The sequence below is a fragment of the Mucilaginibacter sp. UR6-1 genome (assembly GCF_020880975.1).
In the GTDB taxonomy this organism is placed as follows: Bacteria; Bacteroidota; Bacteroidia; order Sphingobacteriales; family Sphingobacteriaceae; genus Mucilaginibacter.
In genome coordinates this window covers 171,576-228,773 of sequence record NZ_JAJIWP010000004.1, presented here as the reverse complement: position 1 = coordinate 228,773, position 57,198 = coordinate 171,576, and the positions used below count along the sequence as shown (strand labels likewise).

The window sequence follows — 57,198 nt, the reverse complement described above, 5'->3', positions numbered from 1 at the left end:
AGCATTTATACTTACGATAAAAAGGACAGGGTGAATGGCCGCATATATCGTAAAATGAATTACAGTCGTGTTAACGGCAAGCCTAATACCCAATACATCGCCAAAAGCGATAGCGGCAAGGTGTTTAAAAAAAATGGCCGGTATGAGCTGTACACGGTAGAGATGTTCGATTACCTTTTCGCCAACACTTACAACAAACCATTGGCCTCACCGTCAAATAATTCAAAAGGCGACGGAAGCAAGAACGCATCTTATAAGGATAAACTTAAAACGCTCATCTTTAGGCCGGGTACAAAAGTTAGCGGCATTCCGTTCATCAGCGGCAAAACAGAGATATTTTCGCCCGAGTTGAAGCAGTTTTATTATTACCAGTTCGCGCGGGGTACTTATCTGGATAGCATACCGGTGTACCGTTTCAAGGTGATCCGCAAGCCAAGCACCGCCCCCGGCGATGTAATGATCAATGAAATGACCACCATTTTTGATACCCGCACACTCCAGATAATGGGGCGTTATATTGACATGAGCTTTAGCAACATGTTTGTGAGCTTTAAAGTGCGGATGAATATCGAGATGAATAACTTTAACGGCGAGCTGCTGCCTGTAAAAGTAAGCTACCAGGGCAACTGGGATGTGCCCCTGCATAAGGAAGAGCGCGCCAGCGTTTTGATAACGCATACCGGTTACCGCCACAACGATTAAAGTGCTTAAACACAGCAGAACAACCCTTTTTTTGTGGAGAAAATAATAAATGTTGAAATTTTTAAAATCTGTTTTTAGATAACGAAAAAAATGCCTATACTTGCAATCCAATTTTTACGGGCTAAAAATTGGATTTAAAGGCTAAAAATCATGGATTTAGTAAAATTTGTAGAAGAGCAATCAGTAGTAAAAAAACAAGTTCCTGTATTTAAAGCAGGTGATACTGTTACTGTGCATTATAAAATAAGGGAAGGTAACAAAGAGCGTATTCAGCTTTACCAGGGTGTGGTTATTCAACGTAACAGTGTTGGTGTTTCTGAAACTTTTACTGTTCGTAAAGTATCAAACGGTATTGGTGTTGAGCGTATATTTCCTATCAACTCACCAAACATTGATAAAGTAGAAGTAAACAGCTACGGTAAAGTACGTCGTGCTAAGTTATTCTACCTGCGCGCGCTTACCGGTAAAGCAGCACGTATCAAATCAAAACGCGTTTAATTTTCGCCTTCGGGCAAAATCATATAAAGCCTTTCTGCATGTATAATTGCGGAAAGGTTTTTCTATTTTAGCGTTTTACCAACTCCAATGGCTAAAGTACCGCTAAAATATCTGAACCGTAAGGAAGAAATTTTCCAGAACTATTTACAGCAGATAGATAAGCATATTGAAGATGTGCTTGAAGGCCGTGTGGAGGAAATGTTTGAACTGCGCGATCTGGCCGCTTTGCTATTTATCCATCCTACTCACTTAAGTAATGTAATCAAGCAGCATACCGGCTTGCATCCATGTTATTTTTATGAGAAAAAGCTGATAGCCGTAGCTAAGAACCTGCTGGCCGATCCGGAACTATCTATAGCGGATGTGGCCCGTAAACTCACTTACGATCCCTCAAACTTTACCAAGTGGTTCAAATTTTTTGAACACATTACCCCATCGCAATACCGCAAGCAGTTGCAAGAGGCGTCGGCATTAACCGAAACGCAGGTATCAGTCGGTTAATACAATATTTACTTCTTTGCCAGATCTGCCGGGTTAACCTCGTGGCTCAATAGCTGCCCGAAAAGCTCCCAGCGTTTAGCCGGATTTTTTGCCGTGCCGCCATTGCGCTCTATGTGGCCCTTCACCAAATCTTGTCCGTAATTGTAGTTGATAACATAGCTGCGGTATTTTTTGATGAACTTAACAGATTTATTGGCCGTTTCATCATCCATCAGGCAATACTTGCGCAGCCATTGCTGGGCTTTGTTATCGCTCATTTCATCGCTTAAGATGCCACGTGCAGCCTCATTGCGGGCATAGTTCAGTTTGCCGCGAATACTAAGGGCTTTAAAATAAAGATCAACATCGGCGGTGTCTAACCCGGCAAGCGGAAGCAGTACATTGCGTGTAAAGTTTACCTTATCGTTACCCGGGAAAGCTACCTCGATGCCATAGTTAGCACTACCTTCGGCTATCAGCGATTGCGGGCTGAACAATGGATACAACGAAATTTCCACCCATTTTTTATCATTATACAGGTTTTTTTCGAGCAGCATGTTGTACACGTGGTGCCCGGGATAGCTTTCGTGGCTGCCTACGTCAATCGCGCGGTCTATGTAAATATCCAGATCGGTATTGATCTGTACGTCGCTGTGGTATTTGCCCTTATACCAGTTATAACCCGACCATGGTTTATCCTTCACGTATTCCAGCGTAAAGGCTTCGCCCGCGGGTAATTTATAATGCGCCATTGTACGCTTGCGGGCTTCGGCTATAGCGGCTTTCATCACGGCATCAACCTTATCCTTAGGGATGATGAATTTTTTAGCCAGGCGCTGAAAGCGGTTGCTTACGCTGCCGCTGCCGGGCAAAATACTATCAAGTTCATCCAGTTGCGTTTTAAAATAATCTTCCTCATAAGTAGGGGCTTTAACGCCAAACAATTGTTTTGATTCTTCATCAAACGGCAGATACTCGCCTGAGAATATACGGATGCGTTCGCCAAAAGCGATGAGCTGGTTATACATCCAATCGGCCCGCAGGCGGTTAGAGTCAACCACTGCCCCGCGTGATACATCTTTCAGATCATTCATCAAAACATTAACTGATGCCAGCAGGCTATCCTTCGGGAAGGTTTCGCCGGCTTCGGTTTTTGGTTTTAACGAATCCGGACCATAATAGGCATCTACAAAGTCCTCATCGTACTGGCCAATGGTTAGCCCCAGTTTTACATATTGTGCCGCAAGCTGGTTAAGCCTGGTGTTTTCCTGCTTTTCACCTTGTGAGCACGAGAGTATAAATAGTACGGGAATTACGATCAAAAACTTTTTCATAGATGTTGCAAATGCCAAATAAAGGGGCAAAGATGTTAAAAAACTGAAACAGTCACCATTTAAACTGAAACTATCACCATAATTAACAACACATAAACCCCCACTTTTGTATTAGTAATTAGTAAAAAAACTATCAACAATATGGAAAAGAGTAATAAAATTGCCCTTGTAACCGGCGGTAGCCGTGGTTTGGGCCGTAATACTGCGCTTAAACTGGCGCAGGATGGGCACAATGTAGTTCTTACTTATCACACCCGTAAGGAGGAGGCTGAACAGGTGGTGGCTGAAATTGAAGCATTAGGTGTTGGCGCGGTAACCCTGCAATTTGATGCCGGTAACAGCAAAACCTTTGATGGCTTTAAAGCCGAACTGGTTGAAAAGATCAAAGCTAAGTTTGGTGTGGAGCATATCAACTTTTTGATCAACAACGCTGGTATCGAATCATACGCTATGTTTCCGGATGCTACCGAAGAAGCTTTTGATAGCCTGATGAACGTACATTTTAAAGGCGTTTACTTCCTAACCCAAAAGCTGCTGCCTGTTTTGGCTGATGGTGGCCGTATAGTAAACTTTTCAACCGGCCTGGCAAGGTTTGTAACACCGGGCTATTCCGCTTATTCATCCATGAAAGCGGCTATCGATAACTTTACCCGCTACCTGGCTAAGGAACTTGGTGGCCGCGGCATCACTGCTAATACAGTAGCGCCGGGTCCTATTGAAACAGACTTTACCAAAAAAACCTTTGATCGCCCGGGCACTAAAGACTACTTACAATCACAAACCTCATTGGGCCGCATTGGCCAGCCGGATGATATTGGCAGTGTGGTTGCTTTTTTGTGCAGCGACGGAGCGGGTTGGGTAACAGCTCAGCGTATTGAAGCATCTGGCGGTTTGTTTATATAATATGGCTGACTCACCCCGACGTCGCTATCGCTTGTCGCCCCTCTCTACTTAATGTAGAGAGGGGGAAGCTCGAAAACTTAGCTTGAATTGTAAAAAAGCTCTCTTTGCGCTTGCGCAGAGAGGGCTGTCAAGCACAGCGATGACAGGGTGAGTCAAAAAAAAAGAGCGACAGGTTTCATCAACCTGTCGCTCTTTTGCGTTATATAATATTGTATTTATACTTCTTTAACCACAGTAGCCTTTACCGGCTCAACCACGGCAGGCAGCTCAGCCAATACAGTGCGGCCGCCTTTTACTACTTCACCAATGCTTACGTTGATCTTTGAGCCTAATGGAAGGAACAGATCAACCCTTGAGCCAAACTTGATAAAGCCGAACTGCTGGCCTTGCTCCACCTCGTCGCCTTGTTTTACATACCATACAATACGGCGGGCAAGCGCGCCGGCTATCTGGCGAAACAATACCGGCACACCGGCATGGTTTTCAATCACGATGGTGGTACGCTCATTCTCGGTTGATGATTTTGGGTGCCAGGCCACCAGGTATTTACCCGGATGATACTTAAAATATTTTACAACGCCCGCTATAGGGTTGCGGTTAACGTGTACGTTTATAGGCGACATGAATACTGATAACTGTATCCTCCTGTCCTTCAAAAATTCGGTTTCCTCGGTTTCTTCAATCACTACTACTTTACCATCTGCCGGGCAAAGCACCTGTGTTTCATCAGTAGCTATGCGTATACTCGGGCTGCGGAAAAATTGCAGGATGATAATAAACAGCAGGAACGACAAAATGTAGATCACCCATTTTAGTGCATCAGCATGCGGAAAATAAAATTGGATAACCGCGTTCAGTACAAATATGAACAGTATGCAAAGGGCGATGGAGGTGTAACCTTCTTTATGGATGGTCATGACGCTTTTTTATAAGTGTTATTAATGGCGCAAAGCTACGCATTTGTTATGAAGTACAGGTAAGCATAAACAATTGGCGCGGCTAACAATAGCCCGTCAAACCTATCCAACAGGCCGCCGTGGCCGGGCAGTATACCGCCGCTATCCTTTACATTGATGCTGCGCTTAAACATGGATTCTATCAGATCGCCCATGGTACCGAACGTGCTGATCAGTATACCTACCGATACCCACTGTTTCCAGCTATACTCGGCATAATAATGGCTTAAAATAACAGCTACCCCGGCAGTAATGATGATGCCGCCAATAAATCCCTCCCAGGTTTTTTTAGGCGAATGGCGCGGAAAGAGCTTTATTCGCCCAAACTGGCTGCCTACCAGGTAAGCACCGGTATCATTAGCCCAAAGCATCAGCAAAAAGCCTAAAGGTAAATGGAAGTTAAAGCTGCCGCCAATAAAAGCGATGGCATGAAAAAAGGTGAACGGCGTAATGGTGAACAGTAAACCCAAAAAGCAATAGGCTATGTTATTAAACGGCGTTTCAGATTTTTTGTACAATTCCTGTATGTAAACAGAGCCCAGTACAACCGGTAACAAAAATAATAAAATTTTTAACTGAAAATAGCTTTGGGCAGCGAATGCTAAAAAAACAAACATTCCGTTAAGCAGCCCGCTGTAGCGGTTTGGGTCTGCAGTGCCTTGTTTTACCAAGCCGTTAAACTCGTGCAGGCAAAATACACTTAATGCTAAATAAAACAGGGTGAAAACCACATTGCCAAGCAAAACGGAGCCCAGCATAACTATCACGAAAAAAAAGCCGGTAATGGCGCGTAATCTCATATATTAATTTGATTGAGGATCATGATCTCGATGGCATGACTAAAATCCTCCTGGTGTACATAAACCTCAATGTTGCCAAAAGCCCGGTGCGATGAGTCCTGCCGGTTAAGCAATACCGCATCTATCTGGTGCTCGGTTAGCACCTGTTTAATAATCTCCGACTGATAAAAGTTAAATGAAGTAAAAATTTTTACCCAGTTTTTTTCCATTAGTACTCGGGGATGGTCCTTTTGCCCGATGCAACGTTTTTAAAAATCCGGAACAAAAATAATATAATTATAAAGCTGATTATATAAGTGGAATAATTAAAAATGTGATCGCTGTTGGGGTCGATACTTGATTTTTTATTTTGGTAGAGATACGTAGCGATCACTGCCGCGCCATTGTTTAAAAAATGGGCCCATACACCCGGCCAAATACTGCCGCTGTAAGCCGCCATATAACCAAATAGCGCGCCGAGCATCAGGCGAGGTAAAAAACCGAAGAACTGCAGGTGCATGGCGCTGAAAATAAAAGCTGTTATCCAGATGGCGGCATGTTTGTTACCCGTCCACTGTCCGAATATGGTTTGCAGGCAGCCGCGAAACATAAATTCCTCGCCAATGGCAGGCAGTACGGCTACAATAAGCATCGATACAATGAGATGGGCAATGGTATCTGTTTGTAAAACGGCTTCAACCATGCGGCTGGTTTCATCTTCTGATTGCCGCATCCACCGCTCAACGCCTTTTAAAAATTCAGGTAGTACCAGCTTGGCGTTAATATTGATCAGCATCTCCATTACCGGTAACGAAGCTATCATTATAGCAAATACTAAAGGCAGCAGCAGGTTGCTGAATTTTGTTGTCGGCTTTATATAATCATCAACATTATAAACTATAAAGCGCGAAAAGTATAAGGCCGGCGCTAAAAACATACCAATAGTTGTACCCAATGCTAAAAAAAATTTTAATGCATTGATCACTTCCTGTGGCGAGCCTTTGCTTACCCCCTGCAGTTGGTCAGTAATATTTTTTCCGTATAAAATGGCTACCAAAGCCAGCCAAAGTAAATTTGCTAATAAAGTAAAAGCTAAAAATACCAGTATTAAGTATAATAGTTGCTTTATGGGTTTTATATGATAATCAGCGCTTTCCGTCATATTTATAAAAAATCGTATTTTTGCAGGGCTTAAAGATAAGGCATGTCTGTACGAATAGGAAATATTGATTTAGGGGAGTTCCCGCTGTTGCTGGCACCAATGGAAGATGTGAGCGATCCGCCGTTCCGTTATGTGTGTAAGCAAAACGGCGCGGATATGATGTACACGGAGTTCATTTCATCCGAAGGCTTGATACGCGATGCAGCAAAAAGCATCAAGAAGCTGGATATTTTTGAGTATGAGCGCCCGATAGGCATCCAGATTTTTGGTAGCGATATTGAGCATATGCGCGAAGCTACCGAGATTGCTACACAAGCAGGCCCTGACCTGATGGATATTAACTATGGCTGCCCGGTTAAGCAGGTTGCCTGCCGTGGTGCCGGTGCCAGTTTACTGCAGGATATTGATAAAATGGTAGCCATGACCAAGGCCGTTGTTGAAGCTACCCACCTGCCCGTAACGGTTAAAACCCGCCTGGGCTGGAACGATGATACCAAAAATGTTTACGAAGTTGCCGAGCGCTTGCAGGATGTAGGCATAAAGGCATTAACCATACACGGCCGTACCCGCGCGCAGATGTATAAAGGCGTTGCCGATTGGAGCTTGATACGTGATATTAAAAAGAATCCGCGTATACAAATCCCGATTTTTGGTAATGGCGATATCGATTCGCCGCAAAAGGCTGCCGACTGGCGTATGGAGTACGAAGTGGACGGTATGATGATTGGCCGGGCATCAATTGGTTACCCATGGATATTCAGGGAAGTAAAACATTTTTTTAAGACAGGCGAATTTTTGGATGGCCCTACCGTTGCCGAGCGTGTTGAGGTTTGCCGCACCCACCTTGAGAAATCAATAGAGTGGAAAGGCCTTAAAACAGGCATTTTTGAGATGCGCCGGCACTATTCAAACTATTTTAAGGGCATCAATCATTTTAAGGAGTACCGTATGCGCCTGGTTACAGCGGCTACTATTGATGAAGTGCAGGATATACTTTCGGAGGTTGAATTGAAATATTCGGCAGAAATGGTGTGATTTTTGTCTTAATATTTTAAATTTGATTAACACCAAGAATCTTTGATCATGGTTACCACAATAACTGACGGCGTTAGGGTTTCAGTTGAAACCATTTACCAACCGGAATATTCTAATCCGGCGAACGATCATTTTATGTTCGCTTATAAAATAAATATCGAAAACATGAGTGCTTATGCTGTGCAACTGATCAGCAGGCATTGGTTTATTTTTGACTCAAACGGCGTTAAGCGCGAAGTTGAGGGTGAAGGCGTTGTAGGCCAGCAGCCGGTAATTGAACCCGGCAACTCGCACGAGTATGTATCAGGCTGTAACCTTAAAACCGATATGGGCAGTATGAAAGGCGAATACCATATGGTGCGCCTGCTGGATAATGCCCTCTTTGATGTTGTTATCCCCGAGTTTCATTTGGTTGCGCCTTATAGAATGAATTAATGTTTTTGAGAATTGAGCGTTAAATAGACAAGAATTAAGAAAGTAGAAATTATAAACTCAATATAAAGAGAAGCCCGATTGAAATAATCAATCGGGCTTTTTATTGTTTTACCTCTTGCTTCTTAATTCCAGGACTTTAACAGAAATTAATCCCTTCTTCCAAAAAGAAACTGGGCATAGTACAGCAATGTTGCTAAAGCACTCAGCGCTGCTACAACATAGGTCATGGCGGCCCACCATAGCGCATCTTTAGCCTGCTTATGTTCTTCCTGTGTCTGCATAACGTTATAGTTGTTATTTAACCAGGCTAAGGCACGGTTACTGGCATCAAACTCAACAGGCAGCGTAATAAAGCTGAACGTGGTTACCAAAGCCAGGGCGGCAACACCAATAGCCAGTACCCAAGGGGTATGTGCAAAAAACAACAGCAATATACCTATGGTAAGCGTCCACTGGGTAAGTGTCGAGGCCACGTTGATCACCGGTACCATAGCCGAGCGGAATGTTAGCCAGCTATAAGCCTTAGCATGTTGTACGGCGTGTCCGCACTCGTGCGCGGCAACAGCGGCGGCAGCAACACTACGGCTGTGGTAAACATCGGGGCTAAGGTTAACCGTTTTGTCGGCCGGGTTATAGTGGTCGGTAAGCTGGCCTTCAACTGATATTACACGTACATCTGTAATACCATGGTCGCGCAGCATACGTTCGGCTATCTCCGCGCCTGAAAGGCCTGACAGCAAACCGATCTCGGAGTATTGCTTAAACTTGCTCTTGAATCGCCATTGAACAATAAAACTTACTACGGCAATGGCAAGCATCAAAAATATGGCGGAGTTATAGGTTATAAATCCGGTTATAAAAGTTAAACTTATCATTTTTCAAATCTTTATACATAAGAACATTCAAAAAGTATTCCGCAAAAAATCATTGCTATTTGTTATTACAATAACGTAGTTTTTTGTTGAATAGTGGTGGTGTAATGCCAATACTTCATGTGTTTAATGTCAAAATAGCATAGTTTATAATTAGTTTTTAATAAGTAAATTATAAAAAACAAAGGCCCTCAAATTTGAGGGCCTTTGTTTTTTATAAACTATTGATCCATTTTACCAGATCTTCCCGGCTTTTGCCAAGCTTTTGCTGCAGGCGGCCAAGTGTTTCATCGTCTTTACCTTCTTCGTGTTTCAGGTCGTCATCGGTAAGGTCGCCGTAGGCTTGTTTTATCTTGCCTTTTAACTCGTTCCAGCCACCTTTTATTTCTAACTTATCCATAATGTTTTTATTTAAGATGTACTGATTATAACAGATGGCTAATGGCATTTGTTTGCGGGGGGTAATTACAGGCAGTAATGCAAAAAACAAATCCCCCATGCCGCTAAGCATGGAGGATGATCTTGTATAAAGCAGAAAAATACCCCTATTTTTTATATGATATGAACCGGCATGCTGTTGCATATCATATCTCTGCTGTTACAAATATCAGCCTGACAGCATAAACGGCCAATACCCACTTCACGGTATTTTGAATGCTTATATACCTGTTTAAATACCGTTAAAAAACGGGGTGTTAAATGTTTTAAGCCTTTGTAGTTTTACACTTTCAACCCTAATTAATTTTATATATACTATGGACGAGAATTTTCAAAAACCTGACGTATCACGTGAGCAACTTGAAACTTTAATGAAAACATATCAGGAAACGGTAAAGCGCATACGCAAAGGCGATGATAGCGGCGTAGCAAGCGATTATGATCCTGATTTTGATTCAAAATCAATATGGTTTCCACGTAAAGCTGTTGAGGCGCTGTTTAATGATAATAATGCTGACGGATTGCGTATTTATTTCGGTGTGCATAACGCTGATGTGATGCCAACGCCGTATGATGACAGACTTACCGTTGTATTGGTAGCAACTAAGTATGAGGATGGAAGAAATGTAGATCAGTTAAAAAGTGATGGCGATGCTAAAGATGATGAAGAAGGCGGCCCAGGTTATGGTTTGAATCATGGCAAGGTTTGCCCGCCTTACTGCGATTAAAAGACAATGTTTGAATACTTATATCTTTTTTTTGAGTTGGTGGCATTAATAGTCGCTGCTTTTCAATACAAAAAAATGTCGCATACCCGGTATGCGGCATTTTTTCCGTATTTGCTTTTTATATGCCTGTATGAATTAGGCTCTCTAAAAAACCTTTTTCATATTCATCGCAACAACGCGTGGATAAGTAACTATACAATTTTGATTGAATTTATATTCTATAGTTTCTTTATTGCCAAGTTGCTGCCATCAACTTTAAAGCGCAAGGTTATAGTGGTTAACTTTGCGGTTATTGGCTTTACAATACTCGATATTGCTTTTATTCAAGGTTTTTGGAACCTGGCTACGGTGGGGATAATCATACAATACATTACATTAATAACCCTTGTGTGCATGTATTTTTATCATCTGATGCGGCAGCAAACCGACGAACACATATCCCTTATCAACATGCCCGATTTTTGGGTTAATACCGGTTTGTTGTTTTTTTGCCTGCTGGAGTTCTGCTTTTTCTGTGCTTTCTCTTACATGGTATCCCGAAGGAGTTATTATTACTTTGAATTATGGATGGTTATATCTAATATGGCCAATTTTATTTTGTATTCTTGCCTGGCAGTATCTTTCTTATGTTTCAGTCGCAAGAAAATCTCATACTCATCATAGTCGGCACCATCCTGCTTTTGCTGATGGGTATATTTATCGTCAGCTTTATGTTCTTTTACCAGCGTAAACATAATGCCTATGTTACCGAGCGCTCGCTGATGCGCCTGCAATTTAACCAGGAGATGTTAAAGGCACAGATAGAAGTGCAGGAACAAACCCTTGGCCACATCAGCCGCGAGATACATGACAATATTGGCCAGGTCCTCTCATTCGTTAAGTTATCCCTTTCATCGTTAAAAGTGCTTGATGAGCAGCAGCGGCATCAAAAAATAGATGATAACCGTGAACTGATTGCCCAGGCCATAAGCGATCTGCGTGATCTTTCTAAAAGTTTAAGTTTTGAACGCATCAAAAACATCGGTCTGCAAAGTTCAATTGAAGCCGAGATAGGCCGTATTAACAAAAGCGGTTTGATTAATACAAAGTTTAATGTTGAAGGCGAGCAATATAGTTTAGGTGCCGAGCGCGAACTGGTGCTGTTTCGTGTTTTACAGGAGGCGCTCAACAATGCCCTCAAATATTCCGGCGCGCAAAATTTGAATATTAGTTTGCATTATACTCCAAATCTGTTTATTTTGAGCATTGAAGATGATGGCGTGGGTTTTTCAGTAACCGATAAGTTAAATGAAGGTAGCGGTTCGGGGCTGAGAAACATGGAGAACAGGGCAGCTATTATTGGCGGTTCGGCTAAAATTGAGAGCCGGCCGGGTAATGGTTGCAGTATTAAAATTTCGCTTGACCCCTTAGCAGAACAAAAGTATGTTAACCGAACCCATCCAGATAGCACTGGTTGATGACCATAGGCTCTTCAGGAGCGGTATAGTTTCATTGATAACTAATTTAGGCGGCTTTAACATTTTGTTCGAGGCCGGTAACGGCGAGGAGCTTACCCGCAAAATATCGCCCAAAAATAAGCCCGACGTAATATTGCTCGATATTAACATGCCTGTTATGGATGGTATTGAAACCGCCAAATGGCTGCGCGTTCATTACCCGGAGGTGTGTATCATCGTCCTTTCAATGTTTGAGGATGCTGAAAAGGTGCTGGCCATGGTTAGGCTTGGCGTAAAAGGCTATTTACTAAAGGATGCCGAACCTGCCGAGTTTGAAACCGCCCTTAAACGTGTTGCTGAGGGCGAGGTTTATTATCCTGATTTTGTAACACGCCATCTGATCAACAGCTTTAATGAACAGGCTGCCGATGTAAAACTTAACGCCCGCGAGCTGGAGTTTTTACGCCTGGCAGGTACCGAACTCACTTATAAGGAAATTGCCGACCAGATGTGTGTTAGCGCCCGCACAGTTGATGGTTACCGCGACCAGCTTTTTGAAAAACTGCAGATAAAGAGCCGTGTAGGTTTGGTTTTGTATGCAATAAAAAATAAGATGATCGAGTTGTGATTTGCTAATATATTTAGCAAATTTGCACCATGGCACATGAGGATAATCCCGAATATTTTAGGGGCAGAGGGGCGCAGGTAAATACCCACAACAAGTTTCTGAAAAGCAAGTACGTACTGGAGCATATTGAAGGGATAGACGAGCCTTTGCTCGAAAATACGGCTACGCAATTATATGAGGAATCACCTAAAAAAATTGTAAGCGAATCAAACAGTCCTGACCTTAGCCACATGCACTCCATCAACCCTTACCAGGGATGTGAGCATGGCTGCATATATTGTTATGCCCGTAACAGCCATGAATATTATGGTTTTAGTGCCGGGCTTGATTTTGAGCGCAAGATCATAGTTAAGCGCAACGCGCCCGAACTGCTTGAACAGTATTTTAACAGGAAAAATTATGAGCCGGTTTGTATTGTGTTATCCGGTAATACCGATTGCTATCAGCCTATTGAACGCCGGCTGGGCATAACCCGCCGCCTGCTCGAGGTGTTTTTAAAATACCGTAACCCTGTGAGCTTTATCACTAAAAATAACCTGATACTGCGCGATATGGACATACTTGCCGAAATGGCAAAGCTTAACCTTGTGCATGTAAACGTATCCATTACCTCACTAAAGGAGGATTTGCGGCAAAAGCTGGAGCCCCGTACCGTTACCGCGACAGGCAGGCTGGCGGTTATTCAAAAACTATCGCAAATAAATGTGCCGGTAAGAGTAATGGCCGCGCCAATAATTCCGGGGTTAAACAGTAATGAAGTACCCAACATTATCAAGGCCGCCGCGGATAGGGGCGCGGTATCTGCCGGGTTTACTATTGTGCGGCTTAATGGCAGCATTGCCGAAATTTTTACCGACTGGATAGAGAAGGCCTTTCCTGACCGTGCCGATAAGGTACTCAACATGATACGAGCCTGCCATGACGGGCAACTGAACGACAGTAATTTTGGCCGCCGCATGAGCGGTGACGGTAAGATAGCCGAATCCATACACCAGATGTTCCGCATGGCCTGCAACCGCTTTATGGCCGGCCGCGAAATGCCGCCCTTTGATTATTCGCACTTTACCCCGAGAAATGGTAAGCAAACGAGTTTGTTTTAAGCAGCGCTTTAAGCCCTGCATACCATCTATAAATAAAAGTATAAATGTATATAATTAATTGCCTGCTACACTGTAATTGCTGCCGGATGTCAGGCTTTTAAATGTATATGGCTATTATTGATTTCCGCTACAGGCAGTAAAGGCAAAGTAAACCAAAAGGTGCTGCCTTTGCCTATTTTACTATCAACACCTATTTTACCTCCATGTCGTTCAACAATCTCTTTACAAATATATAAGCCTATCCCGAAGCCCGATATAAGGGTGGTTTGCGTATTATCAACCCTGTAAAAGCGTTTAAATATATTTGTTTGATCAATGTCATTTACTCCAATCCCGTGGTCAGTTACGGCTATAAAAGCATCGTTACCTTTGGTGCTGCATTTAATGTTTATTACAGTGCCCTGAGGCGAATATTTAACGGCGTTATTAATCAGGTTAACTAATATTTGCTCAACCTTATCCTGATCGGCCTGTATCTTTACACCTTCAAAAAAATTAAAGTTCAGTTTATGTGTATTATGGATAGCCAATAATTCATCCTGTACCGTTTTTATAATAACAGCTATATCAAAATCCGTTTTATTGAGCATTATTTTACCTTCGGTAATACGGGCTACATCTAAAAAGCCTGTTATAAGCGCCTGCATACGGTCAATCTGCCGTTTTGATTTAATAGCCAGTTCCTGCCCCTGCTTATCATCGTTTTTTGATGCGCGTACAAGTTGTAGTTGCGTGTAACCACTTATTGATGTAAGTGGTGTTTTAAGTTCATGGCTAACCATGCCAATAAAATCATTTTTTCGCTGTTCGTCTTCCTTGCGTTCAGTTATATCAGCTATAGTGCCCGAAAAATGAGCCGTTTCGTTATCATTGCCTGATTTATAAAGCCTGCCGGTAGCCCGCACCCAGCGTAGCTTTTTGTCACGGTAACCCACAATCGGGTATTCAATATCGTACGCTTCACCCTGTGTAATTGTAGCCTCTACTGCCGCGGCTACTTTTGCCCGGTAATCTTCCGTAATCTGCATTAACGCTGCTTCGTATGATAAGGCGTCATCATGCCGGTACCCAAAAAGCTCTTTTAGCTTGGATGATGGGATGAACTCACGTGTTTGCGCGTTAATATACCAGGTACCCAAATCAGCCGATTGTACGGCCAGCCGCAGTTGCTGTTCAGCGCTTTCGGCAGCCAGCCTGTTTCGCACCACATTAGTCATATCTATCGCAGTGTTTAATATACCCCAAACTTTTCCGTCCTCGTTTATTAAAGGGGTAAAAGCATAGTTATAATAAAACTGTTTAAGTATGCCAAAGTGGCTGTAAGTCATATGGGCTTCATTTTGCTCGTAACGTATCCCGGTGCGGTAAACGCGCCTCATAGTGCTCGGAAAATCAAGTGCGGCAAGCTCGGGCAGTGCTATATTAAATGGTAGTTGAAATACCTTTTCGTCCTTGCCCCAGGCGTTAAGCATCATATCATTTGCAAAAACGATCGTCATATCAATCCCGGTATGTAAAGCCATGGCCATGGGGGTGTTTTTGATGATCTGCATGGCCTCTTGTTGTTTGGTTATCAGTAATTTATTTAGCCTTAAATTACGATTTTGGGCTTCCTGCAGTTCAATTACCTTCCGGCGTAGGGTAAGCTTGTCAATAACCTGGTTGGCCAAAACTTTTAATGCCGAACGCTGCATGTTATTAAGTTTTTTCCTTTCCTGGTCAATAACGCAAAGCGAACCTAATGCGTAACCGTTTTCATCAACCAATGGTACGCCGGTATAAAATACCAGATTCAAATCGCCCGTAACCAAATCGTTATCAACAAAACGCGCATCTTCACGAGCATCCTCCACCTCTAAAATTTCATCGGGTTTATTGATAGCGTAAGCACAAAACGATAATGCCCTGTCGGTTTCTGAGTCAGTAATGCCTTTTCGGGCTTTAAACCATTGCCTGTTTTTATCTACCAAGCTAATAAGCGCTATCGGAGTATTGCATATAACAGAAGCCAGCTCGGCAAGTTCATCAAAATCCTTTTCAGTAGCTGTATCTAAAATATGATAAGATTTAAGAGCGGCAACACGCTCCTGATCATTATGCGGAATGGGGGCTGACGGCATTATTATCGAAAAATTTATTACATGGATATTAGCACAGGTATGACTTTGTTAATGCATTTTTTGCTCGAATTGTTTAACTAATATTGTCTGTGTTTTTAATTGTTAAAATAGCAGGTTTAACGGCAATAAAAAAGCGCCTCGGGGGCGCTTTTCATTTTTAATATCTAAACAGCAATTTATGCTTCCTCTGCTTCTAAAGCCATTTGCTCGTCAACCAAAATACGGCCGCAGTGTTCACAAACGATGATCTTTTTACGCTGACGGATGTCTGACTGGCGTTGAGGCGGGATCTGGTTAAAGCAACCTGAACATGAATCGCGCTGAATGGTTACTACTGCCAAACCGTTCTTAGCGTTTTTACGCAGGCGGGTATAGGCGGTAAGTAAACGCTCCTCAATATTGCCGGTAGCTTTTTCAGCCTGGGCAAGCAGTTCGTTCTCTTCTTTTTCAGTTTCGGCGGTAATAGTACCTAATTCTGATTTTTTAGCGTCAAGGTCAGCTTTACGTGCGTCAAGGTCAGCCTGTGCCTTTTCGTAAACCTGGGTTTTGTTGCTGATCTCAAAACCAAACTCACGTATTTTTTTCTCGCTTACCTGTATATCAAGCCCTTGTATCTCGATCTCTTTTGAGATAGCATCATACTCACGGTTGTTCTTAACATCGTTAAGCTGCGCTTCGTATTTTTTGATGTTTGCCTGTGCGTCCTTTATCAGGTTTTTGCGGTTAACAATCTCGTCCTCAATATCGTCAAGCTCATATTTAAGCTTTTGGATGCGGGTTTCAAGACCGGCAACATCATCCTCAAGGTCAGCCACCTCTACAGGTAGTTCACCGCGCACCTGGCGTATTCTATCAATCTTAGTATGTACTGTCTGAAGGTCGTATAAAGCTTTAAGCTTTTGTTCAACGGTTTGTTCCATTAAATAAAATATTTGACGGGGTTCGTATTTATCGTTGTTAAACGGACGGCAAAGGTAGCGAATTTTTTCTGAATAATTTCAAACAATAATTGCTGCGTAAATTGCTCACTTTCAAAATGTCCGATATCTGCTATCACTATTTTGCCGTCGGCATCAAAAAACTCGTGATATTTATAATCTGCGGTTACAAAAACATCGGCTCCGGCGGCTATGGCCTGCTTTAATAAAAAGCCTCCGGCGCCGCCGCAAACCGCTACTTTTTTAACGTCGCGGCCGCGCAGTTCGGTATGTTTAATCACACCGGTTTGCATGTTTTTTTTAAGTAAGTGTAAAAAGTCGTCCTCGCTTAAAGCCATGTCCACCTCGCCGATCATACCCGAGCCTGTTTGATTGTGCTGATTGGTTAGTGTATAAAGGTCATAGGCCACTTCCTCATACGGGTGTGCTAATACCAGGGCCATCAATATTTTGCTCTCAATATTAGCAGGATATACGGTTTCAATACGTAACTCAGGCTCATGGTGGCGTATGCAGGGTTCGCCAACATAAGGGTTGGTGCTGTCATTGCCTTTAAACGTACCGGTGCCCTCTGTGCCAAAGCTGCATTCGCTGTAGTTGCCAATATCACCCGCGCCTGCGGCAAACAGTGCATTTTTTACCTTCCCGGCATCGTTAACCGGCACGTAAGTCACCAGCTTTTTAAGCAGGCCGTTTTTGGGGGCGAGGATGCGTGTGTTTTTTAAACCGAGCATTTCGCATATTTTGGAGTTAACGCCGCCGGTAACATTATCCAAATTGGTATGTATGGCGTAAATAGCCAAATCGTGCTTAATGGCCTTTTCAACCACACGCTCTACATATGTGCGACCGTTAAACTTTTTTAGTCCTTTAAAAACGATGGGATGGTGCGATATAATTACCTGGCAGCCTGTGGCAATAGCCTCGTCAACCACGGCCTCGGTACAATCCAGCGATATCAGGGCCTGGTGTACTTCCTTATCGGACCTGCCCACAATCAGGCCTGCATTATCATAATCTTCCTGGTAGGCCAGTGGTGCCAGGCTTTCGAGATAATTAGTGAGTTCAGCTAATTTCATCCAACTAAATTACTATTAAAAGCTGTTGCCGTTGCCTGGTGGCATAATTTTTTATGTTTTGTTATGAGATGAGCATGACAGAGTAAAGTAAGATGATGTGTAATTTTGTAAGGTAAACTTACAAGTTAAGCTAACAATAAATGAGTAACAACACCAAGCAACTCGCATCGCAACTGCGTGAAACTACTACGCGGCTGATAAAAAAGCTGCGCAAAAAATCGTCAACAGGCGAAAAGCTTTCGCTCACTGAGCGTTCAACCATCGCGCTGCTTGACCAGCATCGGCAGTTGCTGCCCAGCGAGCTGGCCGCCATGGAAAAGATTACCACGCAATCCATGTCGCAGATATTGAACCACCTTTTTGAGCTGGGTTATATTAACCGCGAGCCATCACAAACGGATAAACGGAAGGTGATCATATCCCTGTCAGACCATGGGCGCGAGGTGCTGTACAGGGTACGTAACGAGCGTGACGAATGGCTGTACATTGCCATAAGCGACCTTTGCCCGCCCGAAGAGCAGGAGTTGCTTAACCGGGCTTTAGATACACTCAAAAAAATTATTGAACACGAGTAGATACAACAAATACGGAGGGACAGGAAGATAGATGAACATCAGTACATTCAATGCGTTTAAAAGCCGTAACTACAGGCTTTTCTTTTTCGGCCAATCATTTTCACTGATAGGTACATGGATGCAAAAAACAGCGGTAAGCTGGGTAATATACGCCTTAACACATTCAGAATTTATGCTGGGCGTAACCATGTTTGCCAGTCTGTTCCCCTCATTTGTGCTCTCATTTTTAGGTGGCGTTGCCGCTGATCGTTATGACCGCTACAAACTCCTCTTCTTCACCCAGATAGCCTCTATGGTGCAGGCCTTACTGCTTACCCTGCTGATTTACTTTAAGCAGTACGAGGTTTGGCAGATCATCTCATTAAGCGTGGTGCTGGGTATTATCAATGCCTTTGATGTACCTGCCCGGCAGTCGCTGGTGTATGAGATGATCGATAATAAAGAACACCTGCCCAATGCGCTCGCCCTAAATTCATCCATGGTGAATTTATCGCGGCTTATTGGTCCTGGTATTGCCGGTTTACTGATAGAAAAGTTGGGCGAGGATGTTTGTTTCGGGTTGAATACGCTTAGCTTTATCGCCGTAATTGGTTCCCTGCTGATGATGCGCCTGCCCAGGTATGTGCCCAAGCCGCATAATAAGGATGTGGTTGCCGATCTGAAAGAAGGGTTTACCTATATCAAAAACACACCATCCATAGGTTTTATATTGCTGATGCTTTGTTTGATGAGTGTGCTGGTGCTGCCCTTTAGTACCCTGATACCGGTTTACGCACGCGATATTTTTAAAGGTACGGCATCAACATTTGGCGTTATTGACAGTGTGATAGGGCTGGGCGCTTTTGCCGGGGCCATATTTTTAGCATCCCTTAAACCGGGCAGCAACCTTAAATTGATATTAGCTATAAACACAATTGTGTTGGGTGCGGGCCTTGCCCTGTTCTCGCACGAGGAGATTTATCCTATAGCCCTGGTGTTCGCCATGGTGAGCGGTTTCGGCATGATGTCGCAGGTTACCATCAGCAATACAGTGATACAAACCACGGTTAGTCCGGATATGCGGGGCCGCGTAATCAGCTTTTATGCTATGGTGCTGTTTGGTTTGCAGCCTATCGGCGGTTTGCTGATCGGTACGGTATCGCAATACATCAACGCGCAAAACACCCTGCTGGCCGAAGGTATTGCCGCCCTGCTGATAGGCGGCCTGCACCTGTACTTTTTACGTAAGGAAAAGCAAAAGAATAACATACAACAATTAGCGCCGCCGGTAAAATTACAGGAGGCGGTAAACACATAAACATACACTACCCCAATGATCACCGAAATTGATAAACACACAGCCCTGGTACTTATTGATCTGCAAAATGCTATTGTAAGGCTGCCCCTGCAGCACCCGGTTAATGAGGTTATAAAAAATGCCGCTACCTTGCTGCACGCCTTTCATAAAGCGGCACTGCCAGCGGTTATTGTAAACGTTAACCCATCCGGCAGGTGGACAAGCACCCGTAAGGATGCCAAACAAGCCACGGTTGTTTTTACTGACGAACAATTAGCCATAACCCCCGAGCTAAGTACACATGCTGATGATATATTTATTACCAAGCGCACCTGGAACGCGTTTTTTGAAACCGGCCTGCACGAGGCTTTGCAGCAGCGCAGCATTACCAATATTGTGCTGGCGGGCATAGCAACCAGTGTAGGTGTTGAGGGTACCGCCCGTGCCGCTGCCGAGCTGGGCTATAACGTAAGCTTTGCCAGCGATGCCATGGCGGATATGGTGCTTGAAGCGCATGAACGCAGCCTGCAATACCTCTTTCCGCGTATTGGCGAGGTGGGTACCGTGGCCGAAATTATTGAAAAGATACCCGGAGCGCTTAACTAAGCCAGCGCCACAGGCGCATGATGATATACAGCAGCAGGTTGATAATGATGAGCGTAGTTACCGGCAAGTAAAAGCGGAAGTTTTCGCGCTCTACCCTGATATCGCCGGGCAGGCGACCGAGCCAGTGCAGCCTGCCGTTAAAAAAATAAACAGCAAAGCCGGCAAGCATAATAAGCAGGCCGGCTATAATTAAATACTTACCAGTTTCGCTGTTGAGCGGCATGGCTGCAATTGATATTTATTGGTACATTTTAGCAATATGGAAACTCTCGTATGCCATTTGCTTATTGTACTCGTTGGCGAGATTTTTATAATTAACAAGGTCAACAATGGTGCCTATAAAGCACAACCCTGCGGTAAAAAAGTATAGCAGTCCCATCCCTATCTGGCCCAGCATAAAGCGGTGGATGCCCGCAAAGCCAACAAAACCCAAAAGGCTTACCAATAGTATATCCTGCGCGTTTTTACGTTTGGTTGAGTAAACGGCAAAAAAGCGGTTCTTCTGCTGGTCGCTAAGTTCGGCGGTGGCTTGTTGTAAAAATACAACCTCTTCGGGGGTAACGCCTGAGAATGCGTAATATGGATCGTTAGGAGCGTACATGGCTTTCAGTATTAAGTGATTTTGATTAATTTGTTGATATAAAGGTACGTTGCCACCTAAAATTAGCCAATGTAAAATAGGTTAACGGATTAAGGTAGTCGGTAAGTGTGGTTTTTTTGGCGGTGAAAGGAGGGGGAGTTAATTTAGAAATATAACCTGCTTGAATATCTATTATTAATAAAGTTGCTTTGTTTGTGGTTAGTTACCTTTAGTAGATTTTTATACCATTATGCTTAACATATTTTAAAGGTATTTTGGGGTTATTAATATCTTTGCCTCCATCTCGGTGCCATTTTTCTTCCCATCCGTCATAAAACGGTGCTAAATGTTCTGGAGTTAGTTTGTATACTTCAAGAAGCTCTATTCCATCATATATTGCGAATATCCAATCAACCTTTCTATATTTTGCAATAATTGTTGGATTCATGTGGTGATGTGTAGAAAAGCTTTTTGTTAGCTTGATATTGACAGATTTCAATTCATATTCATTGCCTTGGTGATCTTTAGCGTCATTCCCTTCACGGCCTGGAAGCATTTTTAATCCTGTAACAAGCAGCGTTTGCAATAATTTTCCTCCATTATCTTGAAATATATCGTTAATGCCATGCTTATCAGCCAGTAATTGATACTTTCTTATGTGTGGTAAAATCTTATTCATAGCTAATATCTCTTCATCTTGGCTGCTTTCATAGGTTTCAATCAGACTCGGATCCAACAAATCAAATAGAGTAACATCTAAAGCGATAGCTAAAGCAGTAACTTTCCGAATGGTAATACTGTATTTTCCATTTTCAATATATCCCAGATAGGTTCGGTCAATACCTGCCTTGATAGCCAACTCTTCTTGTGAAAGCCTCTGACGTTTTCTTAAGTAAGCTATATTTTGAGCAAGTATATTTATGTAGCTATTTAATTCATCCATGATACGAATATCATAGTTGAGGCTTCTTAATTCTGCCGTATATATTCGGAGTTTGTTTTTTATATCTTTGTTGAATGATTAGTTATACAACCAAATATGGTCAAGCGATTTTAAATGATTCATTAAACCAACTGGAGCATTTAGAAGATAACTCTATTAACTTAGTTATGACTAGTCCTCCCTTTGCGTTATTAAGGAAAAAAGAATATGGCAACAAAGATCAACATGAATACATTGAATGGCTTTCAGAGTTTGCCGCTTTAGTTCATAAAAAGCTTAAAGATGATGGAAGTTTCGTTTTAGATTTGGGAGGCGCTTACCAGCAAGGCTTACCTGTTCGTAGTTTATATAACTTCCGGATCCCCATACATTTTTGTGATAATTTAGGGTTTCATTTAGCAGAGGATTTTTATTGGTATAATCCCTCAAAGCTACCAAGCCCTATTGAGTGGGTTAACCGTCGCAAAATTCGCGCTAAAGATTCGGTTAATAACGTGTGGTGGTTTTCAAAAAAGCCTTTTCCAAAATCGAATATTTCTAACGTTTTAGTACCTTATAGTGAAAGTATGAAACGGCTGTTAAAAGATCCGGACAGTCATTATAAGCCTAAGTTGAGGCCTTCAGGGCATGATATTAGTAAATCTTTTTCATCAAATAATGGAGGGGCTATTCCCTCAAACTTATTACAAATTGCTAATGCCGAGTCAAATAGTCCATATCTTAATTTCTGCAAGAAGTTAAATGTTAAGAGCCATCCAGCCAGATTCCCTTTACAGCTACCGGAATTTTTCGTAAAAATGCTAACAGATGAGGGAGATTTAGTTGTTGACATTTTCAGTGGGTCTAATACTACGGGGCAGGTTTGTGAAAGGCTTAAACGTAATTGGATATCAATAGATAATGATATTAATTATATGGCTGCATCTATATTCAGATTTATTGAAAAAGGCACCGATTTAAAGCACGTTTTAAGAATATATCATGCTATTCTGAATAAAGAGTGTGTTGATATTGGCGAAGCATTGCAATATAATATTGTCTTTAGTGAAATAGTTATTCAAGAGGCAAGAAGATCACTGCAATATCTACAAGACAAAACTCATAACATTGAACTTTAATTCAATATAATTTAGCTAAGTATGTTTTGTTTAGCAGAGATTATAGTAATGAACATGGGTGTTTTATAAGCAGTAATGGAAATACTGCAATTGATATTTATGCTGTAAACTGTTCTATTTTAAAATTTCACCCAAATATATATGCACTCTTTTCGGGATGTAGCGTAGCTCGGTATAATTTTATTTCCACAAATAAATCACATAGTTGCAACTAACTTATAGTTAATATCGTAATAAAGGTTATTGAACCTAAATTAAATATTGCCTATGAGGTAAATTCGCATTCCTTGCTGCGCTTGGCAAAGTGCCGGCTGTAGTACACCTATTCCATTAGTACTTCATTAAATAACCAAACCAATTTTAATAACCTTTATCATGAAAAAGTTAAAAACCTTAGCTTTCTTAGCCACAATTGTATCTTCTTCTTTGTTTGTTGGTTGTACAAAAGATAAAACCAACGTTACACCGGCAGAGTCATCCTCTAAAAAAAGTACGCATTCATCAAGCATCGGCGACATTGTGGAAACCGACATTTCACTTGGTGATACCTGCTACTACTGGACCAAATCAGGAACCGTATCATCAGGCAGTTCAACAAATTCCACCCTGTACCGTTTGCCGGTTAGCTATTCGTTACCGTCAGGCAAAACACCTTTAGATGTTGTAGCCATTGCCATAGCCAGCACCAACTGGGTTTACTTCTGGTATTCAGACGGAACCATGTCTGTAGGGTACAGCAACAATGCAACGGCGCACATTGCACCAAAGCCTTATTTGTTACCAGCCGGCAAAACGCCTACTGATATTTTGGCCATCTCGATAGCCAAATCAAACAACCGCGTATACACCTGGTATAAGGATGGCACAGCCACGGTAGGTAATTCAACCGATTTAGGGGCTATCACATCACCTTACTCATTCAGTGTACCGGCGGGTAAAACCATTAATGATGTGGTTGGCATTGGCATTGCCGGTAGTAATGACCATACCTATATATGGTATAATGATGGTATTAACAAAACGGTATCTTCAGGCTATACCAACATCTTTGATGCTTATTTTAGCCCGGTACCTGCCACTTTTTAACTATTATACCTCTATTTAAAAAAAAATGGGTTGTTATTTAAATAGCAGCCCGTTTTTGTGTTAATGGCATTATTGCTTTATTTTAAAATTTCAACCCAACGTATATATTTGCACTCCCTTCGGGATGTAGCGTAGCCCGGTATCGCGCCAGCATGGGGTAATCGCTATCGCTCATAATAAAAGCCGTAAACGGCTTTTATTGCTGGAAATCCAGCTTCATTCTGAAGCGTTTTTTGTAATTGTGTACTACCGTGTGTACTACCGTCTGAGCTACAAATTTGTCCTATGGCAACTGTAGCAATTGTGCTAAACACTACTAAAAAATTATCAAAAGAAGAGTTTTCTATCGCTTTGCGTGTTACTCATAATCGGGTAAAGAAGTATTATTCAATTAACAGCCTTCTGACAGATCAATCCGTATCATATAGATGTAAGGGCATTGACTGGCGACCTGCAAATATTGAGGATAATGGACTAGGCAAATTCTTAAAATCTTTTCGAGGCTATAAGGACTGTAATGTTGTTCTCAAAGCAAAATTAGCCGATGCAAAGAAAATACTTCAACGTTACGACATAGAAAACCTTGCGTTTAGCTTTGATCAGTTCGAGGCTGATCTGAAGAGGAAGGAAAAACCCATAATTAAATCACTACAGAATTACTACGCAATACAAATCAAAATCCTCGATGAACAAGGTCGAGTTGGCCTTTCAGGCTTATATCGAGAGAATCAGAGGATTCTCACCAAATTCAAACCTAATGCATTGTTGTCTGATATTAATATACGCTTTCTAGAAAGCTTTGAGTACTGGATGCGTAACACTCGAGGCAACAAGGACACTACGATCAGTGTAAAGATGCGGAATCTGCAACGGGTGATTAACCAGGCTATAGAAGATAAGCTTTTAAAGCCAGAAGCATATCCATTCGGCGAGAAGAAGTATAGCATTAATAAACGTTTAGATTCCAAAACAAAGAAAATTGCTATTACGCTCGATAAAGTGGCTAAATTGAAATCTCTTACATTGGAAGAAGGCTCATGGCTACATTTAACGCAGCAGCTATTTATGTTTAGCTATTATAGCAGAGGAATGAACTTTGTAGATATGACATATCTTACTTGGAAGAACATCACCGATACCCATATCTACTATGTACGCAGAAAGACACGTGGACAGTTCGAGATACCAATCAATGAGTACAATGGTGCTATATTAAAATACTTCCAAGAAAACTACAATCTTAAAGGAGGATTTGTATTTCCAATACTTAACCCTGATATTCATATAACACTAAAGCAGCAATACACTCGTAAAAAGACAGCTTTAGATGCCGTTAATCACGCTTTAAAAAAGCTTGCGGAGATGATTGGTGAGCCTAATCTTAAATTAACGACGAATGTCGGGAGGCATACCTATGCAACAGGGTTAAAACGATCAGGAGCCAATACAAGCTACATTTCAGAAGCGTTAGGACATGCTACAGAAGAACAGACGCAAACTTATCTCGATAGCTTTGAAAAGGGTGCTATTGAGTCATGGGAAAATAGAATGTTCGGGATGTAAACTTCTTGGCTTTTAAAGTAGCAGCATATTATTGTCCTGCTACATCATATTATTAGTTTTGCGCTATGTCTGAGCAACATTATTACTCGATAGTACTACGGCTGCCTAAAGAATTTATGGTATGGGTTCACGACCATCCTACTGTGGCCTTATTTCAAGGCTCAAGTGCATTTGGCTGGGCTAATCATCCTGATATCATTCAACATAATTTTGGTGGAAAGTACGGTACCCAATTTACTACAACAGATGGTGTGAAAGTGTTCTTAACTAAATTTAGGGAGGTACTGCAACAATGGAATATACCTAATCAGCACCTTGACCCCTTACTTTATATATATTGTTTTGTAGCAGATGATGTTGAAAAGCAAAGTATAGCAAACAACAGATATAACGAACTATGTGAGTATGCGAAATACTTGAGTGACCTTTATGCTATTGGGATTGCACACATCAACAAAATGAGTAAAGATCAAAGCTATGCTTTGATCCATGACAAGAACTCAGATGAAGTGTTTTTTGCAAAAAAAGAACTGAGTGAAAAATATTCACTTGAAGAAATATTGGAATATTATCCTGATGAAAAACATGCAAACGATGTTATCAGATATATGGTAATCAAGTCGCATGGCCAAGAGCTTTATATACCACGGGATTTAGATTTTAATATCAATTCCCTAACTTCTTTTAAGAATTACCTTGGTGAATCTCTAATAGACACCAACATAAAAAAAGGCAAGAAAGTTGTAAATAGCCAGCCCCGTTATATCCTTCCAACACCACCACAGATTAAAAGACATCTTTTCGAGTCAACAATCAATTACATGCTAAATGAACATAAGCGTGATAATACAGACTTTTATAAAGCCTTTACTAACGAGAACTCCTTACTAAGCGATTTTAAGTCTTTTTATAACCGTAATCAAAGGCACATAATAAGTAATACACTAACACTTACCCAGATTGGTACTCTTGTCACTGCGTATTTGAACAATCACAAACTTATTAACAGCAAAAGACAGCAAGCCTACTTTCTGCATGAATACTTTGTACTATTAAAAGCTTTTGATATAAAAAACAAAGAGCTACCTAGTGATTACGAAGATTTAAAACACTTCTATATTTCCAATAAGATAACCCAGGAGTTCGTTCGTAATATGATGAAAGACGTTGGGGAAATTTAGTTTTTAGAGTAAACTCTACTATGTTGCATTTGTAAATAAAAATGAAATTAATCTATCTTATAAACAGTTGGTTAGACCGATTTTAGCTCATAGTTCGCTACTCGACACCTAAACAGATTCTGCTCCAAATTTCCCCTATTCTCCTTTGTACTGTCAGCAAACAAACTGACACGTAAAAATATGTTTAACACAAATAAAAACAAAGGAGAAGTACAAGGTACTGACTCTATTGTAACTGTAAAGAACTTCTTTGATGTTACTAATGTAAATCCAACTGATTTAATTAACTATTACGATCCGCTAAGCCCAAAACAAAAACAGAAGTTATCAGGCTTTTATAACCTGCTAAGAAATGGGTTTGGTATTAAAGGTGAGGTAGAAGCACGACTTGACAAAGACGACATCGCTTACGCTTGGATAGTTGTAGAACTTCCAAGAGGTGTCAAAGAGTACAAAATAATCTTACTATCAGATGCTATGCTTGATCTTTTCATCAACTATCAATTTGCTCACATAACAGTAAGATTTACGCTCGAAGCGCTTATCGCAGAAGCAAGAGAGCTTGAATCCAAATCGTCTTCTTCTAACTAACCCATCCATTCACTATTAGGGCGACAAATGTCGCCCTAATTCAAAGTTAAAAACCCAAAAATATCATGAATCAAGTAACAGTAAATATAACTGAAGGGCAATATCTTGCCCAAGTTGAACCTTTTAAATCATTAGGTTTACCCACAAATAGTATAATTCACAAAATAGTTACTGGCTGTGGTGCTACCAGTTTAGAAATAGAATATACTGATCGTAATAGCATCATCATCGTTCCTAACGTACCTGTGATTAAAGGTAAGGTTACGAAGCATAACAAGAAGTATGGTGCTGATAAGCAAATTTTAGGGATATACAGGGGTGTAACTGAAGATCATATTGAAAGCTACCTGGCTTCTAAAGCGATACACAAAAAAATCATTACTACTCCTGAAGGTTTTGTGAAGAAAATAATTCCTTATTTCGAGCATCAATTGGACGAGCTGTATAATAACTATTTCCTACTCTTTGATGAATGCGAACGTATCATCACAGATGTGAGCTATAGAGGCAATATAGCTGCGCCTATTCAATACTTCTTTAAGTTTAAAAACAAAGCTTTAGTATCGGCAACAACGCTTCCCTACTCTCATGAAGGATTCAAAGACTTTGATCATTATTTGATTGAACCGTCTTATGATTTCAGTAAAGACATTACGGTTATAGACACAAATAATGTCATGGAAACACTTCGTGTACATCTTAAGGGATATGAAAGTGAGCCGGTATTCATATTTGCTAACTCTACTGATCTGATATTTAACATCATGGATCAATTGGATATTAAAAGGGAAAGCAAAGTGTTTTGTGCTGATCAAAGCGTTGCCAAGCTTGCAACATTAAAGTTTCGTGCTGCAACGAGTGAGTTTGATAAGGACAGCCTGGCTAAATACAATTTTTTAACCAGTAGATACTTTTCAGCATTTGATATTGATTTAGAATATAAACCAAATGTGTTTATGGTGAGTGATGTTTATACCGCACAACACAGCATGATTGATCCGCAGACAGAGGCTATTCAAATCGCTGGCCGTTTCAGAAATGGTATAGCTGACCTTACCCATATCACTAATTTTAATCCTGATCTTGAATCAATGGCGAAAGAGGAATGTTTAAACTATCTTCAAGGATGCTTTGATACTTACGAGCATGTTATTGACCTATTTAGCAAAGCCAATCACAGAGGCAGCCGTGACACATTGAAGTTTTTTATTGAAAATTCTCCAATTGCATCCTTCTATACAGAAAATAAACTCAACGAGTTTATGGTTGACAACTTTATTCATGAGGAAAAGGTTAAAGGTTATTACCAAAATATAGATAATCTTAAAACATCTTATAGAGAACGCTTTCAGCATTTTAATCCATTGTTCATATCTGATGAGTACATTTTAGGCGATATCGACCGTGCTAAACTCAATAGTAAACAAACAGTTAAAGAGCGCAAATGGGAAGCAATCAGGTTGATTGACAGAATGACTAAAAAGCCAGGTGTCATGAAGATCATCAATCAAGCCTTATTCAATAACATTAAACAGTTGTATCCAAACTTGACCGAAGCATACTATCTTATCGGTCTAAAAGGCTTAGAAAAAACGAAGTTGAATGCCAACAGAGTACAAGCAGCTGTGCACCAAGCTAAAAAGCTTCGTGATTTAAAAATTATAGAACCGATGATTCACCAGCATTTTACTGAAAACACATTTGTGCTTAATTCAGACATTTTGAAGACTATTCAACAAGTATGTCTTGCTAAGGCTGTCGAAACCAAGGCCACCATATCATTGATCACAAACTTTTTTGATTGCAAGAAAACTACTGTTAATAAAGCTCATGGGTATCGACTTGGGAGCAATCGACTTGGGAGCAAACAAGTAATTAAAATTGATGATGACCTGTCTGAATAATCCCAATGATTTTCAAAATCTACTTTATAGAGGTTAACTAAAATTGGGATTTACTTAAATCAATCTATCAATCCCAAATTTTACTGAAATCAACTTTTTAGGGGTAGTAAAAATCTGTGATTACAACTCTCGGTACATTAGTATCGGGAGTTTTTATTTTTCAGTCTTTTGCTTGTAATGGTGTCTAACACATTTTCAACTAAAACATTAAAAGCGAAAAAGGCATAGTAAATTTTATAAAAATCGTGCTTTAAACACATATATCCATCGTTATTAAAAACACTCCCCTCCCCGCCATAACAAATTGAGATGCCAAGGATATTATAAGCGCTGCCCTGCATATATTGTATAGATATACTGTATGTTAAGCGCGCAAACAGCGCTTTGATAAAGCCACTCCCTTATTGTTGAAATAAAGCCAAAAAGTTTTCTGTGGATTGGCCTTACAGCTTCTCCCTCAAATCAATTTCAGTTCCTATAAATCCGATTTACCAATCACACTTAACCTGCGCTATTACTGCTGCCCAACTTCGTTGAGCAAGCCGCAGACCATCCCAGAAAACTTACCATTTGCAAACTAAAAATCCACAAAAATATGAAAGAGATCAAAGAAAAGGATCAGGAAATCCCTATTGCTAACCTTAAAGGCACAAAAAGATGGGTGCAGGCCAAACGCATAACAAATGGAGATAGCTTGTTAAAAATCCGCAATGAGCTTGTAGAGGATGGTTATATGCGCATCATTGAAAAGGTGAAATTGATGTACCAACAATTAGATCATAGCACCATTGTTTTTGAACGTGATTATCGCAGGGATAAGTCGCAAGGTTTATTTGGCATGCATACGTTCATCACTCCGCATTTTTATTTCAATCTGGAATGTAGGCTCACATTCGATTTTATTATCGAGTACGACTTTTATAACTGTCCATTTGAAGATGCTGTAAGCGAATTAATGCTTGGTTTTCCCTACAATAAAGCGGCTATCCATACGCCTCAAAAACCTAACTGCACAAAATTTCATGAACGGGTGCTTAATGTCCAGGACCCGATTTACCACATTGAAATCAAACCGCAAACTCTTTAACTTTTAAAAGATGAAAACACCACAGTTAACAGCTTACAATAAAGCTGTAAGGGATAGCTATGCCCTTATTTTGAAACAAGCCAGGCAAATGCTTGGCGCTATTGAACAGGAAGAATTACGATTTATATTAGAGCGTGAGGACAAGTCAGCCAAAATTGAAACCATTATTCATGAGCTGATAAACCCACTGCTCTACCTTCGTTTGGAACATCACTCTGATGACAACTACGCAATTCATTTTGGGTTTGAGCAGGTCAGTAATTCGGTAGAGCTTAGCAGTATTACAACTCAGTTCACCCGAATTCTTTATAAGCAAACAAGCAAGGACTTCACAACAGTTGATATTGAGGGTTGCGTAAGAACTGACTGGTTTATCAACTCACCAAGCGCAATGTACGAATACATTGAGGAACGGGGATTGAAGCATCATACTTTCAAACAACTGCCTTATAAGCCTAAAGCTGCTAAAAGAAAGTTGAAAGCTGTCGCTTAAACCTGATGTGCAATAACTAACTTTGTGATCAAACAAAGGAGGAAAACATCAATATTGCTATCATCTAATACATATAGTTTAATTAAGATATAAAGCGTTAAGCTTTGTTTGTTCAGTTTCAGGAAACCTAGGAAATTTCATATAACCGGAACAAGCGAGTTGGACGCCCACGCGAAAGCGTAGGGCGAAAACTTGTTTGTGGTTATAGGGCTCTCCTAGGTGCCTCTGAAGCTCAGACTAAGTCAAGTCCTGCGCTTTCGTGCATTATAACCTACCGAGTAAGGACTATCGGTGCCTTATTTAAATACACATTGAAAAATTTTTATTCAGTTCTACAACTTGAACCACCTTCAAACCCTAATGAAATAAGGAAAGCTTTTAAGTTCTTAGCTACTAAATATCATCCCGATAAACACAATAATGATTCTTTCTTCGCTGAAAAGTTTATTGAAATCAAGGAAGCTTACGATATACTAAATAACCCGACCAAAAAGGAAGAGTATGATAGACTACTGTATGAATTTCTAAACCCGGTGAAACAGGAAGAGCCTGCTAAGCAGCATAAATCCAAAGTAAAACCTCAAAATGAATATGATGGGGTAACGGAATATATCTACTGGGCGCAAGAATGGTTTAATAAAGGAAATTTGGAAAAGGCTTTAGAAGAAATAAGCAAAGCATTAAAGTTATGGCCTAATGATGGTTATTTATATCATATTCAAGGTGAAATCTATCGCGCCATAGCACAGCCACATACTGCATTAAAAAAATACAACAAGGCTATTGAGCTTGGTTACAAAGATTCAAAACATGAGATCGTTGCAATTGAAACGTTGAAGCAACAAAGCGTCGAACGTTATGAGTCTGTGTTATACAAGTGCTTTGGTATTCATGTCATAATCGCCCTAATTGTAACGCTTTCAGGCAATCCCGATGATCGAATTGGACTTTCAATTTCGCTTTGCATTTTTGGTTTAATTGCATTGATCATTATTACCAGGCGAAGCGTAGCAAAGTACAGCAAGGAAGCTACAGTGTTGCTTAACTCAGCAGTTTCAATAAACGTCCTCGTGACTGTGCTGATCTTATCCCTCATCGGACTGCCATTTATTCTACCAGCGATATTATGAAAAAGTTGGGCTTATTTATCCTGCTTGTGTGCCTGTCGGCATGCAAGCAGATACCTTTCATGGGTTCTCCATTGGTTGAATATGAAAAGGATAAAAATCTTCTTACGGTTCACAACTTCAAATGGAGTTATGGTACAATAGGAATTAATCAGTTCAGTGGCGATTTTGCAACACTTGATAAAGAGGTATTCGAAAAACTTAAAGGCAACTCCGGCTCATGCTTGGTACTGTTCAAGAATGTCGATAAAAACAAATATGGTGCAGATAGCATCAATGTTGATACAATGGGCTACATAAACATCAATGAACTCAACAAGTTTGAAAGTTGGGAGTATTGGCACAAAGCAGGTGGTATTAAAAAAATGATTTACGATAAGTACATCGCACGACAGGAAGATGGAAGCTTGCTTGATTCGACAAGAACAGATACTGTGCAAGTCAAAGATCCTGTGCAACCTGATACTGCTGCAGGTAATTATACGACAACAGAACCAACGAAATTTAGTTATACAGATCTGTACCCAAATTCAGACGATTATGACTCCATCATTCTTAATAATTTGGATTACGAATTTGATGGTTCAATTACTGAAGTAAAAGAATTTGATGAAGGCATCTTACTCATTATAAGCATAAAAAAGGGTGAGTTCGCTGGTAAGGATGCGCTTGTGATGTTCTATCCTGATAAGTCTTCCACTGAAGCTACTAATAGATTCTTGAATGTTGCCAAAGCGGGTAATACAATATCAGCCAAATGTGTTCAGGGCACTGAAAATACATTGAATTTAATATCTGCTCTGATCTATGATGATTAAACAGGTCTGCCTGAATACGCAGGCCTAAATTGAAGATGTTATTGGCACCAGTTGGAATCAAGGTCATACTTATAGATTAAAGGGCTGCAAAGCGGTGTGGGATGGGAAGGAGTTTATCTTGACACTTGAAGAATCTCTTAGGAGCACAGGTATTATAGGTTAGTAGAGTGTCATAAAGTAAGTCACCATAGGCAAGCTAACATAGTTAGCAAAATATTCACAATTTGTTGAAAAGTAGATGGTTGTCTGTGAAAATTTATTCCTATCTTAGATTCATTGCTACTGTTTATAGCAATGAATCGTGTGTAATTATTTAGAAAGGTATAATATGGGATCAGCAACAAAACGAAAACAAAATGACCAGCCGCTTATAAGAAGACCAATACATACTCGTATCGATCCAACTAAAGAAGGCAATGGAAACCCTTCAGTTGACATCGCAGACGTAGCCGCAAATATGTGTCCTTTTAAGTTTCAAGTAGAAGTCACAAGGTCTGGTATAATTATGAAGGGTGCGCGACTGGAATTGATTCCGGAAGGCGACCTGTATGCATACTATATATCTGGCCATAGAATAAGTGCCCTTAGTAAGAAAAGATCAGAAATGATTACTAACTGTCAAAGCATCGGTATTAGGTACAAAGGCGAAATTGTGGAAGAGAAGGAGAAAACTTATGCTCGATTTACAAGAGTTGCATAGCCAACCATCACTGTTCTCATACACTTGTGAAGTGTTTTCCGGAACATTCAGTCCCTATATAGATAGCAACGAGGCGTTCTTTGTTTCAAACACTTGTGTGAATGAGTTTAGAAGAAACATTATTACCTGCAAAGACAAGTATAGGCATGAATTTGTGGATGAAGTTGAAGGGCTTGCCTTAAATGTTAATCTACATACCCAATGTGACATCCTCCCATCCTACATACCCGTGTACAATAAGATGGCTTCTCAATTACCTAATCTTTCAGGCGAATTTCCGGTAATTGCGCTCACCTTAAAAGATATTTTGTCAAGTGCGGTAAGCCATAAGGCTGGTGGACTACAGGAGGATAAAAGCATAATATTCCGCAACTTATTGCTGAACTATTATTGCTTCCGAAATGCTAAAGTGCTTCTTTTCTCATCAGGTCCTGACACGCTTATTGAGTACCTTTGGCATCAAAGAGAGCTATGTACTCTTTATGAAAAAATCCGCAAAATGGACTTCTATGCAATGACGGGTTTTAATTTCTCATTGATAACAGGTGAATGTGCGTTTGCGCAATCACTGAACATCAAACGCAGCCTATATTCCTCTTATGAAATTGAACAAAGTGGTATATCTACCATTCCTCATGTCTATGCGTTAACAGACTATCAAATCCAACGTTGGCTGGATTGGTTTAAAAGCAATCCACATGTTAGTTACTTTACTATCAATTGCCAACTCCAAGCATCTAAAAAGGAGTTTCTTCAAGTGGTAAAAACCGTAACTAAGATACTTGAAACGGTTCCGCATACTCGTGTTATACTACAAGGGTTTTCCTTTACATATCTCTATTACTTCGGTGTCTATATAGATAGAGTACATGTTGCTGAAAGCTTGCCTGTAAAGAAAGCGCAGAGCTACCAGAGAATCTTTTTAAACCCAGACACCCATAAGATGGCTTTTAAATATGATAGAACGTTAACAGTTGCAGAACTAGTGACCACCAATATCCGTGAGCGATACCTATATTGGGAATACCTGAAAAATCGAATACTGCTGGATAGCTCGCTCATGAAAGGAGTAACAGCTTAAACCTAAGCCTTCACTTACCTTACCCGCTTTTGGTCTCTTAGACCAAAAAAGATAATGTTTACTTTAATTGTTATTACAAAATTGTTCGCCATTTTTAGGAAAGCACCAATGAGGAACATCTAAAGTAACAATGTCTTGCAACTCTACTTCTCCTTGACAAGTGATTAATTCAGGGTCGTACATTGCATCAATTTTCGCGTCCATAACATAGAAATCGCCAAAGATACTATCACATTTATAACAACCAAAAGAAGTATAAGTCAACTCTACAGTGTTACTATAGCGATCCTTTATTGATGCAAGGTTCAAACCCAAGTCGCTGTTTGCTTTCGCAAAGCTCTTAACCAAAGAAATGATTTCCGGCATATACACTACACTATCCGATCCCCAAAGACTTTCCTCTGGTTTAATTTTAGCGTTACAAGAAGAATAAAAGGGAGTTGCAACATAAAACAAATGATTAAGCTCTCCACACTTCCAACACGCCATCTCGTAAAATGCAACCTTTACTGATTGTACCATCTTGGTCTTTGCAACTGTGCGAAACTGTATATTGTCACATATAAGGTTTGCTAAGAATGTTGATAGATCGACTTTTTTACGTTCTCCAAGATTTACCATTAGAGGAGAACCATTGTTTTCTTCTACATAAAACAGTGGCAAATCTGGGCGTTCTTGATTGAGTTTAAAAACAGGTGTTTCAAAGAACCAGCACCCAAGAATACCATCATTATCATACTTAGTTTGTCTTTCAATGGTTTTTCTTAGGGTTTGAGGACTTAGTTGAATTTCAAATGCGATTGGCCTATCATTATTGCGTACAAAGACGTCAGCCCTCCAACCTTTCCCTCTATGCTCTTGCTTTACTTCAAATCCTAATTCTCGACAGGTAGATACAATTTGCATTTGGATTCTGTCATGCTTACTGATACTTTCCATTTACTCTAAGTTTATAATGCCTACTATGTTTGGTAAATATAAGCATCAATGTAATACTTGAGCCTGTGCTATATCAGTTAGAACCATTACTATGGCAATCCCACTTTTGTTGCTTACGAGGGTAATGCCATAGAATGGAACTTTAGGGTGGTTCAGGCGGACTATCGCAGGAAGATCGGTATTACTAACGCCTAAGCTTTTCAAACCCTGATGCCAGATGCTGTTACGTTTAAAGATTGCTACGCAAACGTTAAACTTCACTGCCCTAACGCTCATAAGCCATACACATTTTTATTTCTCTACCCTTACACTAATACCTACAGTGAAAAAAATGTGTCTTTAGCTTATAATGCCCAAACGCTTCTGCAATCTGTCACGAGGTTTGTTTTAAAGCAAAGTTGTTCTCCATGAAACTTTTCTCTGCCTCCAATAACATTCCGCTTCGCTGCATTACTATTGAAGTCAAGCAGTTTCCTTGTTTAGCTCGCCTGCTAGTCGGTCAACGCTTCACAATTGATCACAGCATTTGAGAGGCCAATCACACAACTCAATTTTCAAATGCAGCGCCAATTGATTCGTGAAGCATTCTGAGTGATCGTCTTGCGACTCCCTTCACTCAGACGTTGACCTCAACTTGCAGCGGCTTCGCTGAATTGTTTTTACTCAAGATATTATGTATTTTAGCTAAACTAAACTTTATCGTAATAAACCTAATAAAAGATGATTTCCTTGGCTTTTACCTTTTCAACAACTGGATTATACGTTTGCGCGTTACATGGAAACAAAGACAGCATTTCCATACTTTACAAAAATAAAATCGCATTACCTAAAGGATATACTGTCAATGAATTAACACAATGGTTCGAAACAGAACTTGATTTGTTGTTAAATAAAATCAACCCTGATTATGTTAATTATAGGCTCACTATAAACAATGTAACCAACGACTTTGTGAGTAAAGTTTACTATGGTCAAGGCATTCTTAATTTACTATGCTTTAAGAAAAGCATAGTAATTAATCATAAATCGCCTACAGCAATTGTAGCAAGTAGATTTGGACTGACCAAAGGCACAGATTTGCATGAATTTATAAGTGCCCTTTTAAGTAACCCCACTACACCTTGGGATTCAAAAATGCGTGATACTGCTTTAATGGCCTTAATCTCTTTTTATTAGAAGAATGAATATAGGGAAATTCTCTGTCTTAAGTCCTTTAGGGAATGGACAATTTGGTTATGTTTTTCATGTTCACGATTCTTTATTAGATGTTGAAAGGGCTATTAAGGTGATAATGATTGATACATCAAACTGCACAGCGCAGGAATTTGTTGATTTGTTTAACGAAGCAAAAATTTTAGAGAAGTGTAAACATCCGTATATAGTAGAGATCAAGGAAGTAGATGTTCATGAGTTCAATGGCAATTATTTACCATGTATTACTACTGAGTACCTTAAGAACGGCAGTGTTCAAGGATTAATAGAGCAAGGTTTCGTAACTGTTCAAAGATCATGTAAAATTATTACTGATGTTTTATATGGCTTAGAACATGCACATAGTCAAAACATTTATCATAGAGATATAAAGCCCGGCAACATATTACTCACTGACACAGGTCAAGCCAAACTTTCTGACTTTGGGCTTGCTTTCGGGTTAGTAGGACAAACCTTTGGATTCGCCGGTTATAATGCCCATTTGCCATTAGAAGTACTTAACAATTCAATTCAAGACGATCTAAGTGACATTTATTCAATAGGAGTTACATTTTATCGAATAATAAATAACATTAAACAACTCACTGCATCCTTTAAAAACGATGCTGAGTTTATAAAAGCTGTTTCAAAGGAAAAGTTTCCTGAAAGAATCTATTATTCTCATATTCCTGATTGTATAATCAAGATCATTAATAAGTCAATGAAAAGTGATAGGTCTAAGCGATATCAATCTTGTTTAGCTATGAGGCAATCGTTGCAAAAGATAAAATTTGCAATTGAATGGAGCCCTGTCCGAGATAACTATTGGGAAGGTAAATTCAAACACGATCAATACTCCGTAGAATTAGTTAGGACTAAAAGCAAATTTTCACTAATCTTTAAAAAGAATAATAGACAAGTTAAAGAGCACTGTTCATCAGGCATAACCGACTCAAGTAAAGCATTAAAATTACTACATGAAACGATTAGAAAAACCACAATTGTTTAACACTATCAAACAATGGAATTACCGTATGCACATGCGTACCATCGTGTAGTATTACTCATATTTAGAATCTATAATTAGAATTCAGAATGATTGTATGTTTACCTTAGTTATTGAATTATGAGCGCTTGGCTAAATAATGCAAAAAAGAATTTGCTTCCTCTCTCAAAAGAGCAAAACAACTTCAATGTAGCAGTGTTGGAATGGTCTTTCACAGGTGACAGTCTTGATTATAATAGTATAGATGGTACATGTGAACTTTGCGAAATGGAGGGGCTGCGATATCACTATAAAATTTCTAATTCCCTTCAGAATGAATTATGGGTAGGTAGTAAGTGTATTGCAAGATTTGATATCTCTGTAGTTGATGAGCAAGGCTTTGAAGTTGATAATTCTGAAAAGGAATTCTATTTAAAAAATAAGTTGAAAGAGCGGCATATTCATGATGTCCTATTAGCCTTAGAGGAGCACCGGTCTGACGAGAAAATAGGCAATCACAGAAAATTAGATTTAGATAAGTATTGCCTCACTCAATTCCAAAAATATAAAGTTAATGCTCGAGTGTTAAATTATTTTTTTATGCGCCTGGAGGAAGAAAGTATACATGTTAATAAACGCTTTTTTAGCTTTCAGATAAGATCAGATATAAACAAAAAACATCTTCTCAGCCTTAATCTCACGCAGTTTAAACGCATAAAGGGCGCATTAAATAAACGACAAATTGAATTTTATAAGAAAGAAAAGCAATTGTAATTTCTCTCCCCAAAGTTAACTGATCCATCCATCACACAGGTTACTTCGTTCAAGATAGTATCTCGTAATTGGGTATCCCCTTCAGGAGCCTCCCAATTACTCTATCTCCACCTTGCCTTTTAGTGCGTCTGTCCAGCAGTGAGTCTGCTTCGATAATTTACGGTATTCGTAGTTATTTGTACTTTTTTATAAAACCATCTATTCATAAAAAATGATTGGGAGATTAAATAGGTTTCCAAAACCGTGTTGACTTTAAGTAACTTTTAGTACATTTACATTATGAATTTTCCTGTTACAAAACATAAGATTTTAGTCGGAGCCGCGGATAAACAAATTGAAAGTATTAATGATCGTACTGTTAATTTAATAGTGACTTCGCCACCGTATCCTATGATTGAAATGTGGGACGAAATCATGGGTAAGCAAAATCAAGCAATAGTCAATGCACAAGCTGTTAGCAATGGCAGTTTAAGTTTTGAACTTATGCATCAGGAATTGGATAAGATTTGGACGCAACTTGAACGGGTTTTAGCTCCTGGTGGATTTGCTTGCATAAATATTGGTGATGCCACAAGAACTATAAACGAAAACTTCTCTTTGTATAATAATCATTCACGAATTGTATCTTCATTTATTAAACTTGGCTTTACCAATATGCCTAACATCATCTGGCGAAAGCAAACCAATGCCCCCAATAAATTTATGGGTTCAGGCATGCTCCCTGCAGGTGCTTATGTTACTTTAGAACATGAATGGATATTAATTTTCCGGAAAGGTGGTAAGCGGATATTTAAAACAGATGACGCAAAGGAAAAAAGAAGAGAAAGCGCTTTTTTCTGGGAAGAAAGAAATATTTGGTTTTCTGACCTTTGGGACTTAAAAGGTACTAAGCAAAAGATACAAAGTGCTGAATCAAGAAATAGAAGTGCTGCTTATCCTTTTGAATTGCCTTATCGATTAATTAATATGTATTCGGTTAAGGGTGATACCGTGTTAGATCCCTTTCTGGGAACAGGAACCACTACGTTGGCTGCAATCGCATCGGAAAGAAATAGTATAGGCGTGGAGATTGATTCGTCTTTTGTAAAGATCGTTGACGAAAATGTAAGTAATGCGGCTCCTGCGCAATTAAACAGGTATATACAAAACCGCATTGAACAGCACAAGGTTTTTTTATATAATCGCGGTAATGATGCTAAAAAGAATGAAATTAAGCACTTTAACCCTCACCTTAACTTACCAGTTATGACATCTCAGGAGACAGGCATAAAATTATCGTACCTGAGTAGTGTTGATAAACTCAAAGACGGAGGATTTGAGGCATGTTATACTGAAATAGCAAAAAGCGAACACTTTGCGCTTAAAAAACACAAGATTACAAATCAGGAACTTATAAATTTCTAACAATTTCCTGGTTGATGATGTTTCCACCACTACCAGCAATTATATCATAAACCGGCACTCCAAACTCCGCGCTATATTGTCGATTTTTCTGCTGATTTGCAAAGCGAGCTTTATTGATGTAAGGTGCGCTACGTGTATATGATTCCGGTTTGATTTGGAGACCGTAAACTAAGTTATTATCTTTAAATACTTCATAATCGACTGCATATTTATGATCAAATTCGCCGTCAACTTTCCTAAAGTCAGCTTGCGGTAACAGACGTTTTAATGTAGCAATGGTATTTATTTCTCGTACAATCACCCCGTTCCAAGTTTCACCAATCACGCGAAAGCGTACACTTTGGAAGCAATCTTCAGATGTTAAAGCGTAACCATTATTTTTTACAGCTTCATATAACAGCTCGCCTTTTTTACGTAACTGATTTTCCGTTCTTCCAAAGTGAAGATTTAAGTTTTTCAAATCCCAAGGTAACTGTTTTACCCTCAATTTATTTTTTAGGACTAATTGCTCATCATTAACTAACTTCTGCTGTTCATTACTCAAACGCTGAATTTGAGAGTTTCGCAGTTCTCCGCTTTTATAGTAAAATGATTCCCAATCTTGTTTAGTTGTAAATTCTTCGATCACAATTAGACTGGTTACATAACCGACAGACCAAGGGTCATTTAACATCAGATCATTCCACATTTGATTGGTTGATCTGAATTTATTTACGTCAATAGGCAATTTAAACTCATCCATTTCCGCCTTGATTATTTTCTTCGTTCCAAAGCTTTCTTAGCGCATCAGCTCTGCGTTCGAGAAAAGGTACTCTATTTAATAAATAACTGATTGCTTCTTCAAGCTTAACTTTCGAGTTTATGTAAAAGTATCCTTTACTACTGCTTCCTATTAAGCTATAATTAGCGTTAACTAATTCCCTAATTGTTTTTCTAATAGTTTCTTGAGTTCTGCCTGGATCAACCCGTTCAGTTAATTTCAAATAAATCTGATCGGCCGTTATGTCGTTAGGCGAAGCCTCTCGTATAATGGTGATAATTTCATCTTTTATTTCTTTTTTATTCATCTTTTAGGTTGGGTAAATCAAATTCTACAACGATCTCACTTTTTCTTTTATCATAGAAAATAATGGGTATGTCAATTACTTCATTTAATCCTAATTTGGCTTTATAAGTAACAGGCTTGATACTTACGGACAAATTACCAATAACACCATCAATGCCTTTGCTTTCTTCTTCAGGAGTAGCTAATCTATAATCTTTGTTATAGTTATTCGCTACAGCTTTTAAAATCGCCTGTTGAAATTTTAAGCCTGCAAATGTTTTTACGATCACAAGTTCTTCAATCCACTGCTTTACTATATCCCTGTCAATTTTTTGAATATTTTCCTGAAAAGCCTTAATCATTTCCCATACTTTATCAGAAGCATCATCTATAGCGGTAGGATAGCTTTCGAGATACCATCTTTCCCAGTCGGCGAGTGAACTCCCATCAAATTGTTGAATAAGGTCACTCATTTGTCCAACAACCTTTGGCCTCGTTCCCTGTGCATTTTGATTTGCCAAGTTCATAATCTGAGTGGCATATTTCAGATAGTCATATTTCTTGCCTGAAAGTAGCTCTTGTACTTGCGCATTAGGAATCTTTATCTTCATATTCCTTGAAATAATTCGCTTAAAGTGATTTTAAATGCCTGGGAAATTTTTTCTAAATTGACAATGGAGATATTTCGCTGACCGTTTTCAACACTCGCAATATAACTTCTATCTAAGTCTGCCGCATAAGACAAATCTTTCTGGGAAATGCCATTATTTTCACGTATTTCCTTAATTCTATTGCCAACCTTGGATCTGATTTCCATCTTGTAAAGATGATAGAATGTAGACTATACGCCAAAGACTATAAGTAACATTGACTAACGAAATTAAATTGCTATAAAGTAAATAAATTGAATATTTCTGAATTAAGAATTAAGAAGGAAGTGAAGTGTATAATTATTCAGCAAAGCTGCGCTCATAGCTGCTATAGCATACAAGAGCTTCCAGCATAAACCCACGCTACTCCGCACAAAGCACCATTTCTGGAACAAGTTTGTTCTTTGAAAATAGAATTTTCAACTCAATTGAAATCACAAAAATTACTTACCTCTATAAAGTAGATATTAGAAAAAATCATGATTATTAATTGGAATTAGTGAAGAATAATTATAGCCGCAAAGTTAGGGCTTATTCAGAACACAAGGCAAGGAACTACGACATAAACACAACCTCTCCACAGCCCTACATTTATTTCGTTCCTCCTTGCTTTTAGTTCTATTTAAAACCTGTAAGGGCTTTATAATTATTATTCACTTAAAACATTAAACGCTTATGAAAGTAGGAACTTTGAAATACTATCAAGATAGTTTAAAACAACATTTCGAAACTCAATACCAAAATTTATATTTGCACTTTAGCTGTGTACGACTTTGTGTACTACCAATCTCTATCAGCTAAATTAACTAAGTAATTAATCATTTCGATCACCAAGCTCTGATTGTATTATCTGACTGGTAGATAAACGATTACAAAGACAGTTTGAAGGTTTTTCCAATCTTCGGGATGTAGCGTAGCCCGGTATCGCGCCAGCATGGGGTGCTGGAGGTCGGAGGTTCGAATCCTCTCATCCCGACGCTTTGTGTAAAGCTACTTGCAGACAGCAAGTGGCTTTTTTTATGCGCGTAGGTGTTAAACTCTTTGTATTATTTCTTGTCAATGCTAAATAACACTCAACCTATGACCATAAAAAGACTCTTTCTATTGCTGTTGCTTTTTGTTAACGGACTGTGTACCGCTAATGCGCAAATCCGCACTATATCAACCAATGTAAACGTGTTTGGTGATACTATTACTACTTACAATGATGGGTCTTCAGTTAAAAAATCAACCAATATTTTTGGTGATAAGATTGTAACTGTAACCGAGAGTGATAACAGCGTAACTGAAATTAAAACAAACAGCTTTGGTAATACCACGAAAAAGACCACCACGCCTGATGGGCAATCAACCCAAGCCTATTCCTTATTAAAAGAAGTTAATGTGTTTGGAGATAAAACTACAAGATATACTGATGGAACATCAATCCAAACGTCAAAGGATATTTTTGATAATAAAATAATCACCGTTACCCAAAATGGTCAACCTGTAAAAACTATAAAAATTTCAACAGATACTTTTGGTAACGAAACAAAAACCGTTACCAAGGCAAACGAATAAACAGAGGTTACTCACAAATCCACTCACATTTTTGGCAATTAAAAATTAACAATAACCAAAAACGGCAATCGGTATCAGTCCGCAGGTCACTAACCACTCTTGTAATATTTTTATAGCGGTTGTGGCTTTTTTATTAATTTAACTGATATTTGAATATAGCCGCTATCTATTAGCGCTTTTAACCAATATTTAATCTATATACTTAGTCCTAATCTATGGAAAAATCTCGTCGTACCTTTATCAGGCAGGCATCAGTGGCCGGTGCCGGTATATTACTCAGCAACACGGCATGGTCTGCCAAAAGCTATAAACGTATTATTGGCGCTAATGATCGTGTTCGGGTTGGCGTAGTCGGCTTTGCCGACAGGCACCGAAGCTCGCATATCCCGGCTTTCATGAACCATTACAAGGAGCTTAACTTTGAGGTGGTTGCCGTGTCAGACATATGGAACAAGCGCCGTGATGAAGGTGCCGCCATCTGGAAGCAAAAAATGCAGAACGATGTAAAGGCTTACCGTAATAACGAGGAGATGTATAATGCCAAAGTGGTTGACGCGGTATTTATCAGCACGGCCGATTTTCAGCATGCCCGCCATACCATTGAAGCCGTAAAGGCCGGTTGCGATGCGTATGTTGAAAAACCCTTTGCCGAAACTATGGAGGATAACCGTGCCGCCCTTAAAGCCGTTAAGGAAAGTGGTAAGATAGTACAGATAGGATCGCAGCGCCGCAGCGGTACTAATTACCATGCAGCCAACGAGTTTATCCGCTCGGGTAAGTTTGGGCCGATTACGATGGTTGAACTTACCTGGAATGTGAACCAGCCCGGCCGCTGGCGCCGCCCGGAACTGTTAAGCCAGCTAAATGAAACTGATACCGATTGGAAGCGCTTTTTGATGAACAGGCCTTACGAGGCGTTCGATCCGCGTAAATACCTGGAATATCGCCTGTTCTGGCCATATTCATCAGGCCTGCCCGGGCAGTGGATGAGCCACCAGATTGATACCGTGCACTGGTTTACCGGCTTAAAGCATCCGCGCAGCGTGGTGGCTAACGGTGGTATTTACCAGTGGAAAGATGGCCGAAGCAATTGGGATACGCTGATGGCGGTGTTTGATTATGGCCCGCTGGATGATGCATCGAAAGGTTTCCAGGTAACCTTCGGCTCGCGAATGCACAATGGCGACGAAAATCCGGCCGAGATCTATTACTCTAACGGTGGCGAGCTTAACCTCATTACCAACAAAATATCGCCTAAAGGTGGCCTTACCGAAAAAATGGCCGCTGCCATGGGCATGAAAGCCAACTTGCTGCCCGATATGGATTTGAAAAGCAGCGAAAAGGTAGTTGCATCGGCCAATACGGGCGGCGACATATTGACCTCAAACCACATCCGTAACTGGATGGAGTGTGTGCGCAGCCGCAAGCAGCCAAATGCCCCGGTTGAGGCAGGTTACAGCCACTCCATAGCCAACATAATGACCACCGCTGCGGCACATACCGGCTCAAAAGCCACGTTTGATGAGGCTAAGCAGGAGGTGATGGCTAACGGCAAAGTATTTAAATCTTAACAAATACATCTTGACATCACGGAAAACTATGGGAGCGATCAAAACGGCAGCGCTAAGTATTGGCGCGGTGCTTTTTTCGGTAACGGTTATGGCGCAGAACCAGCAGGTAAGCGTTGTAAAAGCGGCAACCGGCAATAAGGTTGATATTAAAATTAACGGTAAGCCTTTTACCAGCTTTTTATATCCGGATACGCTGGAAAAACCGGTGCTTTACCCGTTACATACAGCCGATGGACTGGTGGTTACCCGTAGTTTTCCGCTAAGTAAGCGGGAAGGCGACCCGAATGATCATCCGCATCATGTTGGGCTATGGTTTAATTTTGAGAATTTGAACGGGCTCGATTTCTGGAACAACAGCTACGCTATACCTGCTTCGCGAAAAAATCAATACGGCTGGATACGTACCGATAAGATCATCAAAACCCAAAGCGGCAAAACAGGTGTACTGGTTTACCATGCCAACTGGACTAACCAGGCTAAAGAAGTAATTGCTGAAGAAACCACTACGTTTGAATTTAGCGGTATGGCCGATCAACGGGTGATAGACCGGATTACTACATTGACCGCTGTACAGGATGCCCGGTTCAAGGATGCCAAGGATGGTTTGCTTGCCCTGCGCGTTACCCATGAATTACAGATACCCACCACCGAAGACCAAAAATTTACCGACGATAAAGGAATTGAAACCGTTGTAAAAGGTGGCACTGATAAGCTACCTACCGGCAATTATTTAACCAGTGAAGGCAAAACCGGTGATGCGGCCTGGAGCACCCGCGCAGTGTGGTGCAAAATGTTCGGCAAGATCGGTGCCGACTCGGTAAGTGTAAGTATAATTGATCATCCTAAAAACATTAATTACCCAACCTTTTGGCATGCGCGTGGTTACGGTTTGTTCTCAGCCAACCCGCTTGGCGAAAAGGTGTTTACCAACGGCAAGTCAGAAAAGAACCTGACGCTTAAAAAAGGTGAATCGGTGACGTTTAAATACCGTGTTGTGATCAGCAATGGTAATAAAACATTAAGTCCGGCTCAGCTTAATACATTAGCGGCGGGTTTTGCAAAAAAGTAAGTTTTTATCATGATGATGAAAGGCGGTTACGCATTCATCACCCCAATGCGGCTGCCTTTCCAGTCAGGGAAAAGTATCCTATCATTTTTTAGCAGCAGATGCTTATCGGCTACTTCGCTGAATACGCTGCGGAAGTCGGTTGTAACGGCGAGGTCGCGGCCATCTTCCAGGTTCTCAACTGCGAGCGTATCTACTTTACCGTGTACCTTGCCGCCGGCAACATCGTTGCCTAAAATAAAGTTGCATGATGCACGGCCATGATCGGTGCCACCTGTGCCATTCTCGTGTACGGTGCGGCCAAACTCGGTCATGCTCATCACCAGCACATCGTCCTGCAAGGCGGCCAAATCATTCCAAAATGCCATAATACTTTCGCTCAGGTCGGTAACATTACGGGCAAAAATGCCGTTGGCTGTGCCTTGGTTAAAATGCGTGTCCCAACCATTTGATTCGGCAAAGGCTATTTCCAAGCCTACATTCATTTTTATTAGCTGCGCGATTTGTTTAAGCGAATTACCTAATGCTGAATTAGGATAAGCCACCCCATTGGCCGGTTTGTAATTGCGCACATCTGTTTTTTGAAGCATTTTCACCGCTTCAAAACTTTCGCGTCCGGTTTGTTGCAGCAAGCCCGATGCGGTTTGATCGTACAGATCCTCAAAACTTTTCGCAGCCAGGTTTGCTCCGGCGGGGTTGCCGCGCATCTGTATGGCAAAATCCTGTAGGCTACTGATGGCTAAGGCCGGATTATCCCCATAAAACGAGCGTGGCATGGCCGAAGTAAGGCTCACGGCGGTAAAAGGCGTAGCTGCATCATGCCCCAGCAAGCCCGCGGCACGGTTTAACCAGCCGCTTGATGTGCTTTTGCTGAACGGCGTGCCTGATTCCATATAATCCTGCGCGTCAAAATGCGAACGGGTGGTATTGGGCGAACCTATGCCATGTACTATGGCTAATTGCTTATCCAGAAAGGCACGTTCAAAACTCTTCATGGCCGGGTGCAGGCCAAAGTGGCCGTCAAGATCAATCAGCGAGCCGTTACCGACGCTTCGGGCTGCCGACATGAACAGGTTAGGTCTGGCCTTTTTCAGATACTCATCGGTAAACGGGGTAACAGCCATCAGCCCGTCCATCGCCCCGCGCTGAAAAATGCACACCAGCGTTTTCTTATTTTTATATAGTGGCGATTGCTTTTCACCGGCCGCCGCTTCGGCAATAAATGCCGGTATGCCGCCCATCAGGCCAACACCAAAAAGCGATAGTCCGCCTGCTTTTAAAAATCCTCTGCGTGTAAGCATTTTTATTCCTCCCAAAAATTATCGCCTTTGGTATTCCGGCGAACCTATAATTATACCTGCAACCTGTGCCAGCATGGCGCTGTTGCCATTGCCTGCCTGCATAGCCTCCCCGTTTTGTTTTTTAGTTTCACGGCGTATGGTGCTGTCGGCACCGGTAAGCGCGTCGGTTGCCTTAGGTGCTACTTTAGCAGAAGCGTTGTTTACTTTTTCAACAAGTTCGGGGTCGTTAAGTAATGGCGTGAGCCGTTTTATGGTTGCTGCCGGGTCGCGCCCGGGCAATATCAGCTTACAGTAAATAGCCAGCGCGGCTTTGGTGCTTTCGGGCTCGTGGTTGTTGTTCAACGCTTTAAGGTTTACCTTTACGCCGGGTATACGGCCTGATGTTAAAGCCAGCCCAAAATTCATACGGCTAAGCAGCGAACCGGTGTTAATCCAAAACTGCCCCTTATCAGGGAAGCCGGTTGGTGCCTGGTAATAGTATACCTTTTCGCCCATTTTATTTATCCAGTTATATAACTGGTACGGTTGGGTTATTGTGGCATCAAGCCCGCGCACAGCGCCTATGGCCAGTTCAAACGGCGACTTTGTTTTTTCGCGTACGGCATCCTTGTCCCAAAACTCACGTGAGTTAACCATGGTTATCAATACTTGTTTAATATCGCCATCGGTACTCAAAAAGGTTTTGGCCATTTTATCGATCAATGTTTGCGGCGGGGCATCGCTTACAAAACGTATGGCCAGCTTGCGCGAAATAAATTTTGCGGTTGACGGATGATGGGCCAGCATGTTAAGCAGTTCAACACCTTCCTGGTAGCCATTAGGTTTAAATTGCTTGCCTAACACTGTTTTTGTACCGCCATCATGCCGGTTGGCGGCAAATAAAAAATCGCCATCGTGTACGTAGCCGCGTTTTTGTAATTGTTCCGCACTTAAACCGGTAACGCCTTTTTTAGCCTGATCGGCATATTGCCCCAGGGGGTAGATCGTCCATCCGGTAAGTACACGTGCCGCTTCGGTAACATCGTGTTGTGTGTAACCGCCATCAACACCCAGCGTATGTAGTTCCATAACTTCGCGGGCATAGTTCTCGTTCAGGCCGCGGGTATTTTTCTTTTTTGGCGGAGCCATCATCATCGCAGTATCGCTGCTCATGCGCTTTGGGCGCTGGTTAGTCATGCCGCTTGCCTTTTCGCCCACACTGCTAAAATTATCGAGGTAATAAAGCATGGCCGGTGCTTTTGCGGTAGCTAATAAAAGGGTACTAAATTTGCCCAGCGCGTTCGGCCTTATCACATCACGCTCGTAAGCCGGTATAAATTGTGCGCAGTTGCCTTTGTTTATGGATACGTTAAAGTGGTTGAACCAAAACGAGGTCATTACCTCCTGTAACTGGTTGCTGCTGTAGGCGGCTCGCAATATCTTTTGATTGATAAACTCCCTGAAAAGCTCCCGTTCGGGCTTCAGGCCGTTCTTTTTCATATACTCGTCAATCGCTGCCTGGTATTTTTTGCGGTCCGTTTTTACGGAGTCCTTGTTAACGGCACCATCTTTAACAGCCATCCGTATCAACTGCCCGTTTTTTGGATATTGCTTAACTACCTCAGCATTGCTTAACTCCAGGGCATTGTAAGCTTTAAGCGTTTGGTTTAAAGAGTCATCAGGCAAGGAAGCGTTAAGTTGTGCGGTAAACCATTTTTCGAGGCCTTCGTTAGCCACCTCGTCAATCTGCCCGGGGGTAGCGCCATAACTAAACCTGCTTAATAAATGCGCGGCAGCCTGCTGTTTGCTGAGCCCGGCACTTGCAAACGGAAACTTGACGGTGTATGCATCCTTTGCAGCAAAAAAGGCCGTTAGCACCAGGATGCCTATTATAGGCAATATCCCGGCGGATACGTGCTTCATCAGTTTTTTCATAGGCTTTGATGATACATTAACGTTTATGACAGGCTGATTATCATAAGGTTTAATATAAATACTCAGATTTTGATAATTTGAAGTGCGTTTATTTAGATTATTTCTAAATAGATATTGACAGTCTGATGATATTTACTTTTCTTTGCGGCTGATTTAGACTCATTCCAAATAAAAATGAAAAAACTTTTTACCCTAATTACAATCTTACTTGCCTTTGCGCAGGCATTTGCCCAGCAGCAATTTGGCAGTGTGAGTGGTACGGTAACTACCCGCGATGGGAGTCCGGCAGTTTATGTGTCTGTTGGTGTTAAGGACCACAGCAACGGTAACATGACCAATGATAAAGGTCAGTTTCGTATTGGCCGTTTAAGGCCGGGTACTTATACCCTTGTGGTATCCGCCATCAATCTTGGTAAACAGGAAAAAGAAATTGTTATCAAGGCTGGTGAAAACAGCACCGAAAACTTTGTACTTGACATTAACAACGCACAGTTGCAGGAGGTAGAGATCAAAGAAAAAAACAATAAGATCAAGATCGATAATCCTTCGCAATCATTACGTTTAAATGAACCCGTACTTGAGGCTGCGCAAAACATCCAGATCGTATCAAATACCGCCATTCGCGATCAGCAGATCATCAGCATGAGCGATGGTTTGATCCGTAACGTGAGCGGTGCCGTGCGTTTAGAGCACTGGGGCGATCTGTATACCAATATCACTATGCGTGGTTCGCAAATACAGGCTTTCCGTAATGGTTTTAACGTAGTAAATTCATACTGGGGCCCGCTTACTGAGGATATGAGCTTTGTTGACCATATTGAGTTTGTAAAAGGCCCGGCAGGTTTTATGGTATCAAACGGCGATCCGGCTGGTTTGTACAACGTGGTAACCAAAAAGCCTACCGGTCAAACCAAAGGTGAGTTCAGCTTAACCGGCGGCAGCTTCGGCTTGTACCGCGCTACGCTTGATCTGGATGGCAAATTGAGCAAAGACGGTAAATTCCTGTACCGGTTAAATGTTGCCGGGCAGAAAAAAGGTACACACCGCGAGTTTGAAGAGAATAACCGCTTTAGCATAGCGCCGGTGGTATCATACCAGTTTGATGACAATACCAAGCTAACATTTGAATATACCTATCAAAATGCCCGTATGAGCGACGTAGGATCATATTATGTGTTTGGCAGCGAGTATGCTAAATATCCTGTTGGCTTTACACAATATCAGCCCGGTTTACCGCTTACCAATATCAATGATCATAGCGCCTTTTTGAAACTGGACCATAAACTGAGCGATAAATGGACGTTCTCTGCCGAAGCGTCATACTTTAACTACCAGCAAAAAGGCTCATCATTATGGCCTTCATCAGTACGTGGCGATACCGTGGTGCGCAGTGTAGGTATATGGGATGCTAAAAGCGAAATGACCATGGCCCGCGGAACTTTGACAGGTGATATAACTACAGGAGCCGTTCGTCATCGTATATTGGGCGGTATTGATGTTGGTACTAAAAAATACTTTGCCGACTGGGGACAAAGCCACGCGCTTGACACCGAAGCAGATCCATTTATAAGTACCGATCCAAACTATGGTACTCCCTCAAATGGCTACCCGGTTTGGGATCGTACGCTTGGCCTTGAAGCCCGCGCTATAAATGCCGGTGGTACACAGGATCAGCAATATGCCGGTTTTTATGCACAGGATGAGTTAGGCTTTTTGGAAAATATGATCCGCCTTACCATCGCCGGTAGATATACTTACGTTAAGCAAAGCTCATTTGGTGGCGATCCTATCAGCTCTAAAAAAGTAACTCCCCGTTTAGGTTTAAGCGTTTCTGTTGATAAGCAAACCTCATTTTATGGTTTATATGATCAGGCTTTTACACCACAGGCGGCAGCAAGGCTGATTAACGGAGGTAGTGTAAAACCTATCACCGGTAATAATATTGAATTTGGTATTAAACGCGATTGGTTTGGCGGCCAGTGGAATACCACCTTCGCTATTTACCAGATCACCAAAAATAACGAGGCAACCGCTACGGCTAATAGCACCCCGGCTAATCCTCAAAGCATGTTGTTGGGTCAGCGCCGTGCAAAAGGTATCGAGTTTGATTTACGTGGAGAGATACTGCCGGGCTTAACCCTGACCGCTAACTACGCCTTAACCGATTCAAAGGTAACCAGTGTTGGCGATGTTACCGATGGTTCAGTAAAAGTTGGCGATGTGGTACCGGGCTATTCAAAACATACTATCAACGGCTGGTTAAACTATAAACTGCAAAGCGGGCCGTTAAAAGGTTCGGGTATATCTGCCGGTTTTACCGGTTTACTTGATCGCGCTACCGATACCTGGAGCCCATCAACCGTACGCCTGCCTGATTACTTTAAGATTGATGCCGGCCTGTTTTGGGAAGGTAGCAAAATGCGTATCAGCGGCAACGTGTTTAACGTAGCTAACAAATACCTGTACAGTGGTTCATACTACAGTTGGCTAAATGCCTACTACTGGCAAACAGAGGCGCCGCGTAACTACCGCCTCTCTGTTTCATACCGTTTCTAATTTTGATCGATTTTTGGCAAAGCCCCGGCATCGCGCCCGGGGCTTTGTTGTTATATACAAACCCACATAAATAACTATATTTGCACGCAAAAAACTCCTGTATAACAGCAGGCTTTTATATACACTATGGGAAGAGCATTTGAATTCCGTAAAGAGAGAAAATTTAAGCGCTGGGCTAAAATGGCGGTGCAGTTTACCCGTTTGGGTAAAGAGATAGTGATGGCAGTTAAGGCCGGTGGCCCTAATGTTGAAACCAACTCGCGCCTGCGTACCGCCGTGCAAAATGCCAAAGCGGTTAACATGCCAAAGGATAGGGTTGAAGCGGCCATTAAACGCGCATCAAGCCGTGATGAAAAGGATTATGATGAGCTGGTGTACGAGGGTTACGCCCCGCACGGCATTGCCATACTGGTTGAAACCGCTACCGACAATACCAACCGTACCGTTGCTAACGTACGCAGTTACTTTACCAAATTTGGCGGCACGCTGGGTAAAACAGGTTCGCTTGATTTTGTATTCAGCCGTAAATCGGTATTCACCTTTGAGCCTGGCGACCGCGACCTTGAAGAACTGGAGTTTGAATTGATAGATGCCGGTTTGGAAGATTTGTTTGTGGAGGCTGATGAAGAGGGTAAAGATATTGCCGTAATACATACCGCTTTTGAGGATTTTGGCAAGATGCAGAAAGCCCTTGAAGAGTTGGGCATCGAAGTAAAATCGGCCAAATTAGAGCGTATACCTGTTACCACTGTTGACGTGACCGAAGAACAGGCGGTTGAAGCCCTGAAAATAGTTGATAAGCTGGAGGAGGACGACGACGTACAGGCCGTTTACCATAATATAGCAGGCTAAGCCTGCGTAGTTAATATGGCAGGCAAGCTTTATTTAGTACCCACACCTATTGGTAACCTGGAGGATATAACCCTCCGGGCTTTGCGCGTGCTAAAAGAAGCCGACCTGCTGCTTGCCGAAGATACCCGAACTTCGGCACCCATGCTCAAGCATTTTGATATACACCAAAAGGTTTTTGCCCACCATCAGCATAATGAGCATCAGTCATCTAATGAGATCATCAGGTTTTTAAAGGAAGGTAAAAACATCGCCCTGATCTCGGATGCGGGTACACCCGCTATATCTGATCCCGGATTTTACTTGGTGCGTGAGGCTTTAAAAAATGAAATTGCCGTTGAATGCCTGCCCGGTGCTACAGCATTTGTGCCCGCGCTGGTTAATTCGGGCTTCCCTACCGACAGGTTTTGCTTTGAAGGTTTTTTGCCGTTAAAAAAAGGCCGCCAAACCCGGTATAAATTTTTAGCGGACGAAGAGCGCACCATTATACTGTATGAGTCGCCGCACCGTTTAATAAAAACGCTTGATGAAATGGCGCTGCATTTTGGTGCCGACAGGCAGATCTCCATATCGCGCGAGTTGACTAAGATGTTCGAGGAAACGGTACGAGGTACTGTTACCGAAGTGAAAACGCACTTTGAAACGCATACCGTAAAAGGTGAGTTTGTAATATGTGTTAAGGGGAAGGAATAATACCCCACCTAAGTCCTCCCCGAGGGGGAGGACTTGAAAATGCTCCTTGTCATTTCGAACGAGGTACGAGGAGAAATTTCGTCGCTTAGTTATAACGCCGGCAGATTTCTCGCTATCACTCGAAATGACAGATTGTGAGGAAGAACAATAAAAAACTCCCTGTCATTTCGAACGAGGAACGAGGAGAAATCTCGTCGCTTAGTTATGAACGCTGGCAGATTTCTCGCTATCACTCGAAATGACAGATTGTGAGGAAGAACAATAAAAAGCTCCTTGTCATTTCGAACGAGGTACGAAGAGAAATCTCGTCGCTTAGGTATAACGCCGGCAGATTTCTCGTTATAGCTCGAAATGACAGAAAAATAAAATCATACATAAGCGTCATTGCGAGGTACGAAGCAATCTCTTTAGGACATTATTTAAGCAAGTCGCCCAAGGATTGCCTCGTACCTTTAAATAACGAAGTTTTATCGTCCGGTAAATTATAAGCTAACCCTGCCAGCAGCAATTCAATGAAAAAAAACATACTCCTATCCATTTTATCGGGCCTGTTACTTTGGATAGCCTGGCCGCCTACATCATACACTACATTTTTACTGTTTGTTGGCTTTGTGCCCATGTTGCTGGCTATGGAAAATATTATCCAGTCAGCCACCACCAATAAAGGTAAAAAGGTATACTGGACCACCTTCGCCGGTTTTTTTATATGGAACACGCTGTCCATTTACTGGGTATATAATTCATTAAAAGATGCAGGTACGGTGGCCGCAATATTTATTAGCCTTGTGCCTTTTTCATTAGGCCCGCTGCTGATGTCACTTGCTTGCTGGATGTATTACCGGTTAAGGTTAAAAACTGAGCGCTGGCGTGCGCTGGCAGGTTTGGTTATATTTTGGATGGGCTATGAATACCTGCACCAAAACTGGGACCTGAACTTTCCGTGGATGACCCTTGGCAATGGTTTCGCCGTATCGCATAGCTGGATACAGTGGTATGAATATACCGGCGTTTATGGCGGCACTATCTGGATATGGGCGGTAAATATTCTTGTATTTCTGATCTATATCGGCCTTGCCGAAAATATGAAGCGTACAGCCCGTATGAAACTTAGCGGCGTATTAGCAGCCGTTGTTATATTGCCATTGTGTTTATCCTTCTACCAGTATTATAGTTATGAGGAGCAGCCAAACCCGTCAAATATCGTGGTGGTTCAGCCTAATATTGATCCTTACGGAAAATCAGGCAGTATTCCGCATACCGAACAATTAAGGATATTGACCCATCTTTCCGACTCGCTGGCACAACCCAATACCGAATTTTTTATATGGCCCGAAACCGCCCTGTCAGCAGATATGGATGAAGATGCCATAAGGCGCAATGGGCAGTTTGAGCAAGTGCAGCAATTCATCAGCAAGTACAAAAATGGCAATGTACTCACCGGTGCCGAAACCTATAAGCTGTATAGCACCCGCAAAACAACCTCGGCGCGCCCGGCAGACCCAAGCGGCAAGCTGTTTTACGATAGCTTTAATACAGCGCTGAATATTGAAAACTCGGCCGAGGTGCAAACCTACCATAAATCAAAACTGGTACCGGGGGCAGAGGAGTTGCCATTTGGCGATTACCTGTCGTTTTTAAAGCCTGTGTTTGAGCACCTGGGCGGCAGTACCGGCGGCTATGGTAAACAGGCAGAGGCAGGTGTTTTCTACTCACAAAGCGGTATAGGGGTTGACCCGGTGATCTGTTATGAATCTATCTGGGGAGAATATGTGGCGCAATCCGTAAAAAAGGGGGCGCAGTTCATCGCCATAATTACTAATGATGGCTGGTGGGAAAACACATCGGGTAAGGATCAGCACCTGGATTACGCCAAGCTGCGCGCCATTGAAACCAGGCGTTGGGTAGCACGGTCGGCCAATACTGGCATATCCGCATTCATTAACCAGCGTGGCGATGTGGTACAGCACACCGGCTGGTGGGTACAGGCGGCCATTAAGCAGGATATAAACCTGAACTCCGACCTGACAGTTTACACCCGCTTCGGCGATTATTTGCCCAAGGCAGCAAGCATACTAACGATAATCGGGATATTTTATGTGGTGTTTAACCTGAAATTAAGAAAGCGAATTAATCGGGCTTCTGCTCGCGGTTAAGTACAAATTCAAGCAGGTCATTAATAGGTTGCCTGATGATCTTGCCCGGTTTAATATTGTTATCGGTAAGCAGCGCTTTCAATTCGTCAGCAAATACATAGGCTATTGAGCCTACAAAGTGGCATTTGTAGCGATGGTGCTGTGGGTATGGCTTAATGTTGGTTTCAATAAAATCATACAGTAAACGCTTAATAAGTGCTTGTGCGTATTCGCTTTGGCGCACCTGATATAAAAATCTGGTGAATGATGCCAGGTACGAGTTAGCCTTTGGCATACGGTATACGTTTTTTATAACGATCTCTTTGGTAAGCTTATACTTTTCTTTAAACTGTGCCTGTATGTCAGCAGGCATATTACCGTACAAATAATCAGTTACCAGTGCTTTGCCAAATGCCGTACCCGAGCCTTCGTCGCCCAGTACAAAGCCAAGGCCGTGCTGGCCTTCATGTATATCGGTGCCATCAAAAAAGGAGATATTTGAGCCGGTGCCCAATACACAGCACAAGCCTTTTTCGTGCCCGCAGGTAGCATATGCCGAGCCAAGCAAGTCGCTGTCAACACTTACAAAAGCATCGGTAAACAGTTGGCTCAGGGCGTTTGATACGATCTCGTGCCTGTCCGGACTTGAGCAGCCGGCGCCAAAAAAGTAAACTTCCTTAACATCGGCAGCATAGGTCAGCAAATCTGCTGCCTGGGTTTGAATGATCTTTACGATCTCTTTCTCCGATAAAAAGTATGGATTTAATCCGTCGGTTTTAAATGGTTTTGGTTCCGAACCCGGAATAGACAATAGCCAATCCGTTTTTGAAGAACCGCTATCAGCAACTAATATCATGTACAAATATCCTCGAGTACCTGGAAGGTAAGCGGCTTATGAATAAATTGTGTTATGTATTTATTATCAGATGATTTGCGGATATCCGTTGGGTCAAGCGATGAGGAAAGCATGTACATCTTGATATTGTCTTTATCAATAGTCAGTTTATCATACTCCTGCAAAAACTCAAACCCGCTCATTAAAGGCATACGTATATCCAAAAATATCACGTCAGGTTTTACTTTACCATCGCGCAACGCGTCAATGGCTTCAGATGGAGATTGGTAAACCTCTATCTTTTCGGCAAAGTTAGCCGACTCCAAAATCCGGCTCGTGACAAAATTATCAATGTAATTGTCATCAATCAGCAAGCAAAATTTAAAAGGGGCAAACATTATTCAAATCTAATGTTTTAACCAATATCTTTTAAATTTTATTTAATATCAATTCTATTAGTTAGCTGTTTTAAAGTCACTTCCGCCAGTTTTGATTGATATTGCGCCGCCGAGAACCTTGATTGCGCATCGAGGTAAACGCGTTGCGCCTCACGTATCTCAAGCGGGGTAATGTTACCCAGGCGATATTTTTCAAGCGAAAGATCAAGGTTGCGTTTGGCCAGTTCGGTGTTGGCCTGCCCTATCTTTATCAGCTCAAGGCCTGATGTATAGCTGATGTAAAAGTTACTTATGGTAGCTTCAATATTTTGCTGTATCTGCTTATAGTTCAGTTCGGCGTTCTGTATCTGTAATTTGGCATTACGCTCGCGCCGCCACTGGTTAAAACCGTCAAATATATTAAGCGAAGCCGTTACCCCGTAATTAAAGCCTCGCGCGTTTTGTACACGTGCAAAGCCCGCCGGGTTTTTACTATCGCTGATGGTATAGCCCGATGTAACCGCTATTTGCGGGTAGCGGGTGGCCTTTACCTGCCGCAGGTTAATTTCGGCAAGGCGTTTATTGATCTGCCCTGCCAGGATGGACGGGTTTTGTACCTGGGCCTGGTTAATAATATCGGCCAGTTTTAAATTGCCATCCACAATAATAGTATCGGCTACTACAAAATCAGTTTGTACATCGCGCATCAATAACTGGTTCAGTTGTATTTTGGTGTATCTGAATTGCTGTATCTGGTTAATAAGGTTTGCAGTATCCAGGTTGGCATTTACCAGCGCGGTATTCACCTCAAGTTTTGACGCGCTGCCCACCTGGTACCGGTCATTAGCATAGCGGGCCTGTGTGCGTGATGTTGCCAATACCCCATTAAGCGCTTTTATTTGCGCGTCCTGACTGATCAGGCTGTAGTAGGTGGTTATTACATTGGCCACCATGCTTTGTACCGTGTCGCGCAGGCCAAGCTGCCCCAGTTTGTCCAGCTCTTT

At 41.4% G+C, this 57,198-nt stretch carries 59 protein-coding genes and 1 tRNA gene (2 of these 60 running past the window's edge); 37 read left to right on the top strand and 23 right to left on the bottom strand.

Going from position 1 to position 57,198, the window contains the following annotated elements:
* The 3 genes from LJ707_RS16390 to LJ707_RS16380 all read left to right on the top strand — a co-directional run.
* Positions 1-702 carry the 3' portion of a hypothetical protein gene (locus LJ707_RS16390; RefSeq protein WP_228952989.1) on the top strand. The gene continues 246 nt to the left of window position 1, outside the view, so only the last 702 of its 948 coding nucleotides appear in the window; its start codon lies off the left edge, out of view; its stop codon occupies positions 700-702.
* A gap of 150 nt (positions 703-852) precedes the next feature.
* Positions 853-1,200 (top strand): 50S ribosomal protein L19, encoded by a 348-nt coding sequence (rplS, locus tag LJ707_RS16385; RefSeq protein WP_255678982.1) that lies wholly within the window; start codon positions 853-855, stop codon positions 1,198-1,200.
* 87 nt (positions 1,201-1,287) lie between these two features.
* Positions 1,288-1,701 (top strand): AraC family transcriptional regulator, encoded by a 414-nt coding sequence (locus LJ707_RS16380; RefSeq protein WP_228952987.1) that lies wholly within the window; start codon positions 1,288-1,290, stop codon positions 1,699-1,701.
* A gap of 8 nt (positions 1,702-1,709) precedes the next feature.
* On the opposite strand, the gene LJ707_RS16375 is transcribed toward LJ707_RS16380, so the two are convergent.
* Complete coding sequence (locus tag LJ707_RS16375) at positions 1,710-3,014, bottom strand: hypothetical protein (protein ID WP_228952979.1); 1,305 nt, start codon at positions 3,012-3,014, stop codon at positions 1,710-1,712.
* Between the two features lie 141 nt (positions 3,015-3,155).
* Here LJ707_RS16375 and LJ707_RS16370 point away from each other — a divergent pair, with 141 nt between their 5' ends.
* On the top strand, positions 3,156-3,917 hold the full coding sequence (locus LJ707_RS16370) for an SDR family NAD(P)-dependent oxidoreductase (protein ID WP_228952977.1): 762 nt from the start codon (positions 3,156-3,158) through the stop codon (positions 3,915-3,917).
* Positions 3,918-4,132: 215 nt separating this feature from the next.
* On the opposite strand, the gene LJ707_RS16365 is transcribed toward LJ707_RS16370, so the two are convergent.
* Genes LJ707_RS16365 through LJ707_RS16350 form a run of 4 tightly spaced genes read right to left on the bottom strand, consistent with a single transcriptional unit; the run spans position 4,133 to position 6,814 of the window.
* Positions 4,133-4,834, bottom strand: coding sequence for a phosphatidylserine decarboxylase family protein (locus LJ707_RS16365; protein ID WP_228952975.1), 702 nt, complete (start codon positions 4,832-4,834; stop codon positions 4,133-4,135).
* 35 nt (positions 4,835-4,869) lie between these two features.
* Positions 4,870-5,673: a phosphatidate cytidylyltransferase gene (locus LJ707_RS16360; protein ID WP_228952973.1), complete on the bottom strand. Its 804-nt coding sequence runs from the start codon at positions 5,671-5,673 to the stop codon at positions 4,870-4,872.
* Positions 5,670-5,882, bottom strand: a complete 213-nt coding sequence (locus LJ707_RS16355; RefSeq protein ID WP_194103515.1) for a putative signal transducing protein — start codon at positions 5,880-5,882, stop codon at positions 5,670-5,672. The genes LJ707_RS16360 and LJ707_RS16355 overlap by 4 nt, the downstream gene beginning before the upstream one ends.
* Complete coding sequence (locus tag LJ707_RS16350; RefSeq protein WP_228952971.1) at positions 5,882-6,814, bottom strand: CPBP family intramembrane glutamic endopeptidase; 933 nt, start codon at positions 6,812-6,814, stop codon at positions 5,882-5,884. The genes LJ707_RS16355 and LJ707_RS16350 overlap by 1 nt, the downstream gene beginning before the upstream one ends.
* Before the next feature lie 42 nt (positions 6,815-6,856).
* Here LJ707_RS16350 and dusB point away from each other — a divergent pair, with 42 nt between their 5' ends.
* Both dusB and apaG read left to right on the top strand, forming a co-directional pair.
* Positions 6,857-7,849 (top strand): tRNA dihydrouridine synthase DusB, encoded by a 993-nt coding sequence (dusB, locus tag LJ707_RS16345; protein WP_228952969.1) that lies wholly within the window; start codon positions 6,857-6,859, stop codon positions 7,847-7,849.
* Between the two features lie 48 nt (positions 7,850-7,897).
* Positions 7,898-8,284 (top strand): Co2+/Mg2+ efflux protein ApaG, encoded by a 387-nt coding sequence (apaG, locus tag LJ707_RS16340; RefSeq protein ID WP_228952967.1) that lies wholly within the window; start codon positions 7,898-7,900, stop codon positions 8,282-8,284.
* Positions 8,285-8,430: 146 nt separating this feature from the next.
* Here apaG and LJ707_RS16335 read toward each other — a convergent pair whose 3' ends face one another.
* Both LJ707_RS16335 and LJ707_RS16330 read right to left on the bottom strand, forming a co-directional pair.
* On the bottom strand, positions 8,431-9,159 hold the full coding sequence (locus LJ707_RS16335; protein WP_228952966.1) for a zinc metallopeptidase: 729 nt from the start codon (positions 9,157-9,159) through the stop codon (positions 8,431-8,433).
* 211 nt (positions 9,160-9,370) lie between these two features.
* A complete protein-coding gene (locus tag LJ707_RS16330) occupies positions 9,371-9,556 on the bottom strand; it encodes a CsbD family protein (RefSeq protein WP_228952965.1) in 186 nt (61 codons plus the stop codon).
* 355 nt (positions 9,557-9,911) lie between these two features.
* On the opposite strand from LJ707_RS16330, the gene LJ707_RS16325 reads away from it, so the two are divergent.
* The 4 genes from LJ707_RS16325 (at position 9,912) to LJ707_RS16310 (ending at position 13,486) form a co-directional block, all read left to right on the top strand.
* The gene (locus LJ707_RS16325) at positions 9,912-10,322 is read left to right on the top strand and encodes a hypothetical protein (RefSeq protein WP_228952964.1); all 411 of its coding nucleotides are present in this window, start codon (positions 9,912-9,914) and stop codon (positions 10,320-10,322) included.
* Positions 10,323-10,948: 626 nt separating this feature from the next.
* Positions 10,949-11,779 (top strand): sensor histidine kinase, encoded by an 831-nt coding sequence (locus LJ707_RS16320; RefSeq protein ID WP_228952962.1) that lies wholly within the window; start codon positions 10,949-10,951, stop codon positions 11,777-11,779.
* Complete coding sequence (locus LJ707_RS16315; RefSeq protein WP_228952960.1) at positions 11,745-12,386, top strand: response regulator transcription factor; 642 nt, start codon at positions 11,745-11,747, stop codon at positions 12,384-12,386. Before LJ707_RS16320 ends, LJ707_RS16315 begins: the two co-directional genes overlap by 35 nt.
* A 29-nt stretch (positions 12,387-12,415) precedes the next feature.
* Positions 12,416-13,486, top strand: coding sequence for a PA0069 family radical SAM protein (locus LJ707_RS16310; protein ID WP_228952958.1), 1,071 nt, complete (start codon positions 12,416-12,418; stop codon positions 13,484-13,486).
* A gap of 89 nt (positions 13,487-13,575) precedes the next feature.
* On the opposite strand, the gene LJ707_RS16305 is transcribed toward LJ707_RS16310, so the two are convergent.
* The 3 genes from LJ707_RS16305 to LJ707_RS16295 form a co-directional block, all read right to left on the bottom strand.
* On the bottom strand, positions 13,576-15,606 hold the full coding sequence (locus tag LJ707_RS16305) for an ATP-binding protein (RefSeq protein WP_228952956.1): 2,031 nt from the start codon (positions 15,604-15,606) through the stop codon (positions 13,576-13,578).
* Between the two features lie 176 nt (positions 15,607-15,782).
* Entirely contained in the window at positions 15,783-16,526 is a 744-nt protein-coding gene (locus LJ707_RS16300; protein WP_228952954.1) for a zinc ribbon domain-containing protein, read from the bottom strand.
* Positions 16,526-17,623: a Nif3-like dinuclear metal center hexameric protein gene (locus tag LJ707_RS16295; RefSeq protein WP_228952949.1), complete on the bottom strand. Its 1,098-nt coding sequence runs from the start codon at positions 17,621-17,623 to the stop codon at positions 16,526-16,528. The genes LJ707_RS16300 and LJ707_RS16295 overlap by 1 nt, the downstream gene beginning before the upstream one ends.
* A gap of 140 nt (positions 17,624-17,763) precedes the next feature.
* Between LJ707_RS16295 and LJ707_RS16290 the strand changes: the two genes are divergently transcribed.
* Genes LJ707_RS16290 through LJ707_RS16280 form a run of 3 tightly spaced genes read left to right on the top strand, consistent with a single transcriptional unit; the run spans position 17,764 to position 20,080 of the window.
* A complete protein-coding gene (locus tag LJ707_RS16290) occupies positions 17,764-18,198 on the top strand; it encodes a MarR family winged helix-turn-helix transcriptional regulator (protein ID WP_228952947.1) in 435 nt (144 codons plus the stop codon).
* A gap of 31 nt (positions 18,199-18,229) precedes the next feature.
* Positions 18,230-19,495, top strand: coding sequence for an MFS transporter (locus LJ707_RS16285; RefSeq protein WP_228952944.1), 1,266 nt, complete (start codon positions 18,230-18,232; stop codon positions 19,493-19,495).
* 15 nt (positions 19,496-19,510) lie between these two features.
* Entirely contained in the window at positions 19,511-20,080 is a 570-nt protein-coding gene (locus LJ707_RS16280; RefSeq protein WP_228952942.1) for a cysteine hydrolase, read from the top strand.
* Here the strand turns inward: LJ707_RS16280 and LJ707_RS16275 are convergent.
* The 3 genes from LJ707_RS16275 to LJ707_RS16265 all read right to left on the bottom strand — a co-directional run bounded on the left by LJ707_RS16275 (position 20,073) and on the right by LJ707_RS16265 (position 21,603).
* Positions 20,073-20,303 (bottom strand): DUF2905 domain-containing protein, encoded by a 231-nt coding sequence (locus LJ707_RS16275; RefSeq protein WP_228952940.1) that lies wholly within the window; start codon positions 20,301-20,303, stop codon positions 20,073-20,075. The genes LJ707_RS16280 and LJ707_RS16275 overlap by 8 nt on opposite strands.
* 15 nt (positions 20,304-20,318) lie before the next feature.
* On the bottom strand, positions 20,319-20,681 hold the full coding sequence (locus LJ707_RS16270; protein ID WP_228952938.1) for a TM2 domain-containing protein: 363 nt from the start codon (positions 20,679-20,681) through the stop codon (positions 20,319-20,321).
* A gap of 208 nt (positions 20,682-20,889) precedes the next feature.
* Positions 20,890-21,603 carry a helix-turn-helix domain-containing protein gene (locus tag LJ707_RS16265; protein WP_228952937.1) on the bottom strand — a complete coding sequence of 238 codons (714 nt, stop codon included), beginning with the start codon at positions 21,601-21,603 and terminating at the stop codon, positions 20,890-20,892.
* A 74-nt stretch (positions 21,604-21,677) separates the two neighbouring features.
* On the opposite strand from LJ707_RS16265, the gene LJ707_RS16260 reads away from it, so the two are divergent.
* From LJ707_RS16260 to LJ707_RS16205, 12 genes are all read left to right on the top strand, one after another.
* Complete coding sequence (locus LJ707_RS16260; protein WP_228952936.1) at positions 21,678-22,721, top strand: site-specific DNA-methyltransferase; 1,044 nt, start codon at positions 21,678-21,680, stop codon at positions 22,719-22,721.
* Between the two features lie 375 nt (positions 22,722-23,096).
* Positions 23,097-23,807 carry a hypothetical protein gene (locus LJ707_RS16255; RefSeq protein WP_228952934.1) on the top strand — a complete coding sequence of 237 codons (711 nt, stop codon included), beginning with the start codon at positions 23,097-23,099 and terminating at the stop codon, positions 23,805-23,807.
* A gap of 285 nt (positions 23,808-24,092) precedes the next feature.
* On the top strand, positions 24,093-25,370 hold the full coding sequence (locus LJ707_RS16250; protein WP_228952932.1) for a site-specific integrase: 1,278 nt from the start codon (positions 24,093-24,095) through the stop codon (positions 25,368-25,370).
* Between the two features lie 65 nt (positions 25,371-25,435).
* Positions 25,436-26,551 carry a hypothetical protein gene (locus LJ707_RS16245; RefSeq protein WP_228952930.1) on the top strand — a complete coding sequence of 372 codons (1,116 nt, stop codon included), beginning with the start codon at positions 25,436-25,438 and terminating at the stop codon, positions 26,549-26,551.
* Between the two features lie 180 nt (positions 26,552-26,731).
* A complete protein-coding gene (locus LJ707_RS16240; protein ID WP_228952929.1) occupies positions 26,732-27,142 on the top strand; it encodes a hypothetical protein in 411 nt (136 codons plus the stop codon).
* A gap of 65 nt (positions 27,143-27,207) precedes the next feature.
* Positions 27,208-29,046, top strand: coding sequence for a hypothetical protein (locus LJ707_RS16235; protein WP_228952928.1), 1,839 nt, complete (start codon positions 27,208-27,210; stop codon positions 29,044-29,046).
* 595 nt (positions 29,047-29,641) lie between these two features.
* Positions 29,642-30,133, top strand: a complete 492-nt coding sequence (locus LJ707_RS16230) for a hypothetical protein (protein WP_228952927.1) — start codon at positions 29,642-29,644, stop codon at positions 30,131-30,133.
* A gap of 10 nt (positions 30,134-30,143) precedes the next feature.
* Positions 30,144-30,626: a hypothetical protein gene (locus LJ707_RS16225; protein WP_228952926.1), complete on the top strand. Its 483-nt coding sequence runs from the start codon at positions 30,144-30,146 to the stop codon at positions 30,624-30,626.
* Positions 30,627-30,937: 311 nt separating this feature from the next.
* The gene (locus LJ707_RS16220; protein ID WP_228952925.1) at positions 30,938-31,756 is read left to right on the top strand and encodes a J domain-containing protein; all 819 of its coding nucleotides are present in this window, start codon (positions 30,938-30,940) and stop codon (positions 31,754-31,756) included.
* Positions 31,753-32,571 carry a hypothetical protein gene (locus LJ707_RS16215; protein WP_228952923.1) on the top strand — a complete coding sequence of 273 codons (819 nt, stop codon included), beginning with the start codon at positions 31,753-31,755 and terminating at the stop codon, positions 32,569-32,571. The genes LJ707_RS16220 and LJ707_RS16215 overlap by 4 nt, the downstream gene beginning before the upstream one ends.
* Before the next feature lie 328 nt (positions 32,572-32,899).
* Positions 32,900-33,271 (top strand): hypothetical protein, encoded by a 372-nt coding sequence (locus LJ707_RS16210; protein WP_228952921.1) that lies wholly within the window; start codon positions 32,900-32,902, stop codon positions 33,269-33,271.
* Positions 33,246-34,352 (top strand): DUF4417 domain-containing protein, encoded by a 1,107-nt coding sequence (locus LJ707_RS16205; RefSeq protein WP_228952919.1) that lies wholly within the window; start codon positions 33,246-33,248, stop codon positions 34,350-34,352. The genes LJ707_RS16210 and LJ707_RS16205 overlap by 26 nt, the downstream gene beginning before the upstream one ends.
* A 63-nt stretch (positions 34,353-34,415) precedes the next feature.
* On the opposite strand, the gene LJ707_RS16200 is transcribed toward LJ707_RS16205, so the two are convergent.
* Positions 34,416-35,291, bottom strand: a complete 876-nt coding sequence (locus tag LJ707_RS16200; protein ID WP_228952916.1) for a hypothetical protein — start codon at positions 35,289-35,291, stop codon at positions 34,416-34,418.
* Positions 35,292-36,011: 720 nt separating this feature from the next.
* Here LJ707_RS16200 and LJ707_RS16195 point away from each other — a divergent pair.
* The 4 genes from LJ707_RS16195 to LJ707_RS16180 all read left to right on the top strand — a co-directional run bounded on the left by LJ707_RS16195 (position 36,012) and on the right by LJ707_RS16180 (position 39,645).
* The gene (locus LJ707_RS16195; protein ID WP_228952915.1) at positions 36,012-36,467 is read left to right on the top strand and encodes a hypothetical protein; all 456 of its coding nucleotides are present in this window, start codon (positions 36,012-36,014) and stop codon (positions 36,465-36,467) included.
* Positions 36,468-36,471: 4 nt separating this feature from the next.
* Positions 36,472-37,491, top strand: a complete 1,020-nt coding sequence (locus tag LJ707_RS16190) for a serine/threonine-protein kinase (RefSeq protein ID WP_228952914.1) — start codon at positions 36,472-36,474, stop codon at positions 37,489-37,491.
* A 117-nt stretch (positions 37,492-37,608) separates the two neighbouring features.
* A complete protein-coding gene (locus tag LJ707_RS16185; protein ID WP_228952912.1) occupies positions 37,609-38,241 on the top strand; it encodes a hypothetical protein in 633 nt (210 codons plus the stop codon).
* A 279-nt stretch (positions 38,242-38,520) separates the two neighbouring features.
* Entirely contained in the window at positions 38,521-39,645 is a 1,125-nt protein-coding gene (locus LJ707_RS16180; protein WP_228952911.1) for a site-specific DNA-methyltransferase, read from the top strand.
* Here LJ707_RS16180 and LJ707_RS16175 read toward each other — a convergent pair.
* From LJ707_RS16175 to LJ707_RS16160, 4 genes are read right to left on the bottom strand one after another with little or no spacing between them, the layout of a single operon-like run.
* Positions 39,632-40,387 (bottom strand): hypothetical protein, encoded by a 756-nt coding sequence (locus tag LJ707_RS16175; RefSeq protein ID WP_228952910.1) that lies wholly within the window; start codon positions 40,385-40,387, stop codon positions 39,632-39,634. The genes LJ707_RS16180 and LJ707_RS16175 overlap by 14 nt on opposite strands.
* Positions 40,380-40,712 (bottom strand): hypothetical protein, encoded by a 333-nt coding sequence (locus tag LJ707_RS16170; protein WP_228952909.1) that lies wholly within the window; start codon positions 40,710-40,712, stop codon positions 40,380-40,382. The genes LJ707_RS16175 and LJ707_RS16170 overlap by 8 nt, the downstream gene beginning before the upstream one ends.
* Complete coding sequence (locus LJ707_RS16165) at positions 40,705-41,301, bottom strand: MjaI family restriction endonuclease (RefSeq protein ID WP_228952908.1); 597 nt, start codon at positions 41,299-41,301, stop codon at positions 40,705-40,707. The genes LJ707_RS16170 and LJ707_RS16165 overlap by 8 nt, the downstream gene beginning before the upstream one ends.
* Complete coding sequence (locus LJ707_RS16160; RefSeq protein WP_228952906.1) at positions 41,298-41,507, bottom strand: helix-turn-helix domain-containing protein; 210 nt, start codon at positions 41,505-41,507, stop codon at positions 41,298-41,300. The genes LJ707_RS16165 and LJ707_RS16160 overlap by 4 nt, the downstream gene beginning before the upstream one ends.
* A gap of 735 nt (positions 41,508-42,242) precedes the next feature.
* On the opposite strand from LJ707_RS16160, the gene LJ707_RS16155 reads away from it, so the two are divergent.
* The 4 genes from LJ707_RS16155 to LJ707_RS16140 all read left to right on the top strand — a co-directional run bounded on the left by LJ707_RS16155 (position 42,243) and on the right by LJ707_RS16140 (position 45,540).
* Positions 42,243-42,316: transfer RNA gene (locus LJ707_RS16155), tRNA-Pro, on the top strand.
* 104 nt (positions 42,317-42,420) lie between these two features.
* Complete coding sequence (locus tag LJ707_RS16150) at positions 42,421-42,900, top strand: hypothetical protein (protein WP_228952904.1); 480 nt, start codon at positions 42,421-42,423, stop codon at positions 42,898-42,900.
* Positions 42,901-43,115: 215 nt separating this feature from the next.
* Positions 43,116-44,471 carry a Gfo/Idh/MocA family protein gene (locus tag LJ707_RS16145; RefSeq protein ID WP_228952902.1) on the top strand — a complete coding sequence of 452 codons (1,356 nt, stop codon included), beginning with the start codon at positions 43,116-43,118 and terminating at the stop codon, positions 44,469-44,471.
* Between the two features lie 10 nt (positions 44,472-44,481).
* Positions 44,482-45,540 (top strand): PmoA family protein, encoded by a 1,059-nt coding sequence (locus LJ707_RS16140; RefSeq protein WP_228952900.1) that lies wholly within the window; start codon positions 44,482-44,484, stop codon positions 45,538-45,540.
* Positions 45,541-45,566: 26 nt separating this feature from the next.
* On the opposite strand, the gene LJ707_RS16135 is transcribed toward LJ707_RS16140, so the two are convergent.
* Both LJ707_RS16135 and LJ707_RS16130 read right to left on the bottom strand, forming a co-directional pair.
* Positions 45,567-46,838 carry a DUF1501 domain-containing protein gene (locus LJ707_RS16135; protein WP_228952898.1) on the bottom strand — a complete coding sequence of 424 codons (1,272 nt, stop codon included), beginning with the start codon at positions 46,836-46,838 and terminating at the stop codon, positions 45,567-45,569.
* 18 nt (positions 46,839-46,856) lie between these two features.
* Complete coding sequence (locus tag LJ707_RS16130) at positions 46,857-48,752, bottom strand: DUF1800 domain-containing protein (RefSeq protein ID WP_228952896.1); 1,896 nt, start codon at positions 48,750-48,752, stop codon at positions 46,857-46,859.
* Positions 48,753-48,926: 174 nt separating this feature from the next.
* Here LJ707_RS16130 and LJ707_RS16125 point away from each other — a divergent pair, with 174 nt between their 5' ends.
* The 4 genes from LJ707_RS16125 (at position 48,927) to lnt (ending at position 55,003) form a co-directional block, all read left to right on the top strand.
* Entirely contained in the window at positions 48,927-51,308 is a 2,382-nt protein-coding gene (locus LJ707_RS16125; protein ID WP_228952894.1) for a TonB-dependent receptor, read from the top strand.
* 126 nt (positions 51,309-51,434) lie between these two features.
* On the top strand, positions 51,435-52,160 hold the full coding sequence (locus LJ707_RS16120; RefSeq protein WP_228952891.1) for a YebC/PmpR family DNA-binding transcriptional regulator: 726 nt from the start codon (positions 51,435-51,437) through the stop codon (positions 52,158-52,160).
* Positions 52,161-52,175: 15 nt separating this feature from the next.
* A complete protein-coding gene (gene rsmI, locus LJ707_RS16115; protein WP_228952890.1) occupies positions 52,176-52,850 on the top strand; it encodes a 16S rRNA (cytidine(1402)-2'-O)-methyltransferase in 675 nt (224 codons plus the stop codon).
* 512 nt (positions 52,851-53,362) lie between these two features.
* A complete protein-coding gene (gene lnt, locus LJ707_RS16110) occupies positions 53,363-55,003 on the top strand; it encodes an apolipoprotein N-acyltransferase (RefSeq protein WP_228952889.1) in 1,641 nt (546 codons plus the stop codon).
* Here the strand turns inward: lnt and LJ707_RS16105 are convergent.
* The 3 genes in view from LJ707_RS16105 to LJ707_RS16095 are tightly spaced (at most 38 nt apart) and all read right to left on the bottom strand, a layout consistent with a single transcriptional unit that may run on beyond the window.
* Positions 54,978-55,838 (bottom strand): N-acetylglucosamine kinase, encoded by an 861-nt coding sequence (locus LJ707_RS16105; protein WP_228952888.1) that lies wholly within the window; start codon positions 55,836-55,838, stop codon positions 54,978-54,980. The genes lnt and LJ707_RS16105 overlap by 26 nt on opposite strands.
* A complete protein-coding gene (locus tag LJ707_RS16100) occupies positions 55,835-56,215 on the bottom strand; it encodes a response regulator (protein WP_228952887.1) in 381 nt (126 codons plus the stop codon). The genes LJ707_RS16105 and LJ707_RS16100 overlap by 4 nt, the downstream gene beginning before the upstream one ends.
* Before the next feature lie 38 nt (positions 56,216-56,253).
* Positions 56,254-57,198, bottom strand: partial view of a TolC family protein gene (locus LJ707_RS16095; protein WP_228952885.1) — the 3' portion only. The gene runs 369 nt beyond the window's last position; only the last 945 of its 1,314 coding nucleotides appear in the window; its start codon lies beyond the right edge, outside the window; it ends in the stop codon at positions 56,254-56,256.

Coding starts and splice junctions, on each gene's coding strand:
- LJ707_RS16285 (WP_228952944.1), top strand. CDS start 18,230: ATGAACATCAGTACATTCAATGCGTTTAAAAGCCGTAACTACAGGCTT.
- LJ707_RS16260 (WP_228952936.1), top strand. CDS start 21,678: ATGATTAGTTATACAACCAAATATGGTCAAGCGATTTTAAATGATTCA.
- LJ707_RS16375 (WP_228952979.1), bottom strand. CDS start 3,014: ATGAAAAAGTTTTTGATCGTAATTCCCGTACTATTTATACTCTCGTGC.
- LJ707_RS16215 (WP_228952923.1), top strand. CDS start 31,753: ATGAAAAAGTTGGGCTTATTTATCCTGCTTGTGTGCCTGTCGGCATGC.
- LJ707_RS16255 (WP_228952934.1), top strand. CDS start 23,097: ATGAAAAAGTTAAAAACCTTAGCTTTCTTAGCCACAATTGTATCTTCT.
- LJ707_RS16330 (WP_228952965.1), bottom strand. CDS start 9,556: ATGGATAAGTTAGAAATAAAAGGTGGCTGGAACGAGTTAAAAGGCAAG.
- LJ707_RS16230 (WP_228952927.1), top strand. CDS start 29,642: ATGAAAGAGATCAAAGAAAAGGATCAGGAAATCCCTATTGCTAACCTT.
- LJ707_RS16295 (WP_228952949.1), bottom strand. CDS start 17,623: ATGAAATTAGCTGAACTCACTAATTATCTCGAAAGCCTGGCACCACTG.
- LJ707_RS16125 (WP_228952894.1), top strand. CDS start 48,927: ATGAAAAAACTTTTTACCCTAATTACAATCTTACTTGCCTTTGCGCAG.
- LJ707_RS16200 (WP_228952916.1), bottom strand. CDS start 35,291: ATGGAAAGTATCAGTAAGCATGACAGAATCCAAATGCAAATTGTATCT.
- LJ707_RS16275 (WP_228952940.1), bottom strand. CDS start 20,303: ATGCCGCTCAACAGCGAAACTGGTAAGTATTTAATTATAGCCGGCCTG.
- LJ707_RS16145 (WP_228952902.1), top strand. CDS start 43,116: ATGGAAAAATCTCGTCGTACCTTTATCAGGCAGGCATCAGTGGCCGGT.
- LJ707_RS16290 (WP_228952947.1), top strand. CDS start 17,764: ATGAGTAACAACACCAAGCAACTCGCATCGCAACTGCGTGAAACTACT.
- LJ707_RS16245 (WP_228952930.1), top strand. CDS start 25,436: ATGTCTGAGCAACATTATTACTCGATAGTACTACGGCTGCCTAAAGAA.
- rsmI (WP_228952890.1), top strand. CDS start 52,176: ATGGCAGGCAAGCTTTATTTAGTACCCACACCTATTGGTAACCTGGAG.
- LJ707_RS16305 (WP_228952956.1), bottom strand. CDS start 15,606: ATGCCGTCAGCCCCCATTCCGCATAATGATCAGGAGCGTGTTGCCGCT.
- LJ707_RS16205 (WP_228952919.1), top strand. CDS start 33,246: ATGCTCGATTTACAAGAGTTGCATAGCCAACCATCACTGTTCTCATAC.
- LJ707_RS16300 (WP_228952954.1), bottom strand. CDS start 16,526: ATGGAACAAACCGTTGAACAAAAGCTTAAAGCTTTATACGACCTTCAG.
- LJ707_RS16190 (WP_228952914.1), top strand. CDS start 36,472: ATGAATATAGGGAAATTCTCTGTCTTAAGTCCTTTAGGGAATGGACAA.
- LJ707_RS16240 (WP_228952929.1), top strand. CDS start 26,732: ATGTTTAACACAAATAAAAACAAAGGAGAAGTACAAGGTACTGACTCT.
- LJ707_RS16355 (WP_194103515.1), bottom strand. CDS start 5,882: ATGGAAAAAAACTGGGTAAAAATTTTTACTTCATTTAACTTTTATCAG.
- LJ707_RS16280 (WP_228952942.1), top strand. CDS start 19,511: ATGATCACCGAAATTGATAAACACACAGCCCTGGTACTTATTGATCTG.
- LJ707_RS16150 (WP_228952904.1), top strand. CDS start 42,421: ATGACCATAAAAAGACTCTTTCTATTGCTGTTGCTTTTTGTTAACGGA.
- LJ707_RS16210 (WP_228952921.1), top strand. CDS start 32,900: ATGGGATCAGCAACAAAACGAAAACAAAATGACCAGCCGCTTATAAGA.
- LJ707_RS16170 (WP_228952909.1), bottom strand. CDS start 40,712: ATGAATAAAAAAGAAATAAAAGATGAAATTATCACCATTATACGAGAG.
- LJ707_RS16315 (WP_228952960.1), top strand. CDS start 11,745: ATGTTAACCGAACCCATCCAGATAGCACTGGTTGATGACCATAGGCTC.
- LJ707_RS16185 (WP_228952912.1), top strand. CDS start 37,609: ATGAGCGCTTGGCTAAATAATGCAAAAAAGAATTTGCTTCCTCTCTCA.
- LJ707_RS16225 (WP_228952926.1), top strand. CDS start 30,144: ATGAAAACACCACAGTTAACAGCTTACAATAAAGCTGTAAGGGATAGC.
- LJ707_RS16380 (WP_228952987.1), top strand. CDS start 1,288: ATGGCTAAAGTACCGCTAAAATATCTGAACCGTAAGGAAGAAATTTTC.
- LJ707_RS16265 (WP_228952937.1), bottom strand. CDS start 21,603: ATGGATGAATTAAATAGCTACATAAATATACTTGCTCAAAATATAGCT.
- dusB (WP_228952969.1), top strand. CDS start 6,857: ATGTCTGTACGAATAGGAAATATTGATTTAGGGGAGTTCCCGCTGTTG.
- LJ707_RS16365 (WP_228952975.1), bottom strand. CDS start 4,834: ATGACCATCCATAAAGAAGGTTACACCTCCATCGCCCTTTGCATACTG.
- LJ707_RS16180 (WP_228952911.1), top strand. CDS start 38,521: ATGAATTTTCCTGTTACAAAACATAAGATTTTAGTCGGAGCCGCGGAT.
- LJ707_RS16310 (WP_228952958.1), top strand. CDS start 12,416: ATGGCACATGAGGATAATCCCGAATATTTTAGGGGCAGAGGGGCGCAG.
- LJ707_RS16195 (WP_228952915.1), top strand. CDS start 36,012: ATGATTTCCTTGGCTTTTACCTTTTCAACAACTGGATTATACGTTTGC.
- rplS (WP_255678982.1), top strand. CDS start 853: ATGGATTTAGTAAAATTTGTAGAAGAGCAATCAGTAGTAAAAAAACAA.
- LJ707_RS16130 (WP_228952896.1), bottom strand. CDS start 48,752: ATGAAAAAACTGATGAAGCACGTATCCGCCGGGATATTGCCTATAATA.
- LJ707_RS16165 (WP_228952908.1), bottom strand. CDS start 41,301: ATGAAGATAAAGATTCCTAATGCGCAAGTACAAGAGCTACTTTCAGGC.
- LJ707_RS16320 (WP_228952962.1), top strand. CDS start 10,949: ATGTTTCAGTCGCAAGAAAATCTCATACTCATCATAGTCGGCACCATC.
- LJ707_RS16135 (WP_228952898.1), bottom strand. CDS start 46,838: ATGCTTACACGCAGAGGATTTTTAAAAGCAGGCGGACTATCGCTTTTT.
- LJ707_RS16160 (WP_228952906.1), bottom strand. CDS start 41,507: ATGGAAATCAGATCCAAGGTTGGCAATAGAATTAAGGAAATACGTGAA.
- LJ707_RS16270 (WP_228952938.1), bottom strand. CDS start 20,681: ATGTACGCTCCTAACGATCCATATTACGCATTCTCAGGCGTTACCCCC.
- lnt (WP_228952889.1), top strand. CDS start 53,363: ATGAAAAAAAACATACTCCTATCCATTTTATCGGGCCTGTTACTTTGG.
- LJ707_RS16335 (WP_228952966.1), bottom strand. CDS start 9,159: ATGATAAGTTTAACTTTTATAACCGGATTTATAACCTATAACTCCGCC.
- apaG (WP_228952967.1), top strand. CDS start 7,898: ATGGTTACCACAATAACTGACGGCGTTAGGGTTTCAGTTGAAACCATT.
- LJ707_RS16120 (WP_228952891.1), top strand. CDS start 51,435: ATGGGAAGAGCATTTGAATTCCGTAAAGAGAGAAAATTTAAGCGCTGG.
- LJ707_RS16100 (WP_228952887.1), bottom strand. CDS start 56,215: ATGTTTGCCCCTTTTAAATTTTGCTTGCTGATTGATGACAATTACATT.
- LJ707_RS16370 (WP_228952977.1), top strand. CDS start 3,156: ATGGAAAAGAGTAATAAAATTGCCCTTGTAACCGGCGGTAGCCGTGGT.
- LJ707_RS16250 (WP_228952932.1), top strand. CDS start 24,093: ATGGCAACTGTAGCAATTGTGCTAAACACTACTAAAAAATTATCAAAA.
- LJ707_RS16175 (WP_228952910.1), bottom strand. CDS start 40,387: ATGGATGAGTTTAAATTGCCTATTGACGTAAATAAATTCAGATCAACC.
- LJ707_RS16105 (WP_228952888.1), bottom strand. CDS start 55,838: ATGATATTAGTTGCTGATAGCGGTTCTTCAAAAACGGATTGGCTATTG.
- LJ707_RS16325 (WP_228952964.1), top strand. CDS start 9,912: ATGGACGAGAATTTTCAAAAACCTGACGTATCACGTGAGCAACTTGAA.
- LJ707_RS16360 (WP_228952973.1), bottom strand. CDS start 5,673: ATGAGATTACGCGCCATTACCGGCTTTTTTTTCGTGATAGTTATGCTG.
- LJ707_RS16350 (WP_228952971.1), bottom strand. CDS start 6,814: ATGACGGAAAGCGCTGATTATCATATAAAACCCATAAAGCAACTATTA.
- LJ707_RS16235 (WP_228952928.1), top strand. CDS start 27,208: ATGAATCAAGTAACAGTAAATATAACTGAAGGGCAATATCTTGCCCAA.